This is a genomic window from Halostagnicola alkaliphila (assembly GCF_055379965.1).
The window spans coordinates 1-57671 of sequence record NZ_AP043825.1 but is presented as its reverse complement, the minus strand read 5'-3'; the positions used below and the strand labels follow the sequence as shown (position 1 = coordinate 57671).

The 57671-nt window shown below is 54.0% G+C and carries 31 protein-coding genes and 4 pseudogenes; 23 read left to right on the top strand and 12 right to left on the bottom strand.

Going from position 1 to position 57671, the window contains the following annotated elements:
• Nucleotides 1–388: 388 nt before the first annotated feature.
• Nucleotides 389–1201: a DUF6036 family nucleotidyltransferase gene (locus ACZ5C7_RS02430; RefSeq protein ID WP_464375030.1), complete on the bottom strand. Its 813-nt coding sequence runs from the start codon at nucleotides 1199–1201 to the stop codon at nucleotides 389–391.
• Nucleotides 1198–2121, bottom strand: coding sequence for a helix-turn-helix domain-containing protein (locus tag ACZ5C7_RS02425; protein WP_464375029.1), 924 nt, complete (start codon nucleotides 2119–2121; stop codon nucleotides 1198–1200). The genes ACZ5C7_RS02430 and ACZ5C7_RS02425 overlap by 4 nt, the downstream gene beginning before the upstream one ends.
• Before the next feature lie 797 nt (nucleotides 2122–2918).
• Here ACZ5C7_RS02425 and ACZ5C7_RS02420 point away from each other — a divergent pair.
• Nucleotides 2919–3815 carry a DNA-binding protein gene (locus ACZ5C7_RS02420; protein ID WP_464375028.1) on the top strand — a complete coding sequence of 299 codons (897 nt, stop codon included), beginning with the start codon at nucleotides 2919–2921 and terminating at the stop codon, nucleotides 3813–3815.
• A gap of 210 nt (nucleotides 3816–4025) precedes the next feature.
• Nucleotides 4026–4952, top strand: coding sequence for a transcription initiation factor IIB (locus tag ACZ5C7_RS02415; RefSeq protein ID WP_464375027.1), 927 nt, complete (start codon nucleotides 4026–4028; stop codon nucleotides 4950–4952).
• 139 nt (nucleotides 4953–5091) lie between these two features.
• Here ACZ5C7_RS02415 and ACZ5C7_RS02410 read toward each other — a convergent pair whose 3' ends face one another.
• Nucleotides 5092–5382: a hypothetical protein gene (locus ACZ5C7_RS02410; RefSeq protein ID WP_464375026.1), complete on the bottom strand. Its 291-nt coding sequence runs from the start codon at nucleotides 5380–5382 to the stop codon at nucleotides 5092–5094.
• A gap of 288 nt (nucleotides 5383–5670) precedes the next feature.
• Here ACZ5C7_RS02410 and ACZ5C7_RS02405 point away from each other — a divergent pair, with 288 nt between their 5' ends.
• Genes ACZ5C7_RS02405 through ACZ5C7_RS02395 form a run of 3 tightly spaced genes read left to right on the top strand, consistent with a single transcriptional unit; the run spans nucleotide 5671 to nucleotide 11739 of the window.
• Nucleotides 5671–8178: a TerB N-terminal domain-containing protein gene (locus ACZ5C7_RS02405; protein ID WP_464375025.1), complete on the top strand. Its 2508-nt coding sequence runs from the start codon at nucleotides 5671–5673 to the stop codon at nucleotides 8176–8178.
• On the top strand, nucleotides 8175–9518 hold the full coding sequence (locus ACZ5C7_RS02400) for an ATP-binding protein (protein ID WP_464375024.1): 1344 nt from the start codon (nucleotides 8175–8177) through the stop codon (nucleotides 9516–9518). The genes ACZ5C7_RS02405 and ACZ5C7_RS02400 overlap by 4 nt, the downstream gene beginning before the upstream one ends.
• Nucleotides 9493–11739, top strand: a complete 2247-nt coding sequence (locus ACZ5C7_RS02395; protein ID WP_464375023.1) for a DEAD/DEAH box helicase — start codon at nucleotides 9493–9495, stop codon at nucleotides 11737–11739. Before ACZ5C7_RS02400 ends, ACZ5C7_RS02395 begins: the two co-directional genes overlap by 26 nt.
• Before the next feature lie 95 nt (nucleotides 11740–11834).
• Here the strand turns inward: ACZ5C7_RS02395 and ACZ5C7_RS02390 are convergent.
• Nucleotides 11835–12796: pseudogene (locus ACZ5C7_RS02390) on the bottom strand (transposase).
• Between the two features lie 432 nt (nucleotides 12797–13228).
• Between ACZ5C7_RS02390 and ACZ5C7_RS02385 the strand changes: the two are divergent.
• Entirely contained in the window at nucleotides 13229–15064 is a 1836-nt protein-coding gene (locus ACZ5C7_RS02385) for a hypothetical protein (RefSeq protein WP_464375022.1), read from the top strand.
• Nucleotides 15065–15085: 21 nt separating this feature from the next.
• On the opposite strand, the pseudogene ACZ5C7_RS02380 reads toward ACZ5C7_RS02385, so the two are convergent.
• Nucleotides 15086–15663: pseudogene (locus ACZ5C7_RS02380) on the bottom strand (IS6 family transposase).
• A 248-nt stretch (nucleotides 15664–15911) separates the two neighbouring features.
• Here ACZ5C7_RS02380 and ACZ5C7_RS02375 point away from each other — a divergent pair.
• Nucleotides 15912–16847 carry a hypothetical protein gene (locus ACZ5C7_RS02375; protein ID WP_464375021.1) on the top strand — a complete coding sequence of 312 codons (936 nt, stop codon included), beginning with the start codon at nucleotides 15912–15914 and terminating at the stop codon, nucleotides 16845–16847.
• A 377-nt stretch (nucleotides 16848–17224) separates the two neighbouring features.
• Nucleotides 17225–22012: an AAA domain-containing protein gene (locus ACZ5C7_RS02370; protein ID WP_464375020.1), complete on the top strand. Its 4788-nt coding sequence runs from the start codon at nucleotides 17225–17227 to the stop codon at nucleotides 22010–22012.
• A 225-nt stretch (nucleotides 22013–22237) separates the two neighbouring features.
• On the opposite strand, the gene ACZ5C7_RS02365 is transcribed toward ACZ5C7_RS02370, so the two are convergent.
• Nucleotides 22238–24784 carry a DEAD/DEAH box helicase family protein gene (locus tag ACZ5C7_RS02365; protein ID WP_464375019.1) on the bottom strand — a complete coding sequence of 849 codons (2547 nt, stop codon included), beginning with the start codon at nucleotides 24782–24784 and terminating at the stop codon, nucleotides 22238–22240.
• Nucleotides 24785–25401: 617 nt separating this feature from the next.
• Here ACZ5C7_RS02365 and ACZ5C7_RS02360 point away from each other — a divergent pair.
• From ACZ5C7_RS02360 to ACZ5C7_RS02330, 7 genes are all read left to right on the top strand, one after another.
• On the top strand, nucleotides 25402–27942 hold the full coding sequence (locus ACZ5C7_RS02360) for a DEAD/DEAH box helicase (protein WP_464375018.1): 2541 nt from the start codon (nucleotides 25402–25404) through the stop codon (nucleotides 27940–27942).
• 105 nt (nucleotides 27943–28047) lie between these two features.
• Entirely contained in the window at nucleotides 28048–28452 is a 405-nt protein-coding gene (locus ACZ5C7_RS02355) for a hypothetical protein (protein ID WP_464375017.1), read from the top strand.
• Nucleotides 28453–28461: 9 nt separating this feature from the next.
• The gene (locus ACZ5C7_RS02350; protein ID WP_464375016.1) at nucleotides 28462–28677 is read left to right on the top strand and encodes a hypothetical protein; all 216 of its coding nucleotides are present in this window, start codon (nucleotides 28462–28464) and stop codon (nucleotides 28675–28677) included.
• A 294-nt stretch (nucleotides 28678–28971) separates the two neighbouring features.
• Complete coding sequence (locus tag ACZ5C7_RS02345) at nucleotides 28972–30255, top strand: metallophosphoesterase family protein (RefSeq protein WP_464375015.1); 1284 nt, start codon at nucleotides 28972–28974, stop codon at nucleotides 30253–30255.
• The gene (locus tag ACZ5C7_RS02340; protein ID WP_464375014.1) at nucleotides 30252–33809 is read left to right on the top strand and encodes an AAA family ATPase; all 3558 of its coding nucleotides are present in this window, start codon (nucleotides 30252–30254) and stop codon (nucleotides 33807–33809) included. Before ACZ5C7_RS02345 ends, ACZ5C7_RS02340 begins: the two co-directional genes overlap by 4 nt.
• 102 nt (nucleotides 33810–33911) lie before the next feature.
• Nucleotides 33912–36545 (top strand): AAA family ATPase, encoded by a 2634-nt coding sequence (locus ACZ5C7_RS02335; protein WP_464375013.1) that lies wholly within the window; start codon nucleotides 33912–33914, stop codon nucleotides 36543–36545.
• 240 nt (nucleotides 36546–36785) lie between these two features.
• Nucleotides 36786–37946, top strand: a complete 1161-nt coding sequence (locus ACZ5C7_RS02330; protein ID WP_464375012.1) for a hypothetical protein — start codon at nucleotides 36786–36788, stop codon at nucleotides 37944–37946.
• Between the two features lie 24 nt (nucleotides 37947–37970).
• Here the strand turns inward: ACZ5C7_RS02330 and ACZ5C7_RS02325 are convergent, their stop codons facing one another.
• Together ACZ5C7_RS02325 and ACZ5C7_RS02320 are read right to left on the bottom strand one after the other, a co-directional pair.
• Entirely contained in the window at nucleotides 37971–38708 is a 738-nt protein-coding gene (locus tag ACZ5C7_RS02325; RefSeq protein ID WP_464375011.1) for a hypothetical protein, read from the bottom strand.
• An 813-nt stretch (nucleotides 38709–39521) separates the two neighbouring features.
• Entirely contained in the window at nucleotides 39522–41192 is a 1671-nt protein-coding gene (locus ACZ5C7_RS02320; RefSeq protein WP_464375010.1) for a DUF4143 domain-containing protein, read from the bottom strand.
• Nucleotides 41193–41445: 253 nt separating this feature from the next.
• Here ACZ5C7_RS02320 and ACZ5C7_RS02315 point away from each other — a divergent pair, with 253 nt between their 5' ends.
• The 7 genes from ACZ5C7_RS02315 to ACZ5C7_RS02285 all read left to right on the top strand — a co-directional run bounded on the left by ACZ5C7_RS02315 (nucleotide 41446) and on the right by ACZ5C7_RS02285 (nucleotide 54625).
• Nucleotides 41446–44115, top strand: a complete 2670-nt coding sequence (locus ACZ5C7_RS02315; protein WP_464375009.1) for a Piwi domain-containing protein — start codon at nucleotides 41446–41448, stop codon at nucleotides 44113–44115.
• 62 nt (nucleotides 44116–44177) lie between these two features.
• Nucleotides 44178–46298, top strand: coding sequence for a phospholipase D family protein (locus ACZ5C7_RS02310; protein WP_464375008.1), 2121 nt, complete (start codon nucleotides 44178–44180; stop codon nucleotides 46296–46298).
• A gap of 5 nt (nucleotides 46299–46303) precedes the next feature.
• Entirely contained in the window at nucleotides 46304–48361 is a 2058-nt protein-coding gene (locus ACZ5C7_RS02305) for a PD-(D/E)XK nuclease family protein (protein ID WP_464375007.1), read from the top strand.
• On the top strand, nucleotides 48358–49260 hold the full coding sequence (locus ACZ5C7_RS02300) for a RecB family exonuclease (protein ID WP_464375006.1): 903 nt from the start codon (nucleotides 48358–48360) through the stop codon (nucleotides 49258–49260). The genes ACZ5C7_RS02305 and ACZ5C7_RS02300 overlap by 4 nt, the downstream gene beginning before the upstream one ends.
• Nucleotides 49257–52712 (top strand): ATP-dependent helicase, encoded by a 3456-nt coding sequence (locus tag ACZ5C7_RS02295; RefSeq protein ID WP_464375005.1) that lies wholly within the window; start codon nucleotides 49257–49259, stop codon nucleotides 52710–52712. Before ACZ5C7_RS02300 ends, ACZ5C7_RS02295 begins: the two co-directional genes overlap by 4 nt.
• A 1256-nt stretch (nucleotides 52713–53968) precedes the next feature.
• Nucleotides 53969–54199: a hypothetical protein gene (locus tag ACZ5C7_RS02290; protein WP_464375004.1), complete on the top strand. Its 231-nt coding sequence runs from the start codon at nucleotides 53969–53971 to the stop codon at nucleotides 54197–54199.
• Between the two features lie 9 nt (nucleotides 54200–54208).
• On the top strand, nucleotides 54209–54625 hold the full coding sequence (locus ACZ5C7_RS02285; protein ID WP_464375003.1) for a PIN domain-containing protein: 417 nt from the start codon (nucleotides 54209–54211) through the stop codon (nucleotides 54623–54625).
• Here the strand turns inward: ACZ5C7_RS02285 and ACZ5C7_RS02280 are convergent.
• Nucleotides 54603–55388, bottom strand: a pseudogene (locus ACZ5C7_RS02280) (PLP-dependent transferase). The gene ACZ5C7_RS02285 and the pseudogene ACZ5C7_RS02280 overlap by 23 nt on opposite strands.
• A gap of 93 nt (nucleotides 55389–55481) precedes the next feature.
• On the opposite strand from ACZ5C7_RS02280, the gene ACZ5C7_RS02275 reads away from it, so the two are divergent.
• Complete coding sequence (locus ACZ5C7_RS02275) at nucleotides 55482–55895, top strand: PadR family transcriptional regulator (RefSeq protein ID WP_464375002.1); 414 nt, start codon at nucleotides 55482–55484, stop codon at nucleotides 55893–55895.
• Between the two features lie 102 nt (nucleotides 55896–55997).
• Here ACZ5C7_RS02275 and ACZ5C7_RS02270 read toward each other — a convergent pair.
• From ACZ5C7_RS02270 to ACZ5C7_RS02260, 3 genes and pseudogenes are all read right to left on the bottom strand, one after another.
• Nucleotides 55998–56156: pseudogene (locus ACZ5C7_RS02270) on the bottom strand (transcriptional regulator TrmB); the annotation flags it as partial.
• Between the two features lie 503 nt (nucleotides 56157–56659).
• Entirely contained in the window at nucleotides 56660–57169 is a 510-nt protein-coding gene (locus ACZ5C7_RS02265) for a PIN domain-containing protein (RefSeq protein ID WP_464375001.1), read from the bottom strand.
• Nucleotides 57170–57460, bottom strand: a complete 291-nt coding sequence (locus tag ACZ5C7_RS02260; protein ID WP_464375000.1) for a UPF0175 family protein — start codon at nucleotides 57458–57460, stop codon at nucleotides 57170–57172. It abuts the gene before it with no gap.
• Nucleotides 57461–57671 lie beyond the last annotated feature (211 nt).

The following is a 57671-nucleotide window of genomic DNA, read 5'->3' as shown; positions in this document are numbered from 1 at the left end:
CAAATCCTAATAAACCGTATTCAGACAAACACCTTATGGAAGAAGCGATCTCGAGCGCCTTCTAGATGAACAACCCTATGCAACTCCCCCTGATTGACCGGGTTGTGGCTCTCGAAAGTGAGGATTCAGGAGAACGTCCCTTGCTATATCAATACCTTGTGACGAGAAGCACTTAAAGGGAAATCTGTTTTTCAGTGCGCTTTTAGCGTTCTTGGTGAAAGACATAGTTGTCAGAGGCTCCCCAATCTGGATACATCGGTTGAAACCGTGATGAGGCTCGTTCCGGTGTCTCATATCGATTGGGGAGAATTCCTATCCATGGATAGGAAATGTATCCAACGAGGTGCATCACCTGGGCTCAACGGAAAAGAGTCCTATATCCCTGACGTCAGATCGTCGTCGAAAGCCGCTCAATGCGGTCATCGGTTCCTTCGACAGCGCCTTTCTCCTCGAGACGCTTCACGATATCCTGTAGTTCAGCCGTAGAGCAATCGAGTTCTTGCTGCAGGGTGGGAATCAATTTTGGTTCGTCGAGGGCATGAAGCACTTCGAGTTCCTCGTAGACGCGCCCTGTAATCTCCGCGACGGGGTCGTGCAACGGTGTCATCACGTTATGTTGTTCGGTGAGATCAGTCAACGCTTCGTTCACGTAGGTCACGAACAACTCTTGCTCTAGTAGTCCGATCTGCGCAGCGAGTTCTGCTTCGACGACGTCGAAATCGAGACCAGTCTGCATCAGCGAAAACATGTCTTCGATATCGTCTACCCGTCCGGCGACCGCTTTGAACAGGAAGATATCTTCTGGGCTCACGAGCTCGACCACAAGATTACCCGGGTCAAGATACCGCTCGCCCCGCTGGCGAATCCCTTCAGAAAGAACCAGTTTGTCGATCACCTGCTGGTTGAAGACATCGATACGACACTCGTCCTCATTCTCGAGGATTCGCTGGGCACCGAGCGCTTCGTATTCGTCATCAGGTTCCCGAACGATATCGTATCCACATTCGAGGAGTACTGCCTGGAGCTGTCCCAGATGCTCGCCGGACGAGACGATGAGATCGATATCTTTGGTCGTATCCTTGAGCCCACGGAACGCCATCGAACCACCGCCGATCAGGAAGACGGTGAGCGGTTCGTCGAGCTGCTGGCCGATGTGCTCGAGTTCCGACCGGATATACGAACTGTCGAACCGCGCCCTCATGCTGTCACCCCGTAGTCCTCAGCCAGGTCCTGAAAATCCTCCCACTCGGGAAGTCGAGACGTCCGCTGCTCACCGCTCGTGTCGAGATACGTGAGCAGATCCTCGACGAGATCGTCGACGACGTACTTCACGGCCTGGTCACGCAGCTCGTCACGGTCGACGTCGACGTGGCTGAGCAAGAGCAGGCAGTACGACTGGGATCGCGCCCCTGAATCAATCACGAGCATGTGACAGCACAGTATCGCCGGGGAGAGGTCACTCATAGACTCCGAATAGAGGGAGTACCGGCGGTCGCGGGCCAGGAGGGGCAGGTCGTAGGCTTGGAACTGCTCTGGCCCGGTCGGGATGAAGTCATCGCCGGTGATTTCGTTGGCGGTCTGCACGAGGAACTCGTCGAGGGACTCCCAGAGTATGGTGTAGGTATCGGTGTGTTGTTCGACGGTCTGGCGATGGTCGTGGTGGGCGAGTTCCCGAGCAAGCGTACTCAACTGTTCGAATCCCTCATTCAGCGCATATGCACCCTCGTTGGTCTGGTAGATGATCCCTCGATGCTGGAGTGGATTAATGGCGCGATGGACGGTACTCCTGTGAACACCGGCCTGGCATGCTAGGTCCGCTGCGGCACGCGGTGTCTCGAGATAGTAGAGGACACGAAGCGTTGCGCCCGACAGCAATTCAGGCCACTCGATGTGAAAATACTCTTGGGTGATGTCTGCGAGGATCTCGAGTGCTTTTGCGTCCGATGGTCGAACCTGCTTTGTTTTCCCTTCTCGACGCGTCTCGACTAATCCAGTCGTCTTGAGGCTCTCGACGAGTTCGGACGTGTAGCTGAGACTACGGTCGAGTTGGGTTGCGAGTTCGGAGACTGTCTGCTCACCGTGGAGGGCGGCAAGCGCGTGGAGCTCGCTTTCAGTGAGCATTCTGTTGCATAGTTACGAACTGTTGTATAAATAACTTCGCTACCTTGCAACAGGATCGTCTAATCCAACTGAAACTCGAGGAGTGAATAACACGGTGAAAGCCCTCGCCCGCTCGGCATCCTCCGACCCACTCTGTGCTCCTCGTTCCTGTGGTGCTTGCAGGGTCGAGGGACGACCGAAACGGTCTCGCCCTTCCTGAGTCCACCAGGATGTCTGCTGGATCTCCGAGCGTTGAATCCGGTTGAGCGGGTGGTTCGTTACGGTCCGCCCCGCTCGCAGCGTTCCGCCCTCAGCGTTGCTCACGGCTGCGCCGTTCGCTTCGAGGCGTTCCCTCCGGTCACGCCTCGCTTCGCTCGCGACCGACCAGTCCGGGCTGCGGTGACCGATCCGCACCGCTCGCTCACCGTTCCGGGCGTCTGGTCTCGGCGCCAGCTTTAAGCGCGTTTTCGGTTGCGCCCCTCGCGGGCTTTCGCGTTCCAGCGCTTGGTGCCGCCTGCGCTGGCGCGCGCCACACTGCGGCGCGCGTTCTCGCCGACAGTCACCCTGGACACGGCCCCGCAGTCCGGGCCGGACACGAGAAACGGCTTACAGCTGGACGCTCGCTCCGGGCGGGTCTGCGCGCGGTGCTGGTTATGTGGCCTCCCTTGGGCGCGCTCTCGCTCGCGCCCAGAGGGCGCTCACGAAGGCGCGAGCGAGAGCGCGTGATGGATAGTTGGTCGGTGTAGATAGCCACGGCTGGAGAGTCGTGGTGTCGGAAGAAGACGCTGAGTGAGCGCCTTCGGAACCAGTGAGTTCCAATGTCAAGTAAGAACGTCACCAGTGATGTAGTTTCGGTCGATGAACAGGCATTCGAGAAACACGACGAAGCCGAGGACAACGAAGACGGTTTCGAAGTCGTCGACGAGACCCCGGAGTTTCAGGCAACGGTCGAGATGGAAGTGCAAGCAAAGGTCGATTCCAACCACCCAGACGCGCGGGTCGAAGAAGGACCGGATCACCTGTTCGGGAAGACCCTCGAGCAAGAAGAACGCATTCAGGCGCGGGAGGCTGAGTTGGAGCGCATCAGTTCCCAGGCCGAATTCGGGATGCAAGAGGGTCGAGAGAAGCGAACACGAGATATCGCGGCAAAACGAAGTGCGAAGTGGCGGATGGCTTTTCAGAAACGGAGAGCGAGCGTGGATCCGTTGGCGGATCCAGAGCGGGACGATCCCCGTGCAGAACTCGAGCAGGAGCAGTTGGGTGCAGTGAACGAACAGTCGATGCGGTTGGCCGAGAAATTGAATGGATGGTCACGGGCGGCTATCAGCCGGCAGTTGGCCGAGGCGGTCATCAACGAGAAGGACCTGATGAGCGCGGTTGTTGAGGTGTTCGAGGAGCTCCAGACGGCGCCCGGGCAGGTGATCCCGATTGGGCACGTCGAGGATGTGAACCGGAAGGAGGTGAGCATCGAGGGAACGATTACACAGCTGTGGGAGCCATCGAGTCCGGCCATTGCCCAGGTCGGACTCATCGAAGACGAGAGCGGTCGGACGAAATTCACGAGTTGGAAAGCATCGGATGCCCCGTGGATGGAAGAGGGCGAGCGCGTGCGGATTCACGGAGCAGCGCGGAACTGGTATCAGGGGCGCGTCTCAGTAGCCCTGACTGGCTGGAGCACCGTCCTATTCCCCGAGCGCGGTCGGTGGTGGGAGTAGCCTGCTAACGCGGCCTTCTTTTTTGCTGATGCCCGTTCACCCGCTTCCCACCGCCCCACCCGACCTCCACGGTCCGGGCGGCTCATAGAGCCGCCGGGCTTTCGCCACAGCAAACTACTGCGCCAGCACCGCACCGCTGGTGTTTTTCTGCCCCCTGATGGGTGAGGGGCGCTCGGAAAGACGCGATCTGCGTGCCCTCTCGTGAGTATCATGGCAACCAGAGAAATCTATGAGACGGACTTCGATGAAGATGAACAGGCTAACTCCAACTCGAATTACTGTCCTGAATGTGGTGGTCGGGTCGCTACCAACGCGGTCGAAATCGTCTGCGAAAAGTGTGGCCTCGTCGTCGACGAGCAGCAAATCGATAACGGCCCCGAATGGCGAGCGTGTGATCGCGACGAGCGCAAACGGACGGGTGCAACACTCACCGTAGCGCGACACGACCGAGGCCTGTCGACTGAAATCGGACATGGGGCTGGTGCGAATGGGAGGACGCTCTCCGGACGAAAACAAAGGCAGGTCGCTCGGATGCGACGTGAACACTCTCGAGGGCGGTTTCGGTCGAAAGCTGAGCGCAATCTTGCACAGGGACTCGGTGAAGTCCGCCGAATCGCAGGTGTGCTCGAGTTGTCTGAGACGATTCGTGATCAAGCGTGCCAGCTCTTCCGTAGTGCACAAAACGAAGACTTGCTCCCTGGACGATCGATCGAAGCGGTGGCGGCGGCGAGCGTCTACGGTACCTGTCGGTGTAATGGACTTTCGCGTACGCTCGAGGACGTGACGGACCTCGCACGGGTCGAACACTGGCGAGTTCGGAACGCATACAAAACGGTGAACACGGAACTCGGACTTCCAGCTACGCCTGTGACTCCGCGCGAGTTCGTGCCCCGGCTTGCCTCGGAACTCGAGGTTCCTGATCGGATTCGTCACCGAGCGACAGAGTTGGCTGAGCGGGCGGAATCAGCGGGTATTACGACGGGCGTTCGTCCATCGGGATTCGCTGCTGCCTGCTTGTACAAAGCAGGACGTGAAGACGGGTGGTGCCTTACTCAGTCGGCTGTTGCAGAGGCTGCAAACGTTTCAGTAACAACAGTGCGGACCCATCGTGATGTGATAGACGAATTGATTGTGTAACGGCCACACTGTAAATTTTGAGTGTGTTCGGTCTATAGGCTCCATACAGCGCAATTGTTATGATAGATATACACATATTGTATAACTGGAAGGCTTTAATTAAACCCGAGTTCTTGGAACCGAAGTGGTCACTGAATGACTACTCATCAGAGAACTCTCTGAAATAGCATAATTTCAGTGAGGAGTCGCTCACCCGCCAGAGCCCCTGTGGCCAGAACGACTCCTCATAACCAAGTAACTGGTTGATCGTCTCTGACTCTACATCGAGAGAATCATCGTAGCTCTCCACGACGTAGACGTCAAGTGCCGGGCCACCGTCCCAATACTCGTCGCGGACGTGTTCTGTGTGTGCCATCGGTCCCACGCGCCCGGTCGCAGTGTACCGGCTCTCCGAGTTGCGGTAAATCAGGAGCGGGGCGTCACGCTCCATCTGTTCCAGATTTCAACGGTTACGCTCCCAAGAGCCCTGTTCCGGGTCAGTCTGAACGCCCCAAACGTGGGCACATTCAGCGAGGAGTTCGAAGTTCTCGTAGATACCGCGGGCAAAGCTGAGGTCGCCGTCGACGTGGTCGTAGATTCACCTCGGTCATTCTACTCGGAAATTGGGAAGGATTGATGGTCTTGCTGTTTAAACTCTTACAGCAACTATGGATGGGGCTAGCGCATTGGAAACGCTTGGGTGTTCAATACCGTTCTCAGATCAGGGTGGGTCTAAGAGATGACATCGAAATCAAAAACGATAGCGGCCTTGCTCGCCATTTTTCTTGGCTTGTTTGGCGCTCATCGGTTCTATCTACGATCATACGGTTGGGGTGTCCTCTATCTCTTATTTTTCTGGACGCTGATTCCTGGCCTGATTGGGTTTGTGGAGGGGGTGAGGTACTTATTGATGGACGAGAGCAAATTCACTGCTAAATACACTGAAGAGTCCGAATCGGTAAATGAAGCAAAGCCGAATGAGACTCCGTCGGAGTCAGAACGCCGAAGCGCAAATACCTCGGCTGGTTTCACTATGGAGGTGTCCGTCGGTAATGGAGGCGAGGTTTCGGTTGGGTCGCAACTCGACGAGGAAGAGATGTTTGATCAGTCTTCGAAAGCGTGGGTTCCGCCCGGAGAGGAGGTCTCAATCAATGGGTATGAGATTCCTGGTGGGATGGTTTACATTGGGACGGAGCTAAGTTCGGTTGATGGGGTTCACGGAGTAGATGCGTGTCTGATCAATCCGACGCTTGATGTTGATGCTAGTGCGTCTGATCCGGATGGGACTCGAATGTCGTATTGGCCGTTGTATTCGAGTATTGATTCGGGTTGTCGAGCGACGTATCTTGAGTGGTTGGCAAATGGTCGGCGTAATCCCGACGTAGATATCGGGTATGTGTTCCTGTTTTTCTATGGTCTCGAACGACGGGTGCTTTTTGATGCACAGCATTCGAGTCAGGCGCGTTCTGAGATTCCACGCATCCTTGCAGAGGTGGAGGAGTTGCTAGAAGTTTATGCTGATGAGAGTTCCTTCCCGGGGTACGCAACGCGGTTTTTGAACGCGGTGCGCGCTAAATACGACCCTGGGTCTCTTACGAAGATTTCTCATACGAGTCGAGGACGAGAGATTCCATTAGGGGAACGGGTGAGGATTGGCCGCAAGATTGCCGAGGAGGGGCCGCTTGATCCTGAAGTTGCATTTGAGTGGTTTGAGCGATCGTCGAACACGTATTTACGGACGCCAGGGAAGCGGTGCGAGGAGGAGTTTAAGTCGCTATTCTTTGAAAAGTACGAAGGACGCTTTGAGGAGGGATTGCTGGAGGATCTCGATACAGCACCTCTCACGATTAGCTATAGGTCTGCCAGTCGTTCACTGCCGGACTTAGGGGAAATCGAGATTGATGGTCTGCCGGATATTGCTGCCCTGTCGGAGCCGCTAGAAGCCATGCAGGAGTTGGCTAACGAGTGTTGTGATGAGTTAGACTCGTACTCTCGACACGTCGGGAAAAGCGATGATCGAGACAGTCTAGAGGCATTATCATTCCTTCCCGAATCGCTTCTCGATGATCATCAATCTGAGCCACTGACTGACTGTATCCGGGCGATTGAAAATGAGTTGGGCGGATCTGAAATGGTCGAGACGGACCTCGATCTGTTACTTGAACATTGGCCTGTCGACTCGGGTGGAGATGTTCGGAAACGTGATCTGCGTCGGCTTGCAAATCTGCTCGAGAAGCTTGGATTTGGTGTAGAGCCGGATACCCGGTTCTCTGCTCCGTCCCGCGGATGGGGTGATCCCGCAGTGATCTACCGGCTGCCACCCGAGGCGAGTGCTGAGACGTCTGCGGTTTCAGAAGGTATCAGACTGATTCAGAAGCTCGCCGTCAAAGTTGTATTAGCTAACGATGAGGTAGCACCTGAGCAAACGGAGTACCTCGCAGAAAACCTCGGATCGTTCCTCGAATTAGGTGACTCTGACCGGTTACGACTGGAGGCCCATCGGAGGTGGCTTGTTCTTGATTCGCCGACTCTGCACGGTGTCCGGCAGCGTGCTGAGGATCTTCCGGATGAACAAAAGCCGCGGATTGCGAAATTTCTAACCGCTCTTGCGTGCTCCGATGGGAATATTGATTCGGACGAGATTCAGGAGCTATCGAAGATATATCCAATGTTGGGATTAGATGAGGAGATGGTTCACACGCACGTTCATCAGCTTCAGACCAGTTCATCCGAAGCAGATGACGAGCCAGTGACTATTCAACAGCCAGAGTCGACCAGTGAGGATTACGAAATTCCTGAACCGGAGACTGCAGAGGAACCGAAGACCGCGGAGGAACCGGAGACGTCTGGAATCGAATTAGATCAGGATCGGGTGAGGACGACCCTCGAAGAAAGTCAAGAGGTGAGTGCGTTCCTCGCCGATATCTTCGAGGATGAAGAGGAAGAAGATGCACAACAGGAGTCCCAGCCACTAGCGGATCAGTCTCCTGATCCAGAGTCGAGCTCTACGGACAGCGAGATAGAGCCGTTAGATGAGGACCACCGCCTGTTCCTCGCTGCACTCTCGCAGAAGCAGCAGTGGGATCGAGAGGAGGTAGAAGAGTTGGCTCGTGAACAAGGGTTGTTCCCTGGAGCGGCAATGGAAGTGATAAATGACTATGCATTCGAACTGGTTGAAACACCCGTTATTGAAGGAGCTGATGAGATAATGGTCAATGAAGAAGTGTCCGAGGAGATGTTAGAATGAGCGATGATAAGTCTGACCTCGAAGCAGCAACGATTCGGGCCCGTGACCGTGATGCAATCGTTCAGTCCCTCCAAGCGGGTCTTGTACCCCGGCGTGGCTTACAACATATCCAAGTCGGGCGTGCGAAAGAGGTGAAGGCCGTAACAGACGACTTAGATCGGATTGCTGACGGGGGGTCCGCAGTTCGGTTCATTATTGGGGAATACGGGTCAGGGAAGACGTTTTTCCTCAATTTGATGCGGTCAATCGCGTTGGAGAAACGGCTCGTCACGGCGCATGCAGATTTGACACCCGATCGGCGCTTCCGGTCAACGTCAGGGCATGGTCGTGCGCTTTACCAACAGTTAGCTCAAAACCTTTCGACTCGCGCAACACCGGACGGTGGAGCACTTCGAAGTATTGTTGAGCGATTCATCGCGGAGGCCAATCGTGAAGCGACCAATCAGGATGTCCCGACTGAAGAAGTCATCCGGGATCGGTTAGACGAACTTTCAGAACTTGTTGCGGGGTATGCGTTCACGGACATCATCGCTCTGTACTGGGAAGGGCATCAGGAGAACGATGATGAGCTGCAACATGCAGCGTTACGGTGGTTGCGTGGTGAGTACAACACGAAAACAGAGGCGCGGAAGGTTCTGGATACACGCGTTCCGATTATTGACGATTCGAACTGGTATGAAATGACGAAGCTGATGGCTCGATTCGTTGATTTGGCAGGTTATGAGGGGCTGTTGATCAATCTTGACGAGATGGTGAACCTCTACAAACTGTCCCACACAGGGGCGCGGAAAAGCAACTATGAGAAGCTACTATCGATTGTGAATGACGGGCTGCAAGGCCAAACGGTTGGTCTCGGCTTTCTCTTTGCGGGAACGCCGGACTTCCTCACCGATACAAAACGTGGTCTGTACAGTTATGACGCGTTGAAAACGCGGCTGGCTGAAAGCACGTTCGCTTCGGATGAACTAGTGGATATGAGTGGGCCTGTCATCCGTCTCTCCAGCCTCACACAGGAAGATATGTTTGTGCTTCTCCAAAAGCTTCGTCATATTCACGCTGGCGGGGATCCTGATAATTATGTTATCCCGGATGAAGCAGTAGAGGCGTTTATGCGCCATTGTAATGACCAAATCGGGGCCGCGTACTTCCAAACTCCTCGAAACACGATCAAAGAGTTCCTCAGTTTTCTCGCTATCTTAGAGCAGAATCCCGAGGTTTCGTGGGAAGAGTTGATCGGGGATATCCAGGTCGAGTCAGAAGGTATGGAACCATCTCAGGCCGAGGATTCAGAGTCCGCTGGGGACGACGAGGGTGATGATCTTGCCAACTTCGAACTCTAGTGATGATGAAGACACGTCTCGTCAGACGGAATCCTTTGAGCTTCTTCACGAGTCGATGCAGCGATGGGTTTGGAAGCAAGGCTGGGAGACTCTTCGTCCAATTCAGGAACAAGCGATCCCTGTCGTATTAGACGGTGATTCGGACGTTATTTTGTCAGCTCCCACCGCGTCAGGAAAAACCGAAGCTGCGTTTCTCCCGATCCTCTCAGAGATTACGGTTCAGCGTGAATCGTCTCAGAGCCCCAGTTCGGGGTTCGACGTTGTGTATATTTCCCCGTTGAAAGCACTGATCAACGACCAGTATGACCGTCTCCAAGAGCTCTGTGATGCTTGTGATCTACCCGTTCACCGATGGCATGGAGACGTCTCTTCGAGCAAGAAGCACAAAGCTCTCGACGAGCCGAACGGGATTCTTCTAATCACCCCAGAGTCAGTGGAGGCGCTGTTTCTTCGTCGACCATCGGTGTTCCATCAAGCGTTACAGAACGTCTCTTACGTCGTAATTGATGAAATACACGCGTTCATCGGGACACCCAGAGGGAAACAGGTTCAGTCCCTTCTCCATCGTATTGAGAAAGCCAAAGGCGAGTGGATTCCGCGTGTTGCGCTTTCTGCCACAATCGGGGATCATGTGATGACCGCAGAGTTCTTGCGTCCGAAAGCAGGCTCCGAAGTTGAGATTATTGAGCCTGATGGTAACCAACAGGAAATCCGGCTTCTGGTAAAAGGGTGCGAAAATAAGAACAACGGAAGTAACGAAGAAGACGAGGATGGCTCCTCGGGGACAGTTGTTGGTATTGCCGAGCAGATCTTCACAACCCTTCGTGGACAGGACAATCTTGTCTTCGCAAATCGTCGGATGGATGTTGAACTCTACACTGATCTGCTGAAGCGAGTCTCAGAGGATAGGGGTGTTCCGAACGAATTCTACGCACACCACGGAAGTCTGTCCAAAGAGATTCGGGAAGAAAGCGAACGACTGCTGAAAAATTCGAAAGCACCTGCAACGGTTATCTGTACCAGTACGCTCGAATTAGGAATCGATATTGGATGGATGGACAGTATCGGCCAAATCGGTTCACCGCCGTCCGTTTCCAGTATGCGGCAACGATTAGGCCGATCTGGACGGAAAGATAACCCTGCAGTCTTGCGAGTGTATGTGCAAGAGCCGGAGATTACTGATTCGACACCACTTGAGGATACACTACGCCCTGAACTCGTTCAGACGATTGCGATGGTTGACTTATTACTTGAGAAGTGGTACGAACCACCGAATCTGGATGCGTTGGAACTCTCGACGTTGATTCAACAACTTCTCTCGCTCGTTGCTGAGAACGGTGGGATCAGAACGGAGACTGCCTACCGTGTTTTGTGTCAAACGGGGCCGTTTGATAAAATCACGATTCCTCAGTTTAAATCGTTGCTACGGGGGCTTGCAGACCAGGATCTACTCAATCAAGCGGGTGATGGTGATCTCATAATGGGGTTGACCGGCGAGAAGGTCACCGGGCACTACGATTTCTATGCCGCGTTCTGGAGTCCGGATGAGTACCGTCTCGTCGCTAATGAGAAAACGATCGGGACACTCCCGGTTACGAGTCCTTTGGTGGATGGTAAGTTGCTGATATTTGGTGGACAGCGTTGGGAAGTCGAGTCGGTGGATCAAGAGAAGCAAATTGCGTTCTTGAAACCAGCTCCTGGGGGGAAGGTACCGAAGTTTGGTGGGGAAGGAGCGCTCGTTCATACTCGTATCCGTGAGGAAATGTTTGCTACGTACACCAGCACGGAGGTTCCGAAGTATTTAGACGCGAAGGGGGAAGATTTGCTTGAAGAAGGACGAGTTCACTTTAAACGGCTTGATCTAGAGAATCAGAATTTGATCCGACAGGGGAAGCATACAGTTCTGTTCGTTTGGGCAGGTGACCGTGTGGTGAATACGATACATATGCTTCTCTCAGAGAGGGGCTATAAGGCCTCAAAGGCAGGTATGACGTTGCAGGTCAGAAATTGTCTGCCGTCAGAACTGTTCGACGATCTATGTGAGATTTCGACAGCACAGCCCCCGGAACCAGCCGAGCTAGCCGAAACTGTGGAGAACAAAATCATTGACAAGCACGATCGGTATTTGCCAGAAAAACTCCTAAATTCGAATTATGCGTCCAAGCGGTTAGACATCGAAGGTGCATTGAATGCGATCAACGCAATTGTGGACGAGAACTGAATTTACTCGGCGGTACCCTTCCCGGTTATTCCTCGCGTGCTTCACAACAATATGGCCGAATATTGTTAACGCTCTTGCGTAGCACATTGTTGATTTCAGAGTGTCGCATGGATAGCGTGTTTGAGCGCATCTCGCCCCGTTTTTCGATATGATTCTCGGCGAAGCTGAAATGCTCTGAGATACTGTGTGAGCTTAGCCTTTGAGATGCCTTGATTTGGCTCTCTCAGGTATTGACGTGGACCTCTTCATTGGCGTATTCGCCGTCACCGTGGACGACGTATTCACGGGTGAAGGCGTCGTCCTCTTCAAGTGGCTCGTACGCTCGAAAGCCGTCAGTATAGACGGTCAGTGAGTCCTCTTGGCGGTCGGACAAAAGGAGTCGAATCGTCGATTCGTCAGCGGCTTTCGCTGAGATCACGTACCGCTGTCCAGTCCCGCGATCATTGAGGATAAACACGGATGGCTTGTCGCCATCAAATGTTCCACGTCCACGCGTGGAGAGGCCACGCGAGCGCGACCAATAATGATCGAGGGAAGTATTGGGAATAGTTGCATGGAATATTTCCACTGCAATCATCAGCTGCCGGTGATTGGAGTAAGAACTATGCCCAGAACTTAGTTAATTCACTACAGTCGCGCTCGCGGCCTTTCTTTCCGGCCTTCACCTACACTTCGTCAATTTCGACCGGCCCGACAAGATCAAGGGAAGGGCATCGAGCGCGCTGGCGAAGCGCTCGATACGCCGATGCATCGTTTTGTGTGTAACTTCGATTTCGCACTGTAGCTGCCGGAGACTCGTGTTAAATCGGAGAAACGCATAAATCAAGAACAACCACCGGCGGAGTGCAATCTTCCAGTGAGTGAAAGTTATATCTATTTTGTCATTTAATGTGCGGTCGCAATCCTTACAGAGATACTGCTGAAAGTTCCCGTAGCTGCCGTTTCTGACCGTCAAGTCAGAACGTCAGCGAGGACAGGAAACACCGTCACGCCAGCGAACCTGTTGGAGCAGGTCTGCTGCGACCGATTCCGACCCAAACACATCTAGCGGGATCATCCGTGTCGGGCACCGCTGACGCGGTGCCCTTGTCCTCTTCGACTTCGGAGCGACCGCTCAGCAGTATCAACAATCTCCTACAGAAGAGCGAATATACAAACTTAACGGCATCAACTACGCCTTTGACCGGTACGAGGAGATTCAACTCATACTCAGCGAAGGAGCACACGTCGAAAAGTGGGAGCCGAAAAGTAGGGGTGACACTACCCCCCTTTTCGAAATCAGTCAGTAGTCGTTACTGCGTGACTCGTCTTTTTAATTCGACTAAGTGAGACCGGCTAAAAGTCTCCTCTCACACCGGGTCTGAACGTATATCCTAGTCTGATGATGGCAAAAGGAAGACGTCTGGTACAGGAAGTTCCATTGCGTGAACACTGGGTCTCTCTACCACAAAGACAATGGTAGCTCCCTCTCGTTTTTGTAACACATACGATGTCTCCAAAATCGGTTCCAGATGAGGATCTCGAAATTGATCCAGAAGAGATGACTCATGCAGAACGCGCTTTTGCTTTTCTTGATAATCCAGACCTTTTTTCTGAACTCCAAAAGGAAGGGGAATCCGAAAACAGGTACTTTGAACACTTAAGTCGGAATGTAGCTGAAAATACATCCTTTGAAGAGTGGGTGGAATTTCTAGATGTGTTTTTTGATAAGGCGTCTACTGATACTCGGCAGGACTTTGAGGACGATCTCGCACGTCACGCCAAGAATATGGTTTTGGGAACAGGACTGCGGGGATCGAATTTTCGGGTCGGCAGTCTTGCTGAACTCGTCGAGAATATGTATGCGTATTCAGAGGCTGGGTTAAGTATCCCTAATGTTGACCAAATGGTAGAAGTAACCTTGGAACACACGTATGATCAACAAGATAATCCCATATTCGTCTACGGAATGTGTGAGACATTGTTATCACGTGTTCCCAATAGAGATCATTCCTTTTCCCCGTCTGAGAACACTGATGAGAGTACAATCGACGAATGGTCCTCGCTTGAGAAGGCTGTAGATTTATTGGCTCGTGCGAGTGTCACAGCACGTCTTCAAGCAGGTAAATATCCCTCAGATACCCTTTCTACTCTCGCCACTGAATTCGTAGATCGTTCTTTCTCTCCAACCATTGATGGGAGGCTTGCACCGGATTGTGCAGACGCTGAGGCTCATCTTGAGAAGGTGAGGACTCTCTCCTATGCGAATGAAAATAAAGCAAAACGATGTGCTGCAGCTCTTCATGCTAGAAGTAACCAATCAGTGTTAATCACGTATCTCTATCTCACTAGTCAGCAAGTTGTGGAAGCGTACCGACACGGGCAACCACTCTCTCGGGGGCAGATGCTTCTGGCTGAGCGGCAATTAGATGTTGTCTCTGGATTCAATGCTCCGCCGACCGAGTCTGAAGACAAGTGGCCTCATTACGTTACATCATACGTCGCTTTGTCAACTGCTATTGAACGGACTGGTGGTGCATTCACTTCTGGGCGGGAAAACCGGCCTGACCGTGCTGATATTGAGGCTGCCAAAGCATATGCTACAGCTGCTCAGTCGATCCGCCCTGTTGATCCTGAACGAGCAGTGAAATACTGGAGTAAAGCTTTTCGAAGTGCTGCAACGCCACAAAACGATGCTGCTACGAACATCATGATGCACGAGACCGCTCTTGCATATTTCCTCCGTCAAAAGCAGACTGCAGACGAGAGGATCCGTAGCGTGCTAGATGAGACGATCACGTTCCACCAATTCGCATTGGCTCGGGCTAAAGCATATCATGCTTACGTGGAACGTGATTTCGATGCGTTTCGTGAGTACTATCATAAGGCTGAGGATCTTCTTGAACAGATTCCTCAGTCTGATATCAATATCGCCTCTCTCAACTATCGACTTGATGTCATACGTGCGCGAGAATATGAGTTGGATAGGGAGTTTGACAAGGCTATTGAAGCGTACAAGCTTGTTGACGGAATGAATGAACGACTCCAGAACCGGGAGCAGATCTGTGAAATGAAAAAAGCGATCGATGATGATGATATTGAACGTGCTCAAGAATTACTTGCATCGGAGTTCTCTGATGTCCGGTTATTTGACGCTGTAGTAGACGTTCTCTCTGGCAAAAAACCCAGTCAAATTAGTACTAGCAATATGCCAGAGGTACCTTTGGCAGCTGTAGATAAAGCAAGCGTGAAGTCATTAATGTGGTTCCTTCGGTTAGCACGTGTTGATCCAAGTCCGGATGAGATGTATCGTGCTGCAGTTCAGGAACGCTTCTATAAACTGTAGGTCTACATCTAACGCCATTGTTCAGATTAGCTGGTTCCAGCAGTATGCGTAGCTCTGCAGCCATGTTTCAGCAGTTTCGGTTCGGCGTTTCTGAAACAGTTTCCAAATTGGTAGGTACGTCGCTTTATCTCTTGAAAGAGGCGTTCAACAGCGTTCCGATTTCCGTGTTTTCGTATCGAAATCGGAGCCCGTGTCGATGAAGTGCCGCTTTGAGTCAAGGGGCTGAATCGACGAGAAACACGGCGTCTTTAACGTCGTGTTTCTCGGTGAGTTCGGAGAGAAAATCGAGGTGACACCTTCGTTCCGGTCGCAAACTGCCTTACATGGAGGAATTCATCGGTTTCGGAATCGACGGCAGCGTACAGTCAGTAGCGTTGATCGTCGAGTTGGATCACGGTTTCGTCGAGCGCGACGTGATCCGGCTGTTTGCCATCTGTCGGCTGTAGATCGGCTTTCTGCACCCAGTTATGGACAGTCGAACGCGCCCGTGTGACACCGAAGCTCTCTAAGACAGAGACAGTATCCGAAAGTGATAATCCACGCAGTTGGAGTTGGATACTCAACTGCATCAGTTCGCGCGGTGTCTGCTCTCGCTCCACAAAATCTAACTAGATGTCGATGCTAGGCCCGCCGAGGCGGTCGAATTCTGGCATAAGCACAACGAATTCCACCGCCTCACTCCTTCAAACTCTAATCTGAACAGCGCCGTGCCGTTATCACCAACCTCGTTTGAAAAAGGAAACAGAAATAGTTGATGTGATATCTTGTATGACTAATGACTGATCGAGAAACAGGCTCAGAACAATCTGATTCCGAGGAGTTTGACCTTGAGACTGTCTCTGAGTAATTGACTGATGAGTATATCCATTTGTTCTCTCAGATTTTTGAACGCGATCTTACTACTGAGGTTGATGACGATCAGCGACAAAACGCTGTAGATGGCGTTGAGGATTTGTTAGAGGCCTGGGTTGAGATCGCTGAGTCAGAAGCAGATGAAGACGAGATCTGGCCATTGATGTTGAACCAGTTCAATGACATTTCCAATGAGATCCTTGAAGGCGATAATACTGCGGATAACCCGATTGAAGCATTCATAGGGAACTATGAGGAGATCGATGAGGTAATGGAAAATGTAAGGACTGTGCACGAATACTTCGGCTATCCGCAGTACTACGATTGTATCAGAAATATCTCTGAATATCTGGTTGAAAGCGGTAAGGGCAGTGAGTTTGCTTCAGATGTTGAAAGCGTGCTTCTGAATAATGGTAATATCCTTCTACAGCGGGTTTTAGGACGGTATGAAGAGAAGACTGAACTTATTTTAGATAATCCGAAAGTGGAGGATGCGGAGACAGCAAGGCTGTATCTTCGGGAGTACGAGCGAGAGTGTGAAATGTTTAAGAAGACGATCCCATTTTTGCTTTTTGCAGTAGAGTTGCTTGAGGATCGAGAAGGCGAACTCAAGGATATCATGGATAAGCGGTTGGGGAATTACATTGGTATGGTTTCAGCGAAGAAGCGTTCAAGGATCAATATGCTTGCTGAACCAGTTGATAATGACTATAGGAACTCTATCGCCCATGATGACTACTTGGTTGATCCAATCGAGAACCAGATTAGGTTAATGGACGAGGGTGAAACCGTTGAACAGATCTCTTTTACAGAAGTTCGTGATCTACTTGTGGAAATGTTTTGTCTAACTCAGAGCCTGTTCCTTTTCTACACTATTGTAAGACATGACCAGAATTATACTGCTATGAAAAAGTTAGAAGAGAAGTGGTGAAGAGCTGCGATTACGGATCACCGACTGTGATCTCTTCCCAGTCACCAGGGTTTTTGGCCTGGAAGTACTGATCTTGGTTTTCGACGACGTCGCCTAGTGATTCAACACACCCGAACTAAGAGTCACCAAGGCACCGCTCTTGTTCGTGAAATCTGTTTATTTTTCCCACAGTTTGGGTATCATATGTTTTTGGACTGGAATGGTTTATCACAGCTTTTCCACTTTTGCTTTAGAGACTCTTCCATTTTCTTCACCTTGTTTGTCTATAACATCTACTTTAGTCCTCAAAGTTGTCCACCTTGTCGAAAATCCAACTAGATCTAGTTGTCGGTATCATTTTGTATGTCCCCGAAAATGTACCAGAAAGATCAGTTACGATGGACAGTAGTGAGAGGGGTTCGGTTCCAGAGTATCTTCCTCCGGCAGCGATTGCGGAGTACATCAGTTACGGGCAGTGTGATCGATATGCGAAGCATCGAATTCAGGAAGTGAGTGGGACGTCGAATCATGACTCGGAGGAGTTCCGGGAGGGGTTTGATCCGCTGAATATTCTATTGTCGTCGGCTGGGGAGGAGTTCGAGTCTGCAGTGTGCGAGCGGATCGATGCGCATACCCGCGAGTTTCACGATCTCGATCAGGATGACGCTGAGGAAGACGGGTTCGAGGATGATCATGATACGGTGTTGCAGTACATCCGGTCAGCGAGTACTGCAGAAACTGATTGGGATGGGAGCCCAGTGTTACTGTATCAGGTAACTTTGACAGGGAGGGTAGATGGCCAGGGGATTCATGGTGATGCTGATCTGGTCTTCGTTTGGGCGACGTCGTCGGGTGCTGAGGTCCGCGTGATTGATGTTAAGCGGACGAGCGAGGAGAAGGTGTATCATCAGATTCAGGCAGCGGCGTACGCAGCGGTGCTTCGCCAACTCATTGAACAGGCTAAGGATCTCTCGGCGGATCGTGTTACAGTCTCGGCGGGAGTCATTACGCAGGAAACGTCGGTGACGCCAGTTACTCGTGAACACATTCCGTCGTTTGATACCGAGCCCAGAATTGCTGATCTTCACCGATTGCTTGACGCGGAGTCGCCGCTCATGACGGCGCTTCGGACGAGTCGGGATGAGGTTGATTTTCAATTGGACAGTAAGTGTGGGACGTGCCCGTACAACGAAGGGTGTATCACGGAGTCGTTTGAGCAGGGCCACATCCGACTTCTCGGTTTAACTGTTTCGCAGCAGCAGATACTGCGTGAGCACGGGGTGCGGACGATTGCGGATGTTGCCGCGCTGTGCCGCACGCCGAGTGAGGATAACTGGACGCCGACATTGTACAAGCGCGGATCGTTTCAAACTCCGATATACAAGGAACTGGCTCGGACTCCTGGCGTCGGTGAGTTGTTCCCGCAACTCGTGTATCGAGCGGAGGCGATGCTTGATGCGCTGCAAGCGGACCCGGATGGGGTCAGTGATCGGCCGCAGAACTGGTTACCGGGGAGTGGTCAGTGTTCGCTTCCAGATGATGAACCTAGCGAGGAGGCTCCCGGTGACTTCGAGTGGCAGGATGGGTCGATGGTTCGAGTATATTTGAACGTGCAGTACGATCACCTTCGGGATCGGTTGATCCAGTTGAGTGCGCGCGTCACAGCTACAGAAAGCGAAACATCACCACAGCGACTCTCAGTTCTCTCTGATGCTGCACCTGACGGGGGTGACGCTGCGGACAGGCATGAGCGATCGCTCTTTGAACGGTTCTGTGCGCGGCTTTTCGAGGCGATTCAATCGGTCGCTGCTGGGCTGTCGCTGGAGGAGACGGGTCAGAGTGATCCGCCGTTGCATTTCTACGTATACACCCATGGGGAGTATGACGCGCTTGTTGAGGCGTTTGACCGGCATTCTGACCTTGAGGAGGTCGGGGCATTCCGGTCGGCAGTGGAGGGGACCGGGCGACCGGATGATTCGATGGTATCAATGCTCCGGTCGAAGGTTGAGTCCCACATCATCTTAGAAACACCGTCTTCAGGCCTGTTGAATGCATATCAGGAGCTCTATCCACCAGGAGCGGATGCGTACACTAAACCACGGAGTAATGACGCGTGGTCGTATTCACCGCCGGAGACACAGGAGACGTACGATCTTCGGCACGTATTTTCACGTCGCTTGTTCGATATCGGCGCGGCTGCTGAGTATTCCGATGCTGACAGAGACGATCTTGTCCGGAAGGCGAAACAGCGCCTCCGCAGTGAGGATCCCGATGAGTCATCGCTCGGTGATGGCGATGACGGGATTGGAATTGAGATTGATCCAGAAACTGGTGATCGGTTCGATGGGATTAATACGCGGATGCGACACGACGCGTCAGTCCCGCTAGCATACCTGTGGGCGGCTGTCGGGCGGATCGATGAGAACTGGGAGGAAAAGGAGACTATCGATGAGTCTGCCTTGGCAGAATTCGAGTTGAATCGGTATCGCTACCGTGACAACGATCACTCGAATGAAATCGGTCCTGCAGATGTCAAGACGTTAGGTCAGCATCTGTGTGATGTTCTGGAACATGTTGAGCGGTCGCTGAGTTACAAGGATTTGCTCCTGAGGAAGGACCCGTATCCGGTTGCAGAGTTGGATGTGGATACATTCGATTCGCCTACGCTTGCTGCCGGTGTTGAGGAATACCTCCGTGAGGAGTACCGGGCGAACCGGGAAGAGAAACATCAACTGTACCGACAGTTCCCGCTTCAGCGGATGCTGGCAGGTGAATCGATCCCGGTCTACGTCACGGAGGTTACCGAGCAGAATCGGAGTACACTTCGTATCACTGGACGACTCCGATACGAGCACGATCTCCTATTCGATGATAACGGCGAACAGGTCAAACGTGCGTGCCGGCAGAAAGGCGCACAAGGGACATCGAGTGGGTCGTGGATGGTCGCTAACCCGTACGATCCGGGGCAAGTTGATGCAACAGTGACGCGTCCATATGAGATTGAACAAGGTGTCAATGCGACGATCGAACGACTGGATACGGACAACGATCAGATCCAACTTTCACTCCGGAACTTCTGGAATGACGGCGGTGACTTCGGCCAGCATCACGCTAACTGGACCACTAATCCAGATCACGCCGGTAATGAGAACTCTGTTTACATTGAGTCAGGTGAGTGGCTGATACTTGACCCGCAGACAGACGATATTACTGCTGAACGCGCCCAGAAGGCATTGAACCATGCGGAGACGAACGCACTTCACCAACGGTTGGAGGCTCTTCGATACGGACACATGCATCGGCCTGATACACCGTTTTTTGCTGTAGATAGTCCCTCAGTTGAGAATGAGAGGCTAGATGGGGTTGATGCTGTTGCGGCATGGTTGCGTGAAGATGTCGGAGAGAGCACATACCCCAGTCAGGAGCAGCGGGACTTTATCACGGAGGACAAACGGCAGTTCGTCGCGCTGCAAGGTCCGCCTGGGACAGGGAAGACCGCAGCGACGATGGCACCGGCGTTGCTCGCACGATTGTACGCGGGTGCTCGTAACGGGGAGAGTGTAAACGGGCTGGTGACTGCGCCGTCGAACACGGCAATTGACGAACTGCTCGCGGATGTCGCGGACCTCGTGAACAAGGCGGAAGAGGACGGGCCAATAGCAGCCGCCGATCTTGATATTGAACTGGTCCGGATCGGAGAGGAGCCAGCGGATCCGATTGACGGTGTAACGTACGCGAATTACAACAATGAGGATCATGCTCAACGGATCCGCCGGATTACCCAGCGGCTCCAGACAACCGGAAGATCACCACAGCAGGCTGAGAACGGGTCTGGAGGGGGAGACTCGATTGATTCACCAGAGTTCGAGACGTCGGGAGATGAGCAAGTCGGGTTGTCCTCGTTTACGGCATCTGAGCAGAAGACAGCGCCGACTAACAAATCTGGGGAGGTGACAACTGGTGACTCAGTGTGGACGACTGACCAGCCACTGACGCTCGTATTTGCGACGACGACTCGGTCGTGGCGCTTCCTGAAGGAAGTAGCTCCAGGGTCGAATCCGGATGATCGTGATCGCGCTGAACAGCAGTTGTGGCATCTATTAGCTGTGGATGAGGCGTCGATGCTGGAACTACCAAGCTTTCTGTTAGCTGGGAGTGGCTTTCGGGAAGATGGGCAGGTACTCATCGGAGGAGATCATCGGCAACTACCACCGGTACAGAAGCACGAGTGGGAGGAGGTAAGCCGACGGGATATTCGTGCGACGGCGGCGTATCTCTCTACGCTTGATTATTTCCGGTTACTTCGCGGTGATGAGGTGCTGGAACCGGAGCAACAATCACAGGTCGTGTGTCCGCGCGATCCGGACCCCGTAGCGATCCCGCTTATCCAACTGGACACGACATATCGATTCGACAACTGGACGGCTGAGTTCGTACGGCAGGCCGTATACGAACAGGATGAGATTAAGTACTCGTCTGGTCGAGAACCGAATTCAGTGGGAGCAGCGATTGAAGAGCTACCGGATCCGCTCGCCCCGGTATTTGATGAGAAGACAACCGTCGCGTTACTGACCTACTCAGGGCAAGCGCAGTACCAACAGTGGAATCCTATTGAGAGCGTGCTGACTGAAGCACTGGTTATGGCCACAGAATCTGGCGCTGACGTGGGTGTTGTAACGCCGCACAATGCGCAACGCGGTCGTGTCCAGTCGATATTGCGTGAACGTGGCTATACAGTCGCCGAGGAGGATTCGCCAGAGGGTGATTCGGAGCCTGCTGCACTCCAAGTTGAGACGGTTAATCGGTTTCAGGGCGGTGAACAAGATCTGATAGCGGTCAACGCGACTGTCTCTAATCCGGATTACATTGCTGCTGAAGACAAGTTCCTGCTAACGGAAAACCGAATCAACGTGTCCTTCACTCGTCATCGAGATTTACTGATTGTACTTGCACCAGAGAGCCTCATTGGATACCTGCCCGAAAATCCGGATCTGTACGAGCAAGCAGCCCTATGGAAATCTCTGTCGATAGCATTAGGAGAAGCACCGACTGTAGACGCAGATCCTGATTGGCAAGACGACCTCAGATACGTATTAACTGCTGCAGGGATCGAAAGCACACGAACCCCAGTCCGAAAGGAGCTTCATACTACTATTTCCATCTACACGAACCGCGAAGAGATTTAGAGAGTTCTACGGAATTCAGCAGATGAGCAAGAACAGCTAGTACGATAAATGGCAGATACTGATATCGTCTTTATAGAGTAGCAAAGAGATTTGTTGATGAGTCTGACCGTAATTCGAAATCGCAGCGATTGCTTGGCGTTGACGAGAAGTTGATTTGGGACATTAATCGCAGAGACGTGGGAAAGAGAGATTTGTCGGTATTTAGTCTCTAAGCGGTTCTGTAACTTATTCTGCGTCGCTACCCAGCGGGGACTCCACTGTTTGGATTTCAGTTTCTGCTAACGAATGGTTGTTGGCACGCTTGTGGAGCCAAGATTCGAATTCGTCAGGATAGTCTTGAGCGAGGAAACTCAACCACCACCGGTTATCCGAATATGCACGTAGTTCTTCAGTTATGTTCTCAGATTTGAGTAACTGTTGGGCTTGGTCTTGTGAGATCATACTAAGTGTGTGGCTGAACTGTATCGGTCCGATACGTCTCGGCAGTCGTTTCGTAATTTGTGGTGTGACTGACTTCATAACAGTCGGTTCGATCGGACCAAGTGAGTAATACAGGTCAATCTCAGAGGGGTGTGCAAAATGATGGAAAACCGGTAGGATCTTGCCGCCGGGTCGGAGAATTCGACCCATTCGCTGTATAAGTTGAAGACGTGATTTCGTTCCTGCGACGTTGATACCGACGTCGGCATCAGGGACGTCAATTCCTTCATCCAAGAGCATTGGTGCAACGAGTGCACCAGAGTCTCTGGCACGGAAGTTAGCGATTTGGTCCATGCTTTTCTCGTTCGACAAGTGACCATGTACAACGAATGAGTTTGGGACTTTGGCTGCGATTGAATTCGCAGTTTCGACACGCATTGAGAAGACGATAACTTTGTTTCCACATTCGACGTAACTCTTCGTGAGGGTGATAGCTTTTGATTGAGCGTCTTGAGAACTATAAATTGGTTCCCGTCGCTGCCGAAGGATACGAATGGGTTTTGTCCAAGTTTCAGGGATGTTCTCTTCATCCTGAACGATATTCGTGAGTTTGAAGAGTTGCAGAAAGTGGGCGAGATCAAGTGTCTCCTCCTCAACTAGTACCTCTCGTGAATAAGGAATATCATCAGCTTCAATTAATTCGAGTTGATTATTGTACGTTGCTTCGTCCTGCTTGACTTCTTCCAGGGCGAGCGGGAGTTTTCGACTCCACCGCTCAAATTCGGCTTGTTCTTCCTCGGTAAGTTCGATTGGATGAAGATACCATTCCAGTTCTGGGAGGAGATGATCTGCTTGTGCTTTCTTAAAGCCGTATTCATACACAATATCATTAATTCTCTTCTCTAACAACTGTCGACGTGGTTCTTCTAGTGTCGCTGTGAGTCCTAATGTCGCATCACGACTCAAATAATCTAATGTCGCACCCCACCCGTCGGTCTGGGAATAGTGATGTACTTCGTCATAGATAACGAGATCGTATGACTGTTCGGTGAACTCATCTTGATTGAGGGAAATATACTGAGGGGTCTGAATTTCGATTCGACCTGTATCAAATTCAATGACCGGTGAACCGTCTTCACTAAACGGATCGGAATCTAGGCCGAGTTTTTCAAGAATCTCCTGAAGCCATTGTTCCCGAAGCGCAGTTCGATGGACAACGACGAGGATATCGGCAGTTTCTGTTCGTGGCTCACCGTAATACGGACCACAAAGTTCTGAAATCGCAGCAAGACCGACTACTGTCTTTCCAGTCGCGGTCGCCATCTCAATGAGACCATCTCGGCCTGCATCAATCCATGTATCAAGTGCTTCTTGCTGGTTCTGCCATAGTTGTACCATCACCGTCGGAATGTTCTGAGACTCGTCTTGTAGATCAAGTACTTCCTCTGGTGTATCGTCGTTTGCGTAGAGATCAAGCAGAAAAAGATCGTTGATGGGTGCTACACAGACTGGGGAACTTGACTCACGTTGTTGATAGCGCTTCCAAATCTCACGAGCGTTTGATGGACATTGACTTCGAAACGCCTCAAAACCTGGCTTGTCTGTACGTGACTTTGCGGCTTTCTGGATCAAATCGTTATAATACCGAGTCGCACCATCTTCCTGCTCTGGGTTCACTGCAGGGTCTATAATTTCTTCTAGTTGTGCAAGCTGTCCAAGCAACGAGCGAGCAGTTACCCCTTCTAAGATATTCGGATTCTCGATTCCATATGCCCGTCTCAAAACATTACGATCCTGAACTGGTAGGTCAACAAGTTGGTGACCAACTGGTGACAGTTCTAAAATCGCAGCGAGAACGTGGGAGAAGTCAGTACTTTTCTGCCATACAGCATCGAACCAATTAGAGAGTTGAGCCACTCTATCAGTATTAGTCCACGATACGTTTAGCTCGATATTATTTGCGAGTCCACCTTGGGTAAGGTTTGACGAGCCAAGTACGGCAGCTTCCGGTGTGAGATATAATTTAGCATGTACCTGTCGATGGATCCGAACGAAAAGCGATTCTCCCAGCGCTTCATAGACTTCTTTATATTCTGCGTGATCCTCTAATTGCGCTCCATTATCCTGAAGGAGTTCCATCAGTGTGACATCAGTCGTTGCTATCTCGGCTTTAGCTAGAATACGTACTGTTACGTTTGACGGGACCTGTGAGATAATCGCTGTTACCTCATCAAGTGAAAAATATCCTACTGTGATTCGTAATTCTCCTTCCATATCCTCAAGATGGGTTGAGAGCCATTCTTTAAGCGTGTATTCCTCTTCAAGGAATCCGTTGTTATCAAATATAACCATGTTCTGATCACATGATGGCGATTGTAGTTATCGAAGTCTGGTTGTTTCTCTGGGAGTTGTTTCTAGTACGACCACGATAGTGTGTTGTTATCACTGCTCAATCACTCGCTCTCCTACCAGTCGAAGCAAAAAATAGCTTGCAATTATTTAGCAGATCGATGAGTTCAATTCATGGTACTTCCTCCTACAGCTGAACTATTTTCGGTGTGCTTGAAATCCTATGATATCTAACAACAACCGTCATAATACCAAGGTGAGAATCCATTGCTCAACATTCGGAATCCGAACGGCCAAGAAGCGATCTGGAAGGGTAATGTGGACAAGGAAGTACCGGTTCCACCGCTAAGACCACACGGAAATCTGAGCGGCAGGCTGGGAGCCGTCTCTGCCACTCTTCCTACGCAATTTCGGATCGGGTCGGTTACGGCTTGAACGGTGGTTCAGCGTGCGTTTCGGCTTCAACAAGGTCTGTTGTGTGTTGGAGATAGTGCTTGAACTGCGCTTGTTGTACCGGATGGCAACAAGTCCGGGATGGCGTAGGCGTACTTACCAGGCAAATGCAACTCCGTTGACCAAATCACTAAACTTCACAAGCAACAATCGATAAGAGCCGGTAGATGAAGAATCGACCCGGCATTGGGGAGACAGTCGAATGGTTGCGGGGTCGAGGCTACTATGAGGGACAGATCACGTATCAACAGGTTGAGAGGGGACAATCTGCGGAGACCGCTGATATCGACGTTTCTGAACCGTTATCGATTGCACTTCGACAGTCCGGAATCTCGAGTCTGTATTCGCATCAGGTAGAGGCCATTGAGGCTGTCCAGTCTGGTGAGAACGTGGTTGTCGCAACGCCAACGGCATCTGGCAAAACTCTCACATACGTCGTTCCCGGTATCGAGAGAGCGATCGAAAACACAGGAAAAACACTCTACATCGCCCCGTACCGCGCACTCATTAATGATCAAGCTGACACGTTCGAAGCGTTCGATACTGAGTTAGGGTTTGGTGCTTCGATCGATATAGGGGTTCAAACAGGAGAAACATCGAGAACGGTTCGGCAAGAAATCAAGGGTTCTCAGCCGGATGTTCTTCTCACAACGATCGATCAACTCCATCTTAGTCTCCTCCCGTATGCTCACGGGAGGGGTCATTGGCGGTGGTTATTCCAGCAGTTGGATACCGTGGTCATTGACGAGGTCCACATGTATCGTGGGGTTTTCGGGAGTCATGCCTCGTTGATTTTTCGACGGCTTAATCGGTTGTGTGATTATTATGATTCGTCTCCACAGTACATCTGTTGTTCAGCAACGATTGGGAATCCCGTCGAGCATGCAGCAACTGTCACTGGCCAGGACGAAACTACGTTCAGACTTGTTGATGACGATGGGAGTGCATCGGGCGATCGCCATTGGCTGTTCTGGAATCCACCGCTCAAGCAAGATGACGACGAAGACCGATCGGTTCCGGACCCGGCTGTCGACTCAGATGGCACTGTTCGTGCTGGCCATGACGAACACCCACCTGAACAGATCGCAGCCGCTATTGATACCGCTCCGAGTTCGGCGACCGACCCACAAGCGGAGCCAGACGGTTCACCGGAACCCTCCGATGAGATTGCCCTCCTATCCCACCAGGAGGTTGTCGGCGGGGAACGACAATCGAATCACGTCGAATCCGTGCGACTGTTCTGCGATCTCGTAACTAGGGGCTATCAGACGCTTGTCTTTACTGCTGCTAGACAGGGGACGGAACAGTATGTTGACTGGTCGGACAAAATGCTGCGTGAACGAGGCCAACACGACCTCGCGGACAGCGTCCACGCCTATCATGCATCACTCAACACGAACCGACGCCTCAAACTTGAAGAGGAGCTTCGCAGCGGCGATGCTCGTGGCGTTTGGAGTACGAACGCGCTTGAGCTCGGGATCGATATCGGAACTCTCGACGTCGTCTTGCTTGACGGCTACCCGGGAACGTCGATGAGTACATTCCAACGAGCCGGTCGAGCTGGGCGTGGTGAGGATGCCTGCCTCGTTGTTCTCGTCGGGGCAGACGATCCACTGGACCAGTATACGATCCGAGAGCCCGAAGAATTGTTTGAGACCGGTGCTGAACAGGCTGCTGTCAACCCTACTAATGATGCGATTCGCCCGGATCACGTTGTTTGTGCGGCAAGTGACCATTTCTTATCGCCAGATGACGAGGAATATTTCGGCTCCGATTTGGCTGATGTCGTCACGGACGTGGAAACCAATAATCGCCTTCGCCGTGTAGAGAGTGGCGACCGCATTCAATGGCGTGCCACGGATTCAGATGTTCAGTGGAATACAAATATTCGAGCGATCGATGACCGCGAAATTGATCTTATTGACCGGAACCGGGACGAGCAGTTGGCATCGCTTGAGTTTGGAGCTGCGGTGCGGGATGCACACCCGGACGCGATTTATCGCCATCAGAAACAGACCTATCGAGTTGTGGACTTAGATCTCGAATCCGATCAGGCGTTGCTCGAAACTACGTCTACAGCAGAGTACACGCGTGCTCTCCGAGAGAAGTCCGTGACTATTGAGGATACGTACCGCCAGTCATCCGTTGAGACGCATGCAATGGATGCTCAAGCGACGTTAGGTAAACTCACGGTAGAGGATACAGTCACGGGATATTTACTGTACAGCAATCCCAGTGACGGCACTCCACGGGAGTGTGAGTTTGAAGAGCCGTTGGAGTCACGAGCTATCGAAACGACAGGACTGTTCATCACCGTCCCCAGCGACGTCGAGGCGAGGATTATCGATCAAGCAGAGTCACAAGATGAGTATCTCAGTGCGCTCCACGCGATCGAACATGCCTTGATATCGCTGTTTCCCATGGAGGTACTGTGCGATCGAGGCGATATCGGCGGTCTTTCAACTGTCAGTCACGGGCAGACAACTGGTGGAACCATCTTTATTCACGATGGCCATCCCGGTGGAGCCGGGCTGACGCGACAAGCATTCGATCAACTTGACGTACTGTTAGAAAAGACGTTCAAACTGCTTCAGGACTGTAGCTGCCGTGATGGGTGCCCCTCCTGTATTCATTCACACCACTGCGGGAATGCGAATCGAAGTCTCAACAAACAGCTCGCACTGCAGTTGTTGTCGGAGTTGCAATAGGTGAACCTGCAGACTGCATACCCATATCATTGTCCTGTGTCCCTCTGAGCAACGTTATTCGAAATCTGGCACAATTCATAGGGCAGGCCGTTGAAGTTTGGAAACATGGATCGCGAAACACTCGCAGGGATCGCTGCACAGTACCCGTGGGCCAGTTGGGCTGTGTGGGACGACGAATTCCCCGACGGTGACTGCGTTGAGACGCAACCCGATCGCTTGGTTGAATTCGTCCATGAGCGGGCTGAGGTGCTGACCCCAGATGTCGTCCTCATGGGGTTGAACCGATCTGCTGACCTCCCTTCCCCCTACTCAAACTTCCACGCACCAACCCGGAAGCACTACGATTACCGACTGAAGGAATTTATCCAGGACCGTGGACTGGAACGACTCCAGGGGACGTACATGACCGACCTTGTGGACGAAGTTGACTCGGACAGTCAAAACGTTGAGGTGAGCGACGACGATGCCGCGGTGCTGCTGGAACAGTTGCGCTTGCTCGGCGAGTCCTAGTACCACGTCGTGTGTTTCGGGAACAAGCCGTTCGACGGGCTGGTTGACTACTTCGATGCCGGAGTGACCTCCCACCCACCTGATCTCAAGCGAGCCACGATCGAGACTGACGGACTAACACTCTACCTCTACCGTGTCTGGTTCTACGGACTCTACGGCGCAAACCAGAATAAGGTGAAGGTATTCAAGCACCAACTGCACGAACTGAACGAGCGCGTCGTCTGAACGAACTCGGTGACATACATATCACATCTTCCATAATGGATGGAAACGGGGGGTGTCTGCATTATTTATTCGGTTGCAGCCGTATTCAAGCGGTATTCCTTGATGGGGTCACGGGGTGTGTCCGGGATTACTGTCAGTAAAATAGAGATCACAGAAGAGCCTCTGTATCCGGAATACCAGTGATAGTCCAACCCGTTTGTCGCGGGTTCGCTTAACAGAACACATCACGAAGAACTATCAGACTCTCGATCTAATCACTGGGTTTATATCAATAGCTTCATATTTGCTTATCAAATGGCATCAACAGAGGTTCTGTGTACAGCGGATATTCATATCGGACGCCGTCCGAGCCGACTTCCCGACAGATTCGATGCGGCCGACTTTTCTCCCCGGACGGTCTGGGCTGATCTCGCGGAAGCAGCTGTTACTCGGGGAGTGGACGCGGTCGTCGTTGCGGGTGATCTCGTCGACAGCAAAAACAGGTACGCTGAGGCATTCGGCGCGATTGAATCTGCGGCTACTACGCTGGCGGAGGCCGGTATTCCGCTCGTTGCTGTGGCCGGAAATCACGACGCAGACGTACTGCCAGACTTGGCCGACGCAATCGATCACCTCCAGTTGCTCGGTCGGGACGGGACGTGGGAGCGAACAGTCCTTACTGACACCGACGGCGAGGCGTGCCTCCATGTTGATGGCTGGTCGTTTCCGAGCAGGTACTATCACGAGAGTCCGGTAGCCAGGTACGATCTGGACGACGACGGTGTTCCGCGTCTCGGCGTCGTGCACGGAGACGTGAGTGAAGAGGACCGGTACGCCCCGGTCGCCGTGGATGACTTGGCGACGAGTGGGCACGCGGCATGGGTGCTTGGTCACCTTCATGTCCCGGGGACACGTCATGAGAATCCGCCAGTCTTGTATCCGGGGTCCCTGCAACCGTTAGATCCGAGCGAAAGGGCCAGCCACGGTGCGTGGGTTCTCTCAGTCGAAAGTAACGGAACAGTTACCACAGAGCCGCTTGAGACGGCAACACTGCAATACGAAGCGGTCACCGTCTCGACGACGCCTGAGCAAGGGTTTCACGATATCGTTGATGCTACGCATGAACAGTTGCGTGAGGTAGTCACGGAATGTGGCACCGAGACGGAGTTGCTTGCGGTCACTCTCGTAATCGAAGGGCGAATAGACGAACACACCGACTTGCGCAGTCGACGTGCCGAACTTAAACAGATTGAGCGCACGGATGGCGGGACCACAATACGGGTAATCGACGTTGCAATTGATACGAAACCCGCGATCGATCTCGCTGAACGTGCCGGTGAGAATGATCCGATCGGGTACGTGGCCGGGTTGCTGCGGGCACTCGACGGTGACGAACCCTTGGACCCTTACCGGACCGTCATTGAGGCCGCACACAGGCGTGTCCGCGAGACGCACGATTCCAATGCGTATCGGGAGTTGAAAAGCCATGATGAGACGTACGCGCGGCCGACGGAAACGGAAACGAAGGATGTAATTCGCCAGCAGGCGCGGCAGGTCATCGAAGCGTTCAGTGAACAACAAGGGGGTGACGGGCGATGAGTGAGCCAGCCCCGACTGACGCCGACCAATCCGAGACGAATCGTGAGACGGCGGACGGTCGAGAGACGCCTGTCACCGTTGACGCCGTGACACTTGACCGCGCGCCGGGGTTCGAGACAGCAGGGTTTACGCTCGAAGAGTTTTCGTCGGGAGTTAACGTTGTATACGGTGCGAATGCGGCTGGGAAATCGACGCTCGCGGAGGCGATCCGCTGGTCGTTGTGGCCCGATGAAGCGCCGGCCTCGGCGACGGTTCGGACTGACCTGACGTACGATGGAGAGTCGCGGCGGATCGACCTGCACGGAGGTGTGAGTGAGCACTTTCGTGACGGCGCACCCGCGGACGCGATCCCGGTGCCGTTGATGGATGGTGGTCGTCGGTACGCACTGTCGCTGCACGATATGCTACAGGAGGAAACGGACGACGGCGAATTCGCAAGCGTCATTCAACGCGAGTCGACTGGCGGGTTCAACATTGACGCAGTCCGCGACAAGTTCGGCCTGGCTAACGGGGCCAGCCCCGCCACACGAGGGATTAGCGAGACGAAGGATGCAGCGGCGGCTGTCGAAAACGTCGAGAAGTTGCGGCGCGGCGCCCCGGATCTCGCGGCGGAACGAGCAGACCTCAGCAAACTCAAAGAAAAACTGGAAGCTGCTGACGCCGCGAGAGAGCGCGTCGACCTGCTTGAGACGGCGGTCGAGTACAGGAAGGCACAAGACGCCTACGATCAGAAACAGAGAGAGGTAGCGTCGTTCCCGAACGAATTGGCGACTTTCGATGGTTCTGAACTGGATGACCTCGACAAACTTGAGGAGCAGGTCGACACCCAAATGGGTGAAGAGCGAGAGGTGGCCACGAAGTACCGTGAGGCTGCTGAGAAACTCGAAGCTACGGAACTCCCTGAGGACGGCGTCACCGATGAGGTGCTACAGGCACTTCGAGGGTATCGGGACGAGCTCAATGACGCTGAAGACGAGCGCGATCGGTTGAAACGAGACGTAGCGGAGGCAAAAGCCGAGCGTGACGAGGTACGGGGGAAGATTTCGCTTGATCTTGACGACGAGACGCTCCGGGAGGTCAGCACGGACGATCTAGTTGAACTCCGGTCGTTCGTCAGCAAGGTGGCTGAAGTCGAAGGCAAGCAGCAGGTCGAAGCCGCCGTTGACGAGTGGCTCGGTGACGACTTGAAGGAGCAGAGGGATCGTGAAACGCTTGAGAGTGGGCGGAATGCCCTTGAGAACTGGCTTGCAGCCCCGGCAGAACAAGACAACGACGATCAGCGAAATCGACGCCCCGTTGCAGCGGCTGTCGCGGCTGGGGTGCTGACGGCGCTCTCAGGTGTCGTGATTGCGCTGACGGTGAATCCAGCAGGGATTGTTCTGACGGTACTTGGTCTCGCGCTCGCTGGGTACGCAGCGATCACCGTGAGGGGTGAGGAAGGCAGTACGGACTCTGCGAGGACGACGCACGCAGGGACGTTCCGGCAGACTGGGTTGGAGGAACCGGATTCGTGGGAAGCTGACGCGGTCAGAGACCGTGTCGCCGCACTTCGTGTGCGTTTGAGTGCAGTCGAACTCGACAAGCAGGAGGCCCAAAAACGAGATGAGATCCGCGCACAGTTTGATATCGAGGACGTCAAGGATGAACTGGAGACGGCCCGACAGCGGCTTCAGGATCGGTTTGACACTGAGGTTGATGACGACATTGAACTGGCGGTAGCGGTCGAGCGTGTCGAGCGTTGGCAGACTGCTGACGAGATCGTCACCGGGAAACAGGCGGGCCTGCGGGAAGCCAAGACCCAGGTTGAGACGTCCCATGAGCAGTTCTGCGAGACGATCGAACCGTTCACGACCGAGACGTACTCATACGTAGTTGAGACGAGTACCGACGCAACAGCTGCCATCGAGAGTCTCGAACAGCGACAACGCGACTACGAGGCTGCGATGCAACGACTCGCAGAGGTTGATGGAGGGGTCGCACAGGCCCGTACCGATCTCGAACAGTACAGATCCGAACGGGAGTCACTGTTCACCGAACGTGGATTGGATCCTGACAACCGAGACCGTCTTGAAGTACTGTCTGAGCAATACGCAGAGTACAAGGCAGCCGTCGAGGCAAAAGACGAAGCTGAAACAACTCTCCGGAATCGGCAGGAGGACCTTCGTGCCTTCGACGACTACGACGAAGCGATCGAAGAGCGAGACCGGGACGACTTAGAAAAGGAATTAAGCGAGAAGCGGAAGGTTGCGGGCCGCTACGACGATCTGTTGGAGGAAAAGACGACGCTGGAGAAGGAAATCGAGGATGCGAAGGCATCGATGGATATTGAAGCCGCAGTTCAAGAACAAAATGAGGCCTTGTGGGCTCTTGAAGGGGCGCTTGAAACGGACGTCGCTGATGCGGTGACGGATACACTCCTTGAGTTCGTCGAGGCAGAGACGGTTACTAGCAACCAGGAACCGGTCTTTCAGCGGGCGGACGACCTGCTGCGTCGAATTACTGACGGGCAGTTCGAGCTGAGACTCGATGACGGTACGTTCAGGGCGTACGATACGGGTGAACAGCGGCGGGTTGACCTGAACGATTTGTCGAGTGGGACGCGAGTGCAGGTTCTGTTAGCGGTCCGGGTCGCTTTCGTGGAACACAGAGAGCAGGAGACCGCGCCCCCGTTATTGCTTGACGAGACGCTGGCACCGTTTGACGACCAACGGGCCGAGACAGTCCTTGACACCGTGATCGATTTGGCCCGAGAGGGGCGACAAGTGTTCTACTTCACGGCCCGGCATGACGAACGCACGCGTTGGGAGAATCGGCTCGAGGGGTCTGATGTTGAGTACAGTCTCCAGCAACTGAGGGCAGGGGACGGGCACGACCCGATCTCGGAGCCGCCCACACTCGAAGCACTTGGTGCAATGGACGTGCCAGCTCCGGACGGCGACGATCATCGGACGTACCGTGAACGACTGGATGTCTCGACATTTGATCCACGACAAGGAGCTGCCTCAGCTCCGCTCTGGTACGTGACTGAGGACCCAGAGCAACTATACCGACTCCGTGCTGCTGGCATCGAGCGCTGGGGACATCTCCGATCGTTGCTGGAAGTCGGTGCCGTTGATGGTCTCCTCTCGGAACCGTCCCGAGAACAGGTCCGACAGCATGGTGTGGCACTTGAAGCGTTCGTTGAGGCGTATACTGTTGGGCGTGGGAAGGCGGTTGACCGCGACGTGTTAGAAGCCACCGACGCCGTCACCACAAAATTCATCGACGAGGTGAGTGCCTTGGCGGACAGTGTCGACGGCGATCCAGAAGAGATCCTTAACCAGTTACCAGAGGTCCCGCACTTTCGCCAGAATAAAATCGAGAAACTCCGAGGATACCTTCGTCAAGAGGACTACCTTGATCCGCGCCCGACGCGACCGGACGAACAGATCCGGTCAGCGATGGTCAATACCTACTGTCAGCACGGACTCGAACCAACCACCGCAGCAACGGCCGCAGACAGACTCCTTGACCGGATTTCGGTAGGCTCTGAGTCGAGTGAGAAAACGGATTGAGAACGACCTCGCCAAAGGTGAACGAACCAAGTCCGCTGCCAATGTTCTACACACATATTCGTTGGGGCACGTTTAAGCGAGTAGATGAGACAGTGTTGATGAATGAGCGAATCGGCATTTGAGATTGAGTTTGACGGAATTGATGATGTTGTTGATCGATTTGTTGAGGTGTGGGATGCTGGCGGGTATGAGGAAGATGCGGCGTCGCCCGTTGGGTGGGAGACGTGGAAATGGGATTATCAGCGGCATTTGGAAGAAGAATTCTTAGCGGACACCGTGGTGACGGAGTTATCGCCAAGTGATGTTCCGGTGCTGCTTGAAGTGCTTGATGAGCAGGTGAGTATCGGGACGAAAATTCCGACGTACATGTTAGGCGGCGGGCAAAATGGCGGTGTAGCGTGGCATGAGTTCAAAGAGGTTTCTGAAGCGAACATTGAAACAACCGCGGAGACGCTTTCGTTTTTCTTTGATCCGACTGAAGATGTCGTAGAGCGATTAAACCGTTTTCGGGAGTTCTACGCGGATGTCGAAGCTGGTAGTGCACCTGGATCGCTGCTCGGGCTCGGTGCATGTCTTCTGATGTTTGTCCATCCGGACCAGTATGTTCACTACAAGTGGACGCAGATGCGGGATTTCTTCCGTGAGTTCGCGGATTACAAGGTGAATCAGGGGTTCGATGCACGCCAGTATCTGGAATTAAACAAGGCGTGTACGCAACTGTTAACGCGGCTTGAAGGACGTGTCGAGGATCCATCGATGCTGCACGTCCAAACGATGATTTGGAGTTGGGACGATCTTCTCGCTCCTGACGCGGTCGAAACCGATACATTACCTGACGTCGCGGACGGTGTCGGGCTTTTCTGGGTGAATCAAACGCACGATGAAGAATTAGAAGGCGAGTATCTTCGTTCAACAGATACGAAGTGGCAACGTGATCTCACAGTTTTGGATCCGGGGGATGTCGTTTTCCACTACGCGAATCAGGAGATCCGTGCGTGTTCAGTCGTTGAGTCGGAAGCGTATCAGGATGAATTCGATGGGGAACAGCACTTCTTTGTTGACCTTTCCACAGAGCGGTTCAGTGACCCGATTCTGCTAGACGAGGTTCGGGATGGCCTGCTTGATCCGGAGGTCCGACAAGAAAAAACCAGATATCCGTTGAATGATGCCGGAAACGTGCTGCAGGCCTATCTCTGCCACCTCACGCCTGAAGCTGGCGCGTACCTTCTGGACGTTGCGGAAATAGAGCTACCAGGACCCGAAGGGGAAACGCAGTACTTCTGGGTGAATGCCGAGGCAACTGACTGGCATCACGAGGGCGGTGAGTCGTTTTATCAGGTGACAAGTCCAGCCGGTGAGGCCAGACGGAACCCGGAGGCGTATCGGGAGGCGACATCAGGTGATGAGATCCTGGTGTACCAGATTTCGCCAGTGAAAGAGGTTGTCGGGCGAGCACACGTTACGCGTGGGTTACACGAAGAGGCTTCGAAATCTGGTGACTCCGATCCCGTTGAAGGCATTACGCTCGAGTGGGATGAGTCATTAGATGGAGCGAGTTGGCGTGAGGTGAAATCGGACGGGGAATTGGATGGAAGCCGGCTTGTAGAATCTGATAACAGCTTCGTCATCACGGAGCTCACCGAGGTTGAGTACGACCGGATTCTGGAGTTATGCGAGATGACGCGGTTTGATGACTTCGCTACGGAGCTTGCGGTCCCAGACTCGAAGATTACGGTTGAGCAGGAGCACTTGCATTTTCCGGACGATGAATGGGATCGGATTCAATCACGGGTGGAGCAAGCGTTGGCAAACGGGAATCACGTTTTGTTGTTCGGCCCACCGGGAACGGGGAAGACAAAGCTGGCACGGCAAGTTTGTGAAGCAACGATTGGAGAAGGGAAATACGAACTCGTGACAGCGTCGGCTGATTGGTCGACGTTCGATACGGTCGGTGGATATCAAACGACCACGCAGAACACGCTGGAATTCGAGCCGGGAGTTGTGTTGGACCGGTTCCAAGCGGATGGGGATGGGACACCAGCGAATGAGTGGCTGATCATTGACGAGCTCAACCGGGCAGATATCGATAAGGCGTTCGGGTCGTTATTCTCGGCATTGACGGGAGAGAGTGTCACGTTACCGTTCGATGACGCCAACGGGGACCCAATTGAGATTCTCGACGCGTCTCGCAGGCACGAGGAGACCGGACAGAATCGGTTTTTCATCCCGGAGGACTGGCGGATGCTGGCAACGATGAATACGCTCGACAAGACGTCGCTGTACGAGATGAGTTACGCGTTCATGCGTCGCTGGGCGTTCGTCCCGGTCGGGATCCCGGAGCTTCCTGACCGTAAGGATGGCGATGATTCTGAACTCGAATCACTCGTCGCGGACTATGTCGCAGTCTGGGCGGCAAACGGTGGAGTGCCGGAAGCAGCCCATCACTACGAGACAGTCGGGCGTATCTGGCGAGCGGTTAACGAACAGCGAGCTATCGGGCCGGCCATCGTTGAGGACATTTATGAACACGTTGCAGCTGCTCCCCCAATGGAGACGGCGGATTACGTTTCGCCGATTATTATGTACGTGTTCCCGCAGTTGGAAGGGCTGCGACGAAACGAGTTAGAGCAGTTGATCGGGACGCTTGAAGCGATTGTTGACGATGAGACTGGTGAGTTGTGGACGGTTGCACGTGATTTCTTCCAGGTTGACCTGCAGTCGGGCGGGGGAGAGTGACTGAAGATGGCGAAGACGAGTGAAGAGGCGTTATTGGGAGAGATTGCCGACGATTTCCAGACGTATCTCCGGAAAGGAGTTCGGTTCGATCGAGTCATCGGGTCAGCGTACGCAGATCTAGATATCGATAACATCGAAACGCTGCTTCGAATTCACTTCGTCCTGACCGATGCTGAAGACGATAGCTCGGAGGTCGGTGTCCTAGATTTTATGCGGCAATTAGAAGACCGGATTCGGAAGATGAAGACTACAACCGCTCCTGAGTCGTTCCAGTACCGCGGTGAGATCCGCGGACAGATTGACTGGCAGGGAACGGTGAAGACACGGGCGCGCGCTGGACGGCTGGATGAACCGATGTTTGTGTGTACGCAGCCTGAAGAGCACTACAACATCGACGAGAACCTCGTGCTGAAACAGTTACTGACGATTATTCACGAGATTGTTACAGACGACCTTGCGTACGCGGTGGACAACCCGGAGGGGTATGACTGGCTGAACGAATGGGTGACGCCATCCACAGGCGAAAGCGGTCGAGGCGTGGAATCAGCAGCAGAGATGCTTGACCGGATTTATGAGCAGAACATCTACCTGCAGCGGATTAACGTCGCTGAGGTAGATATCACAGACAGAACCATCGAGTCAGTCAAGCGCTCGCGCTCGCAGTTCTATCAGGATGCAGCAATCCTTCTCGATCGGTTCCGTCAATTGATGAACCATGAGTTGGACAGTACTGAAGCGCGTGATATATTGAATCACACACTCATCGCGCCGGCGAACACAGACACACTGTTCGAACTGTACTGGGTGTTCCGCGTCCTTGATGCGTACGAGGGCGTGGAGTATCGGGTGTTAACTGACAGTCGGGATAGTCCCTCGACGATCGCTACGTGGGAGCAGGACGGGTCACGGTTCGTCCTGTCCCATGATGCGACCGGTGAAGGTCTGTCATTCAGCGAGTCAATCGGTTCTGAGGATATCGAGCCTGACGGGTACTTGTACCGAATGAACGAAGTGCTCTCCCGATGGCAAACGATCTCTGAGGATCTGCTTGGCCGTGGTGGCAGTGATTCACTGTGGGGTGGTCGTCCTGATATTGTCCTGGAGCGATATCGGGAGACAGAGGCTGGTGGGGAGGAACTTGAACAACTGTTCCTTGGGGAAGTGAAGTACACGCAGAATACCGACTACGTCGCAACCGGGCTCCGAGAACTATTGGAGTACATGGCGTTTGTCAAACGGTCAGCGACTGACGAGTACGTTGAATCTGCAGACAACCTCCTGGAGTCAGTCGATGTCAAGGGGCTGCTGTTCGTTGACGAGTTATCCCGCGAAACACCCGCTAACCGCGACGAAGACGTGGAAATCATTCAGTACCCGGAATCACCAGGATCTGTATTGTAAGCCGAATCGACGCGGGCTTCGAACTCAATTTTGTTGGGGCCTCATTGTGATTTGGGTGCCGTAGATGTCTGCGACGGTGTCAGTGTAGATATCGTCGAGGATGGTAATCAATTCTGGATTCTCGACGACTAGGTCAGAGAACCCTCGCTCGAGTGCAGTGACATAGGCCGCGAAGAAGTCCTCGTGTTCGTCGGGGACGATGTCGTACTCTGCCGATATCATATTCCGTTTATTCCCGGTGAGACTGGCAGTCTCCGGCAGCGCTGCTTCGATAGCATCGGCTCGCGCATCGAAGTGCTCAGACACAGCATCGATGAACGATTGATCGTTGGCCCCCATGTTTCGGAAATAGAGCGTAAGCGTGTTGTCTCGGAGTGCCTGCTCACGATCGTTTTCGAGACGATGGTGGAACCCGATTCGGGCATCGTTTCGATCATCCGGCCGGCCGTGGAGAATGTCTGTGAGGTCATCGGTGTGTCGCCACCAGCCGTGTTTGAAGATCATCCCCCAATCAGAGCTCGTTGAGCGGAACCACCAGTCCCCGACAGCGTCGTTCGCACATTCGAACAGTACGTGGTAGTCGCTCTCTGACCGGATCGATCCTTGATTGGCGGTTACGAGACGATCAGAAAGATGAGAGGGCCAGTTGTGAGAGAACGTCTCCCACTGGTTCTCGAACGTAGCCGTCACGTCAGCGATGGCCTCGTAGTGGTCGAGATACAGTTCAATCTTCTCGTCAACGTTGTCGGTGGGGCCTGACATACCTGTGATTGATCGAATATCGTCAGCGAATTCGTGGAGCTGTACGACTGTTCGTTGTGGGTATCGTGGTGCGTTATCGACGATAAAATCGGTCAGGACGGTCTCGACGAAGGCTGTCCACGTCCAGTTACTGAATTTTGGGTCGTTCGCGTCGGGACGGTCGTCTTGGTGCAGATAGAGATAGTATGCACCAGACTCGTAGTCGTCCTTCGGAACACCGTCGATGTGCGTAACATCCTGTCGATAACTCCGTCTGAGTGTCTTCAGCAGAGAATTTGAGTTCGACCAGAAGGAACCATTCGTTGGGGACTTGAACTGTCAGGTCGACGAATCCTGACGACACTGTTTCTCCGTCGACTTGCTCAGTGAGCCGTACTTGATCGTCGACGACGACATCCGAGAGATCGTGGATATCCTCCTCGAATCCACACGTGTCGGGTAGGCTATTGAGAAATGCGCGGAGAAATTCCGAGTTCATCCGGTGGGGCTGCTCCGGGTCGAGGAAGTATGCGAAGAGACGGTTGATGTACACCTCGGCCTTCCGTTGCGTTCCTAACGAGTATTCGATCACGTCCATCAGTGATCGAGGTGTCTCGGGAACCGCGGTGAGTTGCTCCCATCGGCGTGTGAACGTCTTCAACTCCCGCCGCAAGTTGTCAGTCTCAGTCATACCATCATCTCCGGACAACTCAACGCGGAGGTATAGACGCTTTGGAGACAAACTTCGAGGCTGGTACGAATACACCTTCCAAGAGGGCGGGGGCACGACTCGCAATACGGAACAAGCCGCCGACATAGACGGCAGGGGCTTTCTCAGCAGATCAGTAAGAACAACCAGAACGGGAGATAGCAGATACTGGTCTCGCCTTTCTCGATGACCAGGGATTCGTCTTCTCTGGCTTCCTTTGGCAAGCTGTCGGTAATGATGAACCGGTACGGTGCCTGGTAGTCGAACTCCTGTAGCTCTTCACTGTCGGATTCGGTGTGCTGGCCGGATTCGGGGGTGAATTCTTCGGCGATTGTTTCGGCGTTGCCAGTGTGTGGGTGGTAGGAGAGGATGAAGGGGAGAACGTGTCCGTCGCGGTGGAGGATGTAGTCGACGAGGCCGGATTCGGTTTCGGTGTATTCGACGTCGTATGCATTGACTTGATACGCTAATCGTTTGGCGTGGTCGAAGGCGACGGTGCGGGCGAGTTTGTATTCGAATTCGTGGTTAAGGGTGTCTTGTCGTTCGTACGCCTCGAAGCCGTGGTGTTCCTGGCGTTGGGAGAGGAGGACGAGGTGGCGTGGGTTGCGGAGGTACAAACGGGTGCGGCGGTAGCGTCGCAGGGAGTAGTCGTGGGATTCGGTGACTGCGATGCCTTCATCGAGGACCTCGAGGTAGTTGTCGACGGTCCGCCTGTCGACGCCAATCTGATCGCTGAGATCAGTGTACTGGAGTTCTTCACCGGCGCTGGTGGCGGCGATGGAACTGAGTCGGTGGAGGTTTTCAGGTTGTTGGATGGATCGGTACTTGGCGAGTTCTTTGTAGAGGAAGAGGAGGAAGTGAGATTTTGAGAGGTCGTTCCTGATCGAAGCGTCGTCTGTCTGGTGGAGGGTGCCGCCTGTTCGGAGGTATGCGCGCGCGGCGTCGTGAAGGTTATTTCGGTCGTTCTCGTCAAAAATATCGAAGCAGAGTTCCGAGAGTGTTTCAACAGCTGTTTCGAGACTGGTCTCCGAATTCGTTCCGGAAAGCCCGGTTCGAATTGTTTTGATCGGTGATGGGCCGTCTAAATCGGGTGATTGGAATTGTTCGAGTCGGGTTCGGAATTCCTCATTGAATTCAACACCTAGGCCTTCGCCAGTTTGGACGGTGTCGATGAATTTCATCGGGAGGATGGGCCATGGGCCTTCGAATTCATCAACGGTTTCGACGGTGGAGAGGTTGACCTGTGCGCCGACGTTGCCGGTTAGGAATACGTACGTATTTTCGTCGATGAGATTGAGTAACTCTGCTTTGCGGTTCTCATCGAAGTCAAGTGCTTGAATGTCGTCGAGGAGGATGAACTTCTGCCCTTGACGGGGTGCGACATGCGTCTGAAAGTAGTCGATGACCTGGTTGAGGCGTTTGATGTCGTTGCCTGAGCGTTCCAGTTGATACAGAGAATCTTCTAAGGGGATGTAGAGGATTTGTCTGGGGGAGAGTGCGGAGGTGAGTTCGAAGTCTTGGTTTTGGTGTGGAAATTCAGTTGTGTCGAGGAGGGCTGCGATGAGTTGGTGTATAAGTGTGGTTTTCCCGATGCCCGTTTGTCCGTGAATTGCGTAGACGAGACTCTCGACATCGTCAGTGTAGTAGGTGTTTGTTTCCTTGAGAATGCGGTGAAAATCAGATCGAGGAGTGAGATTTGTGGCGTGTGATAGTTCTGGAGAAGTGCCGTCACTCCACCACTGGTTGTGGTGTTCGATGTCGTCGATGAACTCTTCTGTGCTCCCTGTCCCGATCATAGGGGAGATTATTCTGGGCTAGTACAAATATTCGTGCATCCTGATGTCCCTATCTCGACTCTATTAGAAGACACAGTTCGCAGTGGTTTGTGCGGAAGGTCCACGACCTCGTCGTTGTCTGGGGCTATCTCCGCAGCGCCCCCAAACCGTCTGTAGAAGGTTATTATGTTGAGATGGCTCTAAAATTCAGTTTGCGTGTTTTAGATGAGCCTAGTAGAAATATATTTATTATGGGAGTTCGTTGGTCGGTGTAATGGTAGTGAAGACCGACATCGAGAATGGGGAACAGATCGATATCTCACTGCGCGTTACAGGGACTGACGAGTGGGATCACGACGCCATCGCTCGGAAAGTCCAATTGGAGGACGTCGAAGGGACGCCAGTGGAGCTGACCGTATTCCACAATAACGAGATCGCGGATTTCGAATGGGATCTCGGGCGCTGGTACGTACTGGAGAACGTGGTAGGGAACGAGTATCGCGATGAGATGCAACTCAACCCGGGATATGACCTGATCGTCACGCCGCTCGACGAGCCACCTGCTGCAGCCGAGAACGGCGGAGCGGAGAACACATCGGCTACGCAGTCCTCCGAGAGTGATGATAGTGAATCTTCAACGGAGGCAGATCAAAGCGCTGAGTCGGAGTCCGCTCGAGAGAGTGAGATGACGAGCGAACCACGGCCGACGGCAGATGGTGGCGGTGAACTGTTACACCAACAGTCGTTGTCAGAAGGAAACTACCTGCTGCAGTTCGAACTCGGGAACCTACCGGAACTCACCGTCCACGAATATGAACTCCGTGCAACCGGGAGCAGCGGGATCGACCCGGATGACTTTACAAACGGGATTGAGGGGTTCACGGCGAAAGCAGCGAACTACTATCAGTCACGGATCAACAGCCCAGTCACAACAGCTGATGCGTCCCGACGGCGTATCTACGCGACCGAAAAGCTCCATAGCACGATTTCGTTCCACGGGTACACGGTCAAGCCAGTACATCAGGGCAAGACGACCCTGGAGGCGCGCTCGTACACGGACGACGGGCCGCTTCAAGAGTTCGTCAAGCAGGACGTGAAGCAAGCTGTTGATGGCCGCTTCGAGGTATCAGGTATTGATTCGATCATCGAGCCTACCCCGCAACGAACCGCGAACAGCGGATGGTTCGAAGCTTACCGGAAGTACAAGTGCCGGATTCGCGTCGATGCTGACGGGACCGTGATTTGCGGTGTGAACGTCGCGTATCACTTGGAATCAACATTCTCCGCCGCTGAGTGGGTTCAGCGCGGCCATGACATTTCCGAGGTGAGCGTTGAGCACGATACTGACCTGTACGACAGTCCTCGCACGGCAACGGTCAAGGAGGTCATCGATATGGACTACGACGATGTGCTGGACGGGCCGGGCGTCCCGATGTCGGAGTACCACGAGAAGCACGTCGAGCAGGACGTCATTAACTCGATGCGGGCTGGTGACCCAATCATCGCCGATCTTCAGTACGGGAACGACGAGGACTCGATCTTCCCGCAGCTCTTGGAGTACTGTAAGGTCATCCCGACGTTCGACCAGTTGGGCAGTGTCGATGACACGTTCCTGGATGTCATCCATAACGAGAGTCGGATGGTACCTGAGGAACGATTCAGTGTCGTCACATCGTTCGTAGACCTACTCGGTCCGACACCGTACTTTAGCTTCGACCCCGCCCCGCAGCCCACGAACGTAGGATACCGGGAGCACAAGACACCGAACACCCCGAACCTTCGGTTCGGCGATGGGAAGACAGGTTTCTATGGAGCCGGAGGTCTGGAACGGAACGGATACGGGATCTACAAAGCACCCGAATCATTCGACATCATCGCGCTGTATCCGGACAGCGAGCAAGCCGCAGCACGACCGTACGTCCTTTCAGTACTCGGCAAGCTCGCGGACTACGACGGAAAGCCGACGAAGTTCGAGCAAGAGATCTACGAGCTGGGCTCGGAGTTCCACTACTCCCAGCATGCACAGAAGGCGAGTGACTACGACGCGGCGCTAATCGTCGTACCTGATAAGGACGAAGCTGCAGCAGCGGACTACGACGATCCGTATCCCGAGTTTAAGCGCCGACTTGGACAACTCGGGGTACCGAGTCAGATGATCACCATCGACAATCTCGGCAACGACAGCTATCTCGGGAACATCAGCTCGTCTCTAATCGGGAAAGCGGGCGGCGTGCCGTGGCGTATCGACGATGTCCCAGGGGACGTTGACGCGTTCGTCGGGCTCGACGTGACGTACGACCACGCGACCAAGCAACACCTTGGTGCGGCCGCGAACGTCATCATGGCCGACGGAACGATCCTCGCGTCGGAGGCCGTCACGAAGCAGGCTGGCGAGACGTTCGGCGAGGACGACGTAGCGAACGTCATCAAGCACGTTCTGGAAATCTTCGCCGAAGAGGAAGGCCGGCCACCGCGGCACGTAGTCATCCACCGTGACGGAAAGTTCTACCTCGACGTCGAGAACCTCATCAAACGTCTCGACAAAGCCCGCGATCTCATCCAACGGTTCGACCTCGTCGAAATCCGGAAATCCGGGAACCCCCGCATCGCCGCGTACGACGAATCGAAATCACGATTCGATATCGCAGACAAAGGCATCGCCTTCCACGTCCACAACGGCGACCACTCGTACCTGACCACGACCGGCGGAAAGGAGGGCAGCCCTGGCACACCGCGGCCGTTGCAGATTGTGAAACGCCATGGGTCGACAGACCTCGACACGCTCGTGGAGCAAACCTATTGGCTGTCAGAAGCACACGTGGGTTCGCTGAGCCGGTCCACCCGACTCCCCATTACCACGTACTACGCCGACAAGTGCGCCGACTTCGCCATGAAGGGCTACCTCACCAAAGGCAGCGTCATCCGCGGCGTCCCGTACATCTGACCGTCACCAGCACAGGCCCACGCAACCACCCACGCACCCGTCAACACATAAGTGACCCTCGCATGACCAAAACAGAATTCAAAGCAACAGTCGAGTTCGACGACGGCAGCACTGCCGAACTAGAAATGGCTGCCGACAAATCATGGGACAGCTTCCTGAACTACTTCGGTGACGCCCAGCACGTCTACTGCGTCACATACAGTCAGTCCCCCGCGTTCATCTACAAGATGTTTCAGAACCAGAACCTCGCAGTGGACTCGCTAGAGGTTATCGTCGGGGACAACCAACATGATGACTACCGCCGCTCGCTGAAAAACACGAGCAACGCAAAGAAAATCGCCGCGCAACTGGAATCGCTGCGTCAAGACGGTAATCTCCTCATCCATACCGTCGATTCCGCACGCGTCCTACTTCACACGAAACTCTACATCGTCGAAAATCAGGACGGGTCTCGTACACTCATTTGTGGGTCGGCGAACCTCTCCAAGCAGGCCTGGCAGGGGAGCAAGCAAACCAACGTCAACATCGCCTGGCGTACCGATGGGGACACGCCCGTCGACGAATGGTTTGAACGGCTCTACGCGTTCCACAAGGATTACGCGACGCCGTTCATGGAGGACCTCACTGAGGAGATTGAGGATGCCGAAACGGCAGAAGAGGAGGCGAAGATTTACGATATCTGGCTGGGTGGCGACGAGTTCAGTGACGACCCGGTCGCCGAGCTGAACGCACGGCTCGACGAAGCAGTTGACGACAACCAAGTCAATACATACAACGTCGTTACTGACGCCAAGGAGGCAGATAAAGCGGTCTTCGCCGCTGAAGATGTGGACACGGATCCGACCGAAATCAGCCCGGACAAGCGCGTTCGCCTCTCCCCACAGGGACTCGAAGACGCTATTTCGAATCTGGACGATACGCTGTCTGCCAATAACATCCGGATCAATGACGGCGAAATCGTAGCGACACCCGCCGGTATCGCACGGTACAAAGAGACCTTCACTGGGTATCCTGATCTTAACGTCGATAGAGACGAGAAAAATGTCGGATTGCGGATTGACGACTCCTTCCTTGAATTAACGGCATCATTGCCGGACAATCCGCAGGAAGTCGCCAATGCACTCGACCTGATCGAACAGTACATCGAAACCGTTGGCGAGTTCGGTGAAACGCGAACGCCAAAGGAAACGCGGGCACATTTCTACGAGGGAATTATCTACTTCTGCTGGGCTCCGTTCGCTAACTATTGTGCCCATCATTATGCCGAATACGAGTCCGCAGAACTGGACAAGGATCTACCGTTCCTGTTCCTCCATGGTAACAACGACAGCGGAAAAGGCATGTTCCTGCGATTCGGAGCGCGGCTCATTTCGAACGGGTACGTACAGGAGGTCACAACCGGGGACGACTTCGTCAAAAACAACATCGAGCGCGCTCGTGCGTCGGACACCGTTTTCCCGTACATCGTCGACGACGTGGCGAAGTCGAAAATCGACCGGGACATCATCAAGTCGTACTGGGAGGGGAAGTGGGACGGCTCCATCCAGATGCCGACGTTCATTTTCTCTTCGAACGACTCCACGAAGCCGAAATCCGAACTCCGCACTCGGATGAAAACGCTGGATTTCAACGTCAACTTCTCCGAACTGAAGAAGGACGAGCGCGAAGCAGCCGCGCAGATCGCCAGTCAGGCGGATGGTTGTAATCTGTTCCCGTGGTTCGCCCACTTGTTCCTGCAGCGAGATATCTCGCTGCCAGACCAGTCGGACCGGCTCGCAGATGCTCGGGACGTGTTCGCGGAGCTCTACGCGTATGCCGAGAAGGAACCGCCGGAGTACGTGCCGCTAGAGAAACCCGCTGAGCAGGAGCATGATCCGGGGCGTCGGAAGTGGATCAGTGCGCTGTCTGACAGGCTGTGTGAAATCGATTTCAAAGACGACGGACGTGTGATCGCAGATTTCTCGGCGAATTTGGATAAGCAGCAATGTTGGGAGTTCCAGAAAGCTACGCCAGCGCACATTCGGGCGGGTATTTACGGCCCTGCGGTTCAGTTTGAAAGCGCAAACAGGTTCCAGAATTGGATTGATGAGCCTGGTATCATCGAAGATGCACGACGCGGCACCGAGACAGCCGCTAACGACACCGGTGTTCTGTCTCGGGTCACGCGGCTCGTCCGAGGATAATAGACATGTCAGACCACTCACCTCACCGGCGGTTCGATGGAACGTTAGTCACGGTACCCTTCGGGGGCGAAAACGTCGAACGGACAGCGCGAGACGAATACCGAATGCTTCTCGACGAGCACGATTCTGAGGATGTACTCGTCATCACAGGTGCGCCGACGAGTACGGATACGTTCCGTGAGGCGTTAGGTGAGGAACTACCGGGCGCGGCGACGCCGTACGTGACGTCGCTCGTCGTGCACGCAACCGATGCCCTCAACCAGACCGATGACCGCGTCATTCTCTCCGACGCGTTGCGACGGGAACTCCTGTACCGGTTCCTCGCAGACTACGAGTGGGAAACCGAGTACCTCCAACGGGCGTCTGCACAGCCGTCGTTCATCGAGGACGTGGATGCCGTGAAGGGCACGATCTCCTGGCAGACGGTCACGCCTGACGATACTCCGGAACTCCGTGACATCACGGCTGCGCTCGACGCGTTCCACGAGTGGCTCGCCGAGCACGGGCACATGGAACGCGGCCAACTCATCTCAGAAGCACTCGATGTCCTCACCGGGGATGCCCGCGACGATGTCGTTGATTTCGACGCGGTGCTCGCAGTCGAGTTTGAGGAGTTCATGCCGCTCGACCGCGCGTATCTCGACGCGCTCGCGGGAGACTGCGACCTCGTCTGTGTCGCCGAAGAGAACGCGAGCGTGCGCCGTACGTGGGTCGAGACAGGGCCAGTCACGGACTACGTCTCGTTCAGCGAGTCCCGACGTGGGGCATCGGGGACGCCGTCGACGCGACCAGCTGCGACGGCAGCCTATTTCGCCGAAGAAACGGTCCCGGAAGATCCGGAAGCCGGGTCGGTGTCCGTCCTCGCTACAGACACCAGTGACGAACAACTCGCTGAGATTGCGAACGAGATTGAAGAGCTCGTCGCGCAGCCGGACTGGGGGTACGACGACATCGCTGTCGCCACGAAGCAAAGCGGTAGTGCTGTTACGGACATTATCGAAGCGTTCGAAGGCACCGGGATTCCAACGGAATCGACAACCGTCACGGGGTTCGGTGACGATCCTGCAATTCGGGAACTCCTCGCGGCCGTTCGGTATCTCGCCGACGATGAAGATGGTGTACCCGACCACGGTCCGGAACTCGATACGGACCGCTTAGACCGTGTCAGCGAGACGGACAGCTTCGAAGACGCGATTCGTTGGTGGGCAACGGACTCCGAGTTAAAAGAGCGGATCGCGGAGCGGGCGGCTCCGTTGGATGCACGGGCGCAGTTCGGGAACGTTCGACGGGCGTTCCGCATGGCCGAGTTCCTCGAAGAGACCGAGTTCGTGGATGAGACGTGGGAGTCCTTCAAGCAGATGCTCGAACGCGCCCACGAATACGCACCGCAGCAGAATCAGACGAGCGCGACGGATCTCAACGGTGGCGTCCGCGTCGATCACTTGCAAGCGATTAAGAACGAGTCTTTTCGCGCTGTGTTCCTCGTGAATCTCGTCGACAGTGAATACCCAGGTGACCCGTTCCTGACACGGTTGTTTCCGACCGAGCGAGTCGCGTCAATGCCGGACTATCCGGGTGTCACGGAACTCGATAAAGCGGATGTAGATGCGACGTTCCCAACGACATCGACAGCGTCAGGACGATCGTTCACGCAGTACCACACGGAGCACGCGCGGCGACGGTTGGCTGTCGGTGCGGGTGCGGCAGCAGAGCGGCTATACTGCTGTCTCTACGAGTACGAAGACACGGCGCTCGAGGAGCGTGCACAGGCGTCGCGGTTCCTCACAGCGGCGTATGAGGATCTTCCGTGGGTGACCGAGGCCGATGAGCCACACATTACGAGTGAGCAAGCGGCGGAGAAGTACCTGCTGTCGCGGGTTGACGACGCGCTCGCGGAGGTACGCCGCGCGAACAGCCAGGACGTGACGGTGTCGCTTGACGAGGTCGAAGCGGAACTCGGTGAGATTCAGGACCTACTCGAACAAAGCGGCTCCCGAGGAGACGAGCTCCGAGAAGCGTTGCGTGCACGTGTCGAATTCGCTAACGGGGAGGTGCGGCGATGAGTTCGTCGCTCTCCCCGTCACGGTTAGCGAACTACGCGACGTGTCCGCGCCTGTACGACTACCGCTACGCGCAAGACGTGAACGCGCCGGACCGTACGGAACTGTATCTCAACCAAGGAACGATCTACCACGAGACTATCGAGGAAGTGTGTGATGCGACTGACCGCGATGACGATCCGGAGACGATACACAACTGGGCGATGCAGGTCTTCGATGCGAAGTGGGACGAACACATTACTCCGGATGACTACGAATCTGCTGCGCATCAGGAGTACCAGCGAGCTGAGAACCGCGCTGCCATCGCGTCGTTCTTCGATCCGGACGGCAGTGACGGGATTAAGCACGCTCGCTATTCGGTCGCTACGGAATGTTGGGTGGAGTGCGAAGTGGATGGTCGAGAACTCCACGGGAAAGCTGATAACGTCGTCCGGACTGACGACGGACTCCACATTTTCGACTACAAGCGGAACACGGACGGGGTTCTTTCGTCAGGGACGGCCGAGTACCTTAGCGACCATCTCGACGGGGAGGATCACGAACCAAAGCGGGTCCGGAACGCGTTCCAGACGGCGACATACGTCGAAGGCGTGAAGAACGAACCGTTCTACGAGGATGGGATGGAGGTTCGGTTCAGTTTCTACGGGATCCTCAACAGCTCGTCGTTCGAGAGCACTCCGAGCGGATACGACGTGTCCGCGCGTGGCTGGCCTCGTGAAACCACGGAGATCTACGAGGACTACTACGACACGATCTGGACGCTCATCCGGGACGCCCACGATGGCATCACGGGTGAGACGTACGAGCCGGATCTGCTCGAGCTTATCACTGAGGAGGCGTGCCCGGACTGCGACTATCGAGAAATGTGTGCTGACCGACTGTCAACGGAGGTGCAACGATGAGCGACGAGGCCGAGTACCCCTCCTGGTTTCCGGTGCCGGAAGTAGATGTCTCACCAGAGCCCCACCAGGAGTCGATTATCGACTCGGACGCGTACCCGATGCGTGTCCTCGCAGGCGCAGGAACGGGTAAGACGTTCACGATGGTGCGGAAGATCGAGCATCTCATCGACGAAGAAGACATCTCGCCGGACCGGATTCTCGCGTTGACGTTCACAAACAACGCGGCGGACTCGATGCGGGAGAAGCTTAACGCGAAACTCGGGACAGCGGGGTACGACATCGACGCGTACACGTACCACTCGATCTGTAACGAGATCCTCACCGACTACGCCTACGAAGCAGGGATCGACCCGGACTTCGAGGTTGCCACGGACGCCGAGAAGTACGCTATTGTGCTGGATGTTCTCGACGATATCGAGTACCGATCGGTCAAACCCAACGTGTACGGCAGCGACGGATATGCGTCCGGAGCCGCGTCGAAGCTGCTCAACTTCATCGGTTCGATGAAGCGCAGCGGCATCTCCCCAGACGACATCGACGCGTTCCTCGGGCCCGCCGACCGCGTCTACGATCTCGCCGACCTTCCGGAGCGCATCGAAACGATTGCCAGCGACCATCTCGGCGGCCGTTCCGTGTCAAGCGTACTTGAATCACTTTCCGATGTGCGCAATGAACTCACCGGGGAACGCGACGCATTGGGAACGGACGGGATCGAAGCCAGCGCCCGGGACTTCCTCGACAGGCTCGTCGACCTGTGTGATGCGCTTGAAACCGCGTTCGAGGCCCACGAAGATGGCGAGCGTGACCTGCCAGACAACGCGTACAAACTCCCGAAGTACCTGTTCGGAGGGTACGCAAGCGGTGCCCCGAAAGGAATCCCGGACGATCTGGACCTTGAACTCACGGACCATCTCGACTCGTTTGTTTCCGACTGTCTTACTGCCCGAGATCTCACCGCAGGGTACGCTGCATACGAGCGAGAACTGGACGAGCGCAACCTCATCGACTTCGACGGTCTGGTAGTCGAGACAGCTGCGCTGATGAGCTCTCCGGTTGGCAAGGAAATCGCCGAGCGGTGGGACTACGTCTTCTGCGACGAGTTCCAAGATACGGATCGCCTCCAGTTCGACCTCGTCACGTCACTCGTCACCGACGATAATCTGTTCGTCGTCGGGGACGATGATCAGGCGATCTACGAATGGCGCGGCGCGAACGTCGCCAACATCACCGACGAACTCGACCGAGCGTTCACGGCGCTCATGGACGAACCACTGGAGGAGAACTTCCGCTCCCGACAGCCGATTCTCAACCTGGCGAACGAGGCGATTCAGAAACTCGATCACCGTGAACGGCACAAAACACTCACTCGTGTCGACGAACCCGCGTATGACGGTGACACCGTCGCTACCGTCGAACTACCGGACGAAGACGACGACTCGGACGGTGCGACCCAACCTCGTACCGTCGTACAGAATTTACTGAGCGGTGCAGCAGAAAATGTCGATGAGACGTACGACCCAGGCGACATCGCGTTACTCGTCCGGAAGAACAACCACGCGACACCTGTCATCGAAGAATTCGAAGACGCTGGCATCCCGTACCAGGTAGCTGGGGATTTGGCTATGGAATCAGTCGGCGTCGGAACCGTCACTGCCTATCTGAAGGCGCTTGCACGGCCGGAAGACGAGGTGAGCTGGAATCGCGTCCTCCTGATGCGGTACCGGCTGTGTGACGCAGACCTCCGCACACTCAATACAGGCGACGACCCGCTCGTGGATGCGCTCCGAGAGACACCACTCGACGAGTTCGAGGAGTCCGAGCGCGTCGCAGAAGCCCGCGAGCACGCCACGGAACTACTCAAACTCCGCGAATCAGCGTCACTCAGTCACCTGTTCCGCAAACTCACGGACCTCACGAACATTGAGTGGTATCTCAGCGAGCAGGAGCGCCGTGATCTCGCCCAGCTTGAAGACGTCATCGAACAGTACGGGAATAGTGCCGTCCAACCACCGCTCACCCCGGAGTTCATCGACTCGCTCGAACACTACGATTCCCTATTCGATGAGAGTGGCATCACACCCACGAGTCAGCCGGACGTCGCCGACGACGCGGTCAACGTGATGACCATCCACAAAAGTAAGGGCCTGGACTTCCCGGTCGTCCTTATCCCACAAGTCACGGCTGATGAATGGGCCCCGAGTTCACGTACCTACGACGCGCTCGAAACCAGCCTCTCGGATGGCGCGGAAGCAGCGTTTGCCGAGGATTTCATCGAGCGCGATGCCCGTGAGACCCGTCGTCTGTTCCACGTCGGGATCACGCGTGCCGAGGACATCCTCGTCATGCAGGGCGGTAACGAGGAAGGTGACGATGTTGCGGATGAGGATTCGGTTTCAGAGATGGTTGACGAAATTCTCCCATCTCGAATCCCATGGCAGCCAGAGCGAGGACATCTCCCGCTCTGGACCGACATCCAAGAGTGTCTCCCGGACGACGCAGTAGACTGGACGAACACGCTGGCCAGCGAGACTGTCGGAGACGTTGGTGGTTCCGTCAATCATGACGGAGAAGAACTCGCAGTTGAGGCTGCGCGTAACCACGTGATAGACCTCGCAACAGCCACACTTGACGGGAATCTCTCACCAAGAGCCAAGCGGGAGACACTTCAGGTTGCGTCGCTGACCGGCCCGTCGACACCGTCGCCATCGCTCTCTCACAGCTACACGTCGCTAGCGGCCTACGAAGAATGCCCGCGGAGCCACTACCTGGACTACGTGGTCAACGCCTTCCCCGATTACCAAGAGACCACAAGCGACGCCGGGAATGGCGTGTCGCAACGCGAAATCGGGTTGTTGTTCCACGACACCGCAGAACAAGCTGCGAATAAAGACATAGAACGCCGTGAGGAGTGGTACGAAATCTGCGAGCGACTTGCCGTTCAGCGTCGTGCTGAGCACGCTCTCCCAGCGGCAAAACAGTGTATCGACCGGTACTTCGAGTTAGATCTCCCCAGTTACGAGATCATCGACGCGGAGAGGGAGTTCGAACTTGATATCGATGGTCACGAACTCGTCGGCTATATCGACGCTGTCTACCGCACGCCTGACGACGAACTGATCGTCGTCGACTATAAGGCGACCGAACGTCACCGCGACCTACAAGATGACAAGCAACTCCCAATCTACCTGTTAGCGTGTCGTGACCTCTACGAGGAGCCTGTGGTTCGCGCGGGATATGCCTACGTTGGTGACATAGGACCAAAGGTCGAATTTAAAACGTTCAGCGATGAGGATCTGGACATAGTCAGGGACGATGTGACGGAGTCTATGCACCGTATTGCTGAGTTCTCATTCAGTCGATACACTGCTAATGATCACTGTCAATGGTGCCAGCACAACCAACTTCCCTGTGCATCGGACTCATTTACCGTTGGTCCTGGGTTGGAGAGGTAGTTCAGACTACCTTTTGATTGACTCTGCAGAGTCAAATAACGTATCTACTCCCGAGAAACTGTCCCCAGCGCTTGTCGACATGTATATTGACTATCTCCGGAAAGAACACAATTCGGATGCTACCATATTTACATATGCGAAAAACGTTCGATCGTGGCTCCAATGGCTCAGTAAACGGGCTCTGTGTGATAATTCCGCATATCGAGTTTTAAATCAGGAAGAGCTCGGATTAGATCCCAAAGCTCGCGACGAGGCTATTTCACAGCCTGAAGCCACAGGTCTCCTTCACCGACTTCGGCAACGTCGACGAAGTTCAGGTATGCATGGCCTCATGGAACTTTTCTGGAATGGTGGACCACGTATTGGTGGCGTATATTCACTTGACCGGCGAGATTTTGATCCCGAAAATAAAGCGCTTCGCTTCCGTCACAGACCGGAAACAGGAACGAGGCTAAAAAATGGAAGCGAAAACTCGAACACAGCTGGTGAGGGTGAGCGAAACATCGTGATAAAAAACGAAGTCATAAGCGCAATTCAATTGTATATCGAGACAGAACGACCAGACGTTACTGACGAATACGGCCGAGAGCCGCCATTTACGACAGAATACGGACGAGCTTCTCGATCGACACTTCGTCGATGGGTGTACGAAGCTACGAGCTGCCGCTGGAATCCAAAAGATGCGGATGAGTGCTCGTGTGATGGTAGCTGTAATCCTGATTCGAACGTATGCCCGGAGTCATATTACCCACATGCGATCCGTCGAGGATCGATTGTCAGCCATCTCAGCGGTGGCCTCCGGAGAGAACGAGCAAGCGAGCCATTTGATGTCTCTGTGAAAGTGATCAAGAAGCACTACGATCCTCGCACAGAACAAGATCGTCTCAACGATCGGCGCGAAGCAGTCAAGCAGTCATGGAATTAAGTTCGGAGATGTTGTCGAAACAGATGGTATCAGTCTTGTCGAATATATAAATAAAGGACGAAATTGTAATTAACTATTTAAAACATGAGTCATCTCATGGCATATGAGCCATCAGACGGAAAAGCTCACGGTCATTGTCTATACTGGTGAATTATTATCACTCTCCCAGAGACTTGGCGATATTCAGAAGACCTTGATTTCGGTGTCGAGCCAGTGGAGTTTGGAACCCTCTCAACTCGAACTCTCCCGTCCATCTAGTGCGGTGAACTCGAAGCATCCAACATTGGATACACCGAAAGACACAGTATTCTGTGTGCCCATAGGTTTCTGTATGCCCAGTATCACGGTCAACGTGGACAACGACCTCAAAGCGCGAATGGAAAAGCACCCGGAGATCAACTGGAGTGAGGTCACGCGGCAGGCCATTCAGGAGAAGATCGAGGCGCTCGAGATGATGGACGACCTCACCAGCGAGAGCGACCTCACTGAGCGCGACGTTCAGGAAATCGCCGATAAAATCAACGAACGTGGACGCAAGCGCGTCGAAGAAGAATCGGAGTAGACTCGACGAATGAAGCTGGTCATCGACGCCAACGTCGTTATCTCTGCACTCATCGCTGATTCGAAGACGCGGGAGCTCATCGTTACACTCGAACCAGATCTTTTGACGCCCGCGTTTGTCCACGACGAAGTTGAGAACTACGAAGACCTGATTGTGGAGAAGTCCGGAATGGAGCCGGACCGAGTGGCACAGTTCATCGACCTCCTGTTTCAGTACATTGAGATCGTTCCTGCCGACGACTTCTATCCGGCTATCGAGAGGGCAGACGAAGCAATCGGAGACACCGACCCCGACGACGTGCTGTATCTCGCGTGTGCGATTGCCAGCGACGCTGCCATTTGGAGCGACGATTCTGATTTCGACGAACAGAATCTTGTCGAAACATACTCGACGGGTGACGTAATCAACTCGTTTGACACGCTATAATTGGCAGATCTGTCTCTCGGTTCGATGAGCGTGCCATCAAACTCGAAGGACAGCATTCCGCTGTACCCGACATCTGCTCATTCGCAAGATCGTGTTGCGGGTGGCTCTCAAGACTCGGATAGTGGACACGAGCGACTCGATTGTGGCTTTCGAGGAACCAGGCAACTGCCATCGCGTTCTTCTCGTGATATTCCATCCGCGCGGGCAGTGTCTTGATGCCTCGCGCAACGAGGTAGCAGTCGAACGGCGAAAGCATATTCCCAAGCCCAACCCGCTGCGCGAACGCTAATTGCTCGAAAATCCGACCGTCGTCGGTGATAATGGCACCGCCGATAGAGTCGGAGTGCCCGTTAAGATACCTGGTGGTGCTGTGAACGACAATGTCAGCACCCAGTTCGAGTGGGGCTTGGTAGTACGGACTCGCAAAGGTACTGTCCACGCCAAACAGAGCATCACGCCCATCGGCGATTAGGCAGAACTTCTGAATGCTGTTATCCCACTCCCCACGGATGTCGACCATCCGGAACGCGTATGCATCGGTACGACGATTGAGACGGTCAACCACCAAGTTCAGCCGTCGGATTGGCTCACGGTCGTAGTTCCCGAGCACAAAGAACGACCTGTCGTTTTCGTAGACGGGGTTCAACTCGCTCAGGGCATGGAGGATCTCCTCGTTGTCGGCCAGTGTTATCTCCTCCTCGTCAAGTTAGTATTTGGTACTTTTGAGAACGTCATCAGGAACAGGCGACTCCTCGTCAGACATACTGTAAGCCTCTCGTGACGGGGAGATATGGTTTATCGTAGAGTGAATTACTCGAGAGTAAACCACTCATCTCCACGCCATGTACCGTATGGTATGAGCACCGGACTCGGGAGTAGTGGGGAGATAGAACCCAGCGAACTCGTCCTCTTCGTCACCCAGCAGACGCGATTCGCCCTCATCAACAACATCCTCCAGCATCCCGACCAGCTCCCGTCGATGTACGAACTCGAGGAACTCAACCGTAGCGTGAGCGATGCCACCGTCTACAAACACATTCAGAAGCTGATCGACGCTGGCATCGTCAAAGAGGTCGCTCTCGATGATGACGAACGCCGCCAGGGGTACCCGTGGAAGTTCTATGGCCTCACCGAGGAGGGTCGGGAGTTCCTCGACGATCACAACCTTCTCGCGGCCAAGGAGACACTGCAACAGATCTACGAGACCATCTCCGACAAGCCCGAAAAGATGGTCAAGTACGAGAATGCACCACGCCCTGCCGAGTCGTAGCTGTTCGGGCTATGAGATTAAACGGGAGCTTTTCTCATCCAAATGGTCAGCACCCGGAGTCGTCAGGGTAGCGTTCCAGATGGAGTAACGGTGAAGCTGGTCTCATTGGGGTAGTTGCACCTCGTAGTTAGCTGCTAGCTCCTGAAACTCGTCCCATTCGGGGAGGCGATCATCGACGTCGACGTGACTGAGCAGCAGGAGACGATACGACCGGTGACGAGTACCGTCGTCGATCAGCAACGTGTGACAGCAGGGTTCAGAATTTGGGGAAAAGTTGCATAGAAAACGTGGTCCTATACTGTTTCTGCCGGCCGCAATCCCAATATTATAAGTGACTACCCGACAACAATCAAGATGGAAACCGCACTCCAACCAGCCGCAGGGGGCATGCGCTGAAATGTCCCGGGTGCGATGACACCCGAGACGCGGTTTCTAACCCGGTACGGGTTGAAACCATGTTTGCGTTCATTCTACCGAGATATAAACGTCTCGCACGACCGGCGTATCGCACTCAACTAGCTCTCGCACTCGGAAAGCACTGCTCGAGTGGTTTATGAGCGAGCACTCATCCGAAGCAGATGACTGTGAAGAATCGTCACTCCCAGTTTGTCCACGGTGTGGCTCACCCGTCACCATGGTCTCGAGTCGGGGTCCAACTGAGCACATCTGCTCCCCGTGTGGGTGTCAGGTCGGCTCACCTGACCTCTGAATAAGCCGCTCGAAAACTTCGAACGAACCCTCCGTTTTGGTTGGCGACGTCGTCATCATTCGAACGACTCGAGCTTCCGGACGAGCTTTGTGTACAAATCTGGTGCGCAGTACCAGCCTTCTTCAATCATCGAGTCGATTGTCTCACGCGCTTCAGAGACAGTAATATGACCCTGATTAGCGCACAACAGAACAAGGTAGGCCGTCCCCCGTGTTTCGATCTCTTCAACTTCTGCAGCTGTTCTTCCATAGGATTCGTCCATTACGGCGATTGCATCACGTGATGCAGCACAGCTGAGTACTGCCACGTCGGCGTCGCTCAAGTTTGGATTTTGGTGCAATCGGGCGGCAACTGGGGAGTCCTCGACTGTGATAACCGTAAAGATGTCTGCATCGGCACACTTCTCAATACGGCGAGTATCGGTATAGCCCCCTTCGAGACCAGTCGTCACGACTTCTGCATGGATTGGTTTCGGGATATAGCAACTCTCCTCGAGGGTGGAAACGATGCGAAGTTGATCTACCTTTGCGAGGTAAATTAGTGGCGTTGCATCGAAAACCCACATTCACAACTCCTCGATGTCGGCTTCGAGGTGGTCACCTGATATCCATGTGATGTCGTGCGCTTTCGCAAGCTGTGCAAACTCCCAAACAGACATTCTTGCAAGCTCGGCCCCCTTTGAGAAGGTGATCTCTCCCGACGCAAGTCGCTCGAGTGCTTGCTTACGACGCCATTCGTCGAGACCCTCCGAGAGGAGTTTTCGAACTGCCGTACTTCGATCAAGGCGTTCTTCTTCGAGATAGGCTTCAAGTTCCCCCTCGAGATCGTCCGGAACGCGCGTTGATATTGTTCCCATGATGTATACTATGTTTGCATTGTTTACAAGCGTTTCGCTCAACCCCATGCACGCCCTCATTCGAGTGGGACTATGTCGACCGAGACCGATCGATTGAAACGCGACCTTAGGCGGAGGCCGTCGCCTGCATCGTCGGACGGTACTGTAGGCTTGATATGAAAAGGCAACAGTACAATAGGGACCTATTAAAACAAGGTGATGAAGGTAACTA

What these genes read in the sequence shown, in the direction of transcription:
- ACZ5C7_RS02385 (WP_464375022.1), top strand. Translation starts at nt 13,229, where the DNA reads ATGTCTCCAAAATCGGTTCCAGATGAGGATCTCGAAATTGATCCAGAA.
- ACZ5C7_RS02410 (WP_464375026.1), bottom strand. Translation starts at nt 5,382, where the DNA reads ATGGAGCGTGACGCCCCGCTCCTGATTTACCGCAACTCGGAGAGCCGG.
- ACZ5C7_RS02425 (WP_464375029.1), bottom strand. Translation starts at nt 2,121, where the DNA reads ATGCTCACTGAAAGCGAGCTCCACGCGCTTGCCGCCCTCCACGGTGAG.
- ACZ5C7_RS02405 (WP_464375025.1), top strand. Translation starts at nt 5,671, where the DNA reads ATGACATCGAAATCAAAAACGATAGCGGCCTTGCTCGCCATTTTTCTT.
- ACZ5C7_RS02345 (WP_464375015.1), top strand. Translation starts at nt 28,972, where the DNA reads ATGGCATCAACAGAGGTTCTGTGTACAGCGGATATTCATATCGGACGC.
- ACZ5C7_RS02295 (WP_464375005.1), top strand. Translation starts at nt 49,257, where the DNA reads ATGAGCGACGAGGCCGAGTACCCCTCCTGGTTTCCGGTGCCGGAAGTA.
- ACZ5C7_RS02330 (WP_464375012.1), top strand. Translation starts at nt 36,786, where the DNA reads ATGAAGACTACAACCGCTCCTGAGTCGTTCCAGTACCGCGGTGAGATC.
- ACZ5C7_RS02355 (WP_464375017.1), top strand. Translation starts at nt 28,048, where the DNA reads ATGGATCGCGAAACACTCGCAGGGATCGCTGCACAGTACCCGTGGGCC.
- ACZ5C7_RS02290 (WP_464375004.1), top strand. Translation starts at nt 53,969, where the DNA reads ATGCCCAGTATCACGGTCAACGTGGACAACGACCTCAAAGCGCGAATG.
- ACZ5C7_RS02420 (WP_464375028.1), top strand. Translation starts at nt 2,919, where the DNA reads ATGTCAAGTAAGAACGTCACCAGTGATGTAGTTTCGGTCGATGAACAG.
- ACZ5C7_RS02260 (WP_464375000.1), bottom strand. Translation starts at nt 57,460, where the DNA reads ATGGGAACAATATCAACGCGCGTTCCGGACGATCTCGAGGGGGAACTT.
- ACZ5C7_RS02325 (WP_464375011.1), bottom strand. Translation starts at nt 38,708, where the DNA reads ATGTCAGGCCCCACCGACAACGTTGACGAGAAGATTGAACTGTATCTC.
- ACZ5C7_RS02265 (WP_464375001.1), bottom strand. Translation starts at nt 57,169, where the DNA reads ATGTGGGTTTTCGATGCAACGCCACTAATTTACCTCGCAAAGGTAGAT.
- ACZ5C7_RS02340 (WP_464375014.1), top strand. Translation starts at nt 30,252, where the DNA reads ATGAGTGAGCCAGCCCCGACTGACGCCGACCAATCCGAGACGAATCGT.
- ACZ5C7_RS02370 (WP_464375020.1), top strand. Translation starts at nt 17,225, where the DNA reads ATGGACAGTAGTGAGAGGGGTTCGGTTCCAGAGTATCTTCCTCCGGCA.
- ACZ5C7_RS02360 (WP_464375018.1), top strand. Translation starts at nt 25,402, where the DNA reads ATGAAGAATCGACCCGGCATTGGGGAGACAGTCGAATGGTTGCGGGGT.
- ACZ5C7_RS02335 (WP_464375013.1), top strand. Translation starts at nt 33,912, where the DNA reads ATGAGCGAATCGGCATTTGAGATTGAGTTTGACGGAATTGATGATGTT.
- ACZ5C7_RS02415 (WP_464375027.1), top strand. Translation starts at nt 4,026, where the DNA reads ATGGCAACCAGAGAAATCTATGAGACGGACTTCGATGAAGATGAACAG.
- ACZ5C7_RS02305 (WP_464375007.1), top strand. Translation starts at nt 46,304, where the DNA reads ATGTCAGACCACTCACCTCACCGGCGGTTCGATGGAACGTTAGTCACG.
- ACZ5C7_RS02275 (WP_464375002.1), top strand. Translation starts at nt 55,482, where the DNA reads ATGAGCACCGGACTCGGGAGTAGTGGGGAGATAGAACCCAGCGAACTC.
- ACZ5C7_RS02395 (WP_464375023.1), top strand. Translation starts at nt 9,493, where the DNA reads ATGATCTTGCCAACTTCGAACTCTAGTGATGATGAAGACACGTCTCGT.
- ACZ5C7_RS02365 (WP_464375019.1), bottom strand. Translation starts at nt 24,784, where the DNA reads ATGGTTATATTTGATAACAACGGATTCCTTGAAGAGGAATACACGCTT.
- ACZ5C7_RS02320 (WP_464375010.1), bottom strand. Translation starts at nt 41,192, where the DNA reads ATGATCGGGACAGGGAGCACAGAAGAGTTCATCGACGACATCGAACAC.
- ACZ5C7_RS02300 (WP_464375006.1), top strand. Translation starts at nt 48,358, where the DNA reads ATGAGTTCGTCGCTCTCCCCGTCACGGTTAGCGAACTACGCGACGTGT.
- ACZ5C7_RS02315 (WP_464375009.1), top strand. Translation starts at nt 41,446, where the DNA reads ATGGTAGTGAAGACCGACATCGAGAATGGGGAACAGATCGATATCTCA.
- ACZ5C7_RS02430 (WP_464375030.1), bottom strand. Translation starts at nt 1,201, where the DNA reads ATGAGGGCGCGGTTCGACAGTTCGTATATCCGGTCGGAACTCGAGCAC.
- ACZ5C7_RS02285 (WP_464375003.1), top strand. Translation starts at nt 54,209, where the DNA reads ATGAAGCTGGTCATCGACGCCAACGTCGTTATCTCTGCACTCATCGCT.
- ACZ5C7_RS02400 (WP_464375024.1), top strand. Translation starts at nt 8,175, where the DNA reads ATGAGCGATGATAAGTCTGACCTCGAAGCAGCAACGATTCGGGCCCGT.
- ACZ5C7_RS02310 (WP_464375008.1), top strand. Translation starts at nt 44,178, where the DNA reads ATGACCAAAACAGAATTCAAAGCAACAGTCGAGTTCGACGACGGCAGC.